A 50,324-nucleotide genomic window follows, 5' to 3' on the forward strand; every position below is an offset into this window, starting at 1 on the left:
CCCCGCCCTTCGGCGCGACGATGAGCGCGACACAGGCCAATCCAGGGTTCGATGCTAACCCTACCCTGGCGATCGGCGACCTGATCCGGCAGACCGGCACGGCGACGAGTCGCTCGATCGCGAGCGGCGGGGAAGGCTGAGGCTCTTGTCCGGGGCCCGTGACGACTTGGCTCCCGAGGTTGCCGATGACCCGGCGGTCCTGGAAACGGGTTCGCGACCGTCTCGGCATCCTTCCACGTTGACCCGACCGGGGATCTACCAGGCGATCGGCTCGCCCTGTCGAAAGAACCCGCCGCTCGGTCCATCGTCCGGGAGGGTCGCGGCCCAGACGATCCCGCGCGCGCCCTCTTCCACCGCCAGGTAGGCATTGGGACCGCCCATATCGGTGCGCACCCAACCGGGACAGACCGAGTTCACCTTGACGGTGGTGCCGTTCAACTCATCGGCGAGGATCCGGGTCAGAGCGTTGAGCGAAACCTTCGACAGTCGATAGCCGGGGCAGCCACCGTTCATTTCGGCAAGCTGGCCCATGCCCGAGGAGACGTTGACCACCCGGCCGCGCCCCGCCATCAGCGGGATCAAGGCCTGGCAGAGCCGCAAAGGTCCCAGGGTATTGGTCTCGAACGACTCCCGAACCCGCGCGAGGTCGGTCCGGAAGACGCTGGCCTCCGGGGTTCCAGGAGCCGGATCGCCGAAAATCCCGGCGTTGTTCACCAGAACATCGAGTCGGCCGATTCCTCGCACCGTTTCGGCTAGGGCGCGGACGGACGCCTCGTCGGTGATGTCCAGGGGATGAAAGCGGATCGACCCTCCTTGAGTCGTCAGCGCTTCCGCGGCGGCGCGGCCATCGGGCTCGCGCCGCGCCGTAAGGAGAACCAGATAGCCCAAGGCCGCGAGCTGACGGCTGGTTTCCAGACCCAGGCCGCGGTTGGCCCCGGTGACAACGGCGACAGGCGGTTCGGACACGGCAATCTCCGGCGTATGGATCGGGCGTAATGGGACACATAGGGCACGCGATCCAGGGACTCAAGCGCTGAGCCCATTTCCCGGGGCTCGCGATCGACCCATGGCTGATAGGCTGAGCGTTGGGTAGTGCCCTAATCTATAGGATGAGAAGAATTATTTATCGTTATTGGCCAAAGACTTACGCAGACCTTCATCCTATAGATTGGGGCACTGCCACAAGTGGATGAGGTTCTGTTATCCGAAAATCCCAGACGTAATCACGTTCTGCTCGCCACAATCCAATTTACCCCATTGATCGTGTGTGTCAATTCATGGAGACGCAATGAAATGGGATATGCTGATCGTTCGTGGCAGGGCAATATGAGGTAATGGTATGGGTCTACCCCCAGTGGCAGGGTAGCTCCGCCGCGTACCGAGGAGCCTCCTTGAGATAGTCGAGGAAGGTGCTCGTGACGACCGACAAGCGCTTGCCGGCGGGATAGACGACGAACCAATGGCGGACGATCGGGAATCCCTCGACGTCCAAGATCGCGAACTGGCCCATGGGTGCGTCGAGCGTCAGGGTGTGGCGCGATAGGACGGACAGGCCCAGCCCACCCACGATGGCCTGCTTGATGGCCTCGTTGCTGCCAAGCTCCATGCGCACGTTCAGCCGTAAGCCGCGATCGGCGAAGATCCGCTCGAGGGCCGCGCGGGTTCCCGAGCCCTGCTCTCGCACCAGAAATGGCTCTTGGGCGACGCGCTCGAGCGTGATCTTCTGCTCGCCGACCAGCGGGTGCCGGGCGGGTGCGAGCACGACCAGTGGGTTTTCGAGAAAGGCCTCCGCCACGATGTCGAGGTCCTCCGGCGGTCGGCCAAGGATATAGAGATCGTCCTCGTTGGCGGCGAGGCGCTCCAGCACATGCTCGCGGTTGGCGACCTTCAGCGACACCTCGATCCCTGGGTACTGCTGCCAGAAAGGCCCGAGCAGGCGTGGCGCGAAGTACTTCGCGGTTGTCACCACGGCAATCTTGAGCCGGCCCTGCTTCAGGCCCTTCAGGTCGGCGAGCGTCATCTCGAAGCGCTCGAAATGGTCCAGCAGCTCGTGGGTGAATCCTTGGAGCGCGCGGCCGGCGTCCGTCAGATACATCTTCTTGCCCACCTGCTCGCACAGCGGCAAGCCAACCGCGTCCGTGAGCTTCTTGATCTGCATCGAGACTGTGGGCTGCGTAAGGTGAAGCTCTTCGGCGGCGCGCGTAAAGCTGCCGAGCCGGGCGATGGCCTCGAACACTTCGAGCTGACGCAGGGTACTGTGGCGCATCGTGGCTTCCAGAATCATGATAGATGATCGTCTATCGTAGCAATCAAAAGAATTGACTGTTATCGATGCTTTCCCTTTGGCACCCTCTCATCACGCGCTGCGGTCGACCTGACGTCTGCGCTTGCGATCCGAATCTTGGGAGGCACCCAGGTCTTGAGCGGGATCACCGAACGACGTTTTCGCCACACTAAGCAAACACGCCATTGGGGACAGTTATGGGTAAGTTCGAAACCAACATCGACGCCAAGCCGCGCTACTCCGCCGGTGTCATCCCTTACAAAAAAATGGGCTACTGGGAGCCCGACTACCGTCCGAAAGACACGGATGTGATCGCGCTGTTCCGCATCACGCCCCAGGAAGGGGTCGACCCAGAAGAGGCCGCCGCAGCGGTTGCCGGCGAATCCTCCACGGCGACCTGGACCGTGGTCTGGACGGACAGACTGACCGCCTGCGAACTGTATCGCGCCAAGGCCTACCGAGTGGATCCGGTGCCGAATACCGGAGCCGGCACAGCCATTGACGCGCAATATTTCGCGTATATCGCCTACGACCTGGACCTGTTCGAGCCCGGCTCCATCGCCAACCTCACCGCCTCCATCATCGGCAACGTCTTCGGCTTCAAGGCGGTGAAGGCGTTGCGCCTGGAGGACATGCGCCTGCCGGTCGCCTACCTCAAGACCTTCCAGGGGCCGGCCACCGGGATCGTGGTGGAGCGCGAGCGCTTGGACAAGTTCGGCCGACCGCTGCTCGGCGCGACCACCAAGCCGAAGCTCGGTCTGTCCGGGCGCAACTATGGGCGCGTCGTCTACGAGGCGCTCAAGGGCGGGCTCGACTTCGTGAAGGACGACGAGAACATCAACTCGCAGCCCTTCATGCACTGGCGCGATCGCTTCCTTTACTGCATGGAGGCGGTGAACCGAGCGTCAGCCGCCACCGGCGAGGTCAAGGGGCACTATCTGAACGTCACCGCCGGCACCATGGACGAGATGATCGAGCGCGCCGACTTCGCCAAGAACCTGGGCTCGGCGATCGTGATGATCGACCTGGTCATCGGCTACACCGCGATCCAGAGCATGGCCAAATGGGCGCGCAATCACGACATGATCCTGCACCTGCACCGCGCGGGGAACTCAACGTACTCACGCCAGAAGAACCACGGGATGAACTTCCGCGTCATCTGCAAATGGATGCGCATGGCCGGTGTCGACCACATCCATGCCGGGACCGTCGTCGGCAAGCTCGAGGGCGATCCGCTGATGATCAAGGGCTTCTATGACACCCTGCGCGAAACCCGCACGGAGATGTCGCTGGAGCACGGCCTGTTCTTCGATCAGGACTGGGCCTCGCTCAACAAGGTCATGCCGGTGGCCTCCGGCGGCATCCATGCCGGTCAGATGCACCAGTTGATTCACTACCTGGGTGAGGACGTGGTGCTTCAGTTCGGCGGCGGCACCATCGGGCACCCAGACGGCATCCAGGCGGGTGCCATCGCCAATCGCGTGGCGCTGGAGACCATGATTCTGGCGCGCAACGAGGGCCGCGATTATCTGAAAGAAGGCCCGGAGATCCTGGAAGCGGCGGCCAAGTGGTGCAGCCCGCTACGGGCCGCGCTGGAGACCTGGAAGGACATCACCTTCAACTACGCGTCGACGGACACTGCGGACTTCGTGCCCACGGCCACCGCCAGCGTCTAAGCAAACCTGCCAGGAGCACTCATCATGATGACCAATCACGGCAACCGCGTCACGCAGGGCCAGTTCTCCTTCCTGCCCGATCTCAGTGACGAGCAGATCACCGCGCAGATCAAGTACGCGCTCAAGAACGGCTGGGCCGTCAATGTGGAGTACACGGACGATCCGCATCCGCGCAACACCTATTGGGAAATGTTCGGCATGCCCATGTTCGATCTCAAAGACCCTGCGGGGATCCTCATGGAGATCAACCACTGTCGCGAGACCTTCCCAAACCACTATGTCCGGGTGACGGCGTTCGACAGCACGCGGGGCTGGGAATCGCCGCGCATGTCCTTCATCGTCAATCGACCGGACAAGGAGCCGGGCTTCCGACTGGTCCGAGAAGAGCGCGGCGGGCGCAGCATGGGCTACACCATCGCCCCCTACGCCGCCGACCGGCCGGAAGGCGAGCGCTACTGACGCCGTCGCATAGCGTCGGCTGGGCGGGGCTCGCGAAGCCCAGCGTTGCGGGGGAGGCTGGGCTTCGTCAGCCCCGCCTAGCCCCTCTGAGCTGTCTGAACATTCAGCGGAGCGATCCATGGGTAAGAGTGACGATGCCGTCGCGGCCATCGTGTCGCGCCACGCTCAAGAGGACGGAGTGGTCGATCTTGAGGCCGAATTCAGGGCGTCGAACATCCAGGAAGTGCTCGACACGCTCGACCGCGAGCTCATCGGCTTGATGCCGATCAAGACGCGCATCCGCGAGATCGCGGCCCTTCTGCTCGTCGAGCGGTTGCGCAAGCAGTTCGCGCTGACCTCCGAGACCCCGACGCTGCACATGTGCTTCACCGGCAACCCGGGCACCGGCAAGACGACGGTCGCGATGCGCATGGGCGAGATTCTCAAGCGTCTGGGCTACGTCCGCGAAGGCCATCTGGTGACCGTCACACGCGATGACCTGGTCGGCCAGTACATCGGCCACACCGCGCCCAAGACCAAGGAGGTGATCAAGAAGGCCATGGGCGGCGTCCTCTTCATTGACGAGGCCTACTACCTCTACAAGCCGGAAAACGAGCGCGACTATGGCGCCGAGTCGATCGAAATCCTGCTGCAGATCATGGAGAACCATCGCGACGATCTGGTCGTGATCCTGGCCGGCTACAAGGACAAGATGGACCAGTTCTTCATGAGCAATCCCGGCATGCGCTCACGCATCGCCCATCATCTCGACTTTCCGGACTACAGCGCGGACGAGTTGATGGCGATCACGAAGCTGATGCTCGCGGATCAAAGCTATCGCCTCAGCCCGGAGGCGGAGCGGGCCTTGGCCGAATACGTTCCGCTGCGGATGGCGCTGCCGCACTTCGCCAACGCACGCTCCATCCGCAATGCGCTGGACCGTGCGCGCTTGCGTCACGCCAACCGCCTCTTCGCGGCACGCAGCCAGGCACTCACCCGGAGCGACCTCATGACGATCGAAGCCGCCGACATCCGCGCCAGTCGCGTGTTTCGCGAAGGCACGCCGGACGGAGTGCCCGCCGCCGTCGGGCTCGTCACTGGGCAGGGGGATTTGAGATGACGGCGATGCCGCGCTTACCCGCTCTGCGGTCCTTCCCCAAAACGGTCGATGCCCAGTGCTACAACCGCGTGCGTTTGGCGCTGCGTCGGTTGGGTTGTCCGCTCCGGGTCTTCCTACCCCAGCTCCGCGGTCTAGAGGCCATTCTCGAAGATCGCCGCTGGCTGTGCGTTGACAGGCGACACGACGATCTTCCCCTCTTGGCGTGGCTCGATTTTGGAGTCGCCGGACGCGACGCTGTCCTGGAGCCGATCGCGTGCCGGATCGAGCTTTACACCTGGCAATCCGGGCTCATCATGGGTCCTGCGCTGGAGGCGCTCGATCAGGCCACGCATGAGGCGCTCACCCATTCGCCTCTTCGGCCGCCGGGCTCACCGCGGATCGTTGATTTGAAGGAGCGGCGAAGGGAATCCGCTGGGAGAGGCACCAGACTTTAGCCTCGCCCAATCCGGCCCGAACGCCTGTTTGGGCGTGCTCTATGACGGGTTTTCGCCTCAGCATGTAAAGCCCAAGGGCATAAGCGCGGGTTTCGATCGGGCCAGCACTCATTCAGGTTTCCTTTCCGGAGGCCGGACGCACGTTAACCAGTCACGGGGTCTCCGCCGGAATCTGGATGACGGCTGTCCTGTGTCCTTTCGACCATCGCCAAGACCGGACGATGAGGGCGGTCACCCCTTCCGGCAACTTACTACTTGGAGGAGCCGCACCAATGAATCTTCCGACACTCGTATCAGGTCGTTGCTGCGGGGGACCGGTCATGGCACTCTCGCTAGGCTTGATCTCCTTCGGCGCCGCTTTCTCCTTCCTGTCTGCCGCCGCATTGGGCATGGCCTTCACAGGCATAGGGCTCGCAACGCTCGCTCTCTGCTGGTGGCTCGGTCAAACCCGCTGTGCCCCCACACGAACGGGTACCCCGAACGGCCCCCAACGGCCCAGATAGGGGTTTGCTCGCGATACGTGTGAATTCTTGGCGTCTGTCCAAGACGTTCCGATTGAATGACATAGGGTCTCTGAACGGTGTACTACGGGTGCACTGCCCAGAAACCGCGTTTGCGCCTTCCAAAGCGAAGACCAAAACAGCAACTATCTATTTTCACTTGGAAAACTTTTTGGACGGACGCTTAGAAACGAGACGGGTGAGGGTGGAGCACAGGCGCTTGCGGTTGTAGAACGGGTCTGATCAGGATACGTGCAAACTTCTGCAAGCTCGGTCAGCGTTCACCTACTCACCAACCTCGCGCAGGAGACTCTGCACGATCTCGTCGGAGGCGTAGAGCCCGGTCTCCCGTAGCTTCTGGATGATTGGTCCTGCGCGATCGATCAGTCCCGCGACCTTCGCTCGACCCACGATCCCCAAGGTTCCGATGATCGCAAGCCCCATGGCCTTCGCGCAGCGTCGGGCCTGCAAGTCGTCGATGACTACCCGGTCTGCGGAATGTGTAACGGCGTGGCTGATGACTTGGGTCTCACCAGCACCGAGGTCCCAGCTGAGGATGTTCGCTGGCGGGATTTCGTCGTCTACGACGATTGCAAACTCGAGTGCCGTCAATGTTTGGACCGACCGCTCACCGTCTGGTTTGGCGCTGACCTCTCGGATCACGGATCGGGGCACGGCGATCTGCCCCGCCAAGGCTCCGAGCAGATGGATTTGATCGACCTTGCCGAGCAAGATCAGCGGCGAAGCGTTGATGACCGAGCGACTAGGCACCATGGATCTCGCCGGCGAGTTCGTCTTCCGTGACTTGGCAGGCCGGGACCTTGCGGCGGCGGAGTTCCTCCAAGAATTCCGCTCGGGTCAGCTCGGCGAGCTCGGCCGCTTTCCCCTGCGAGACGATCCCTTGTGCGTACCACTGAACCGCCGCAGCGATGCGCATCTCTTGCGCAAACTCTCCGGGCGCTAGGCGCAATGCGCCGAAGGCCGACGCATCGAAGTCGAAGGTGATCGTCGTTGTCATGGCTTCGCCCACGGTTGTCACTGGTTCAGGTTGCGGATTCAAGGTCCTGGATTCGAGGCTGGTCCGTGCACGACACGTTGCACAGTGCTGACGCCAATTCCGAGTTCGATGGCGATCTTCTTGATGCCTTTGCCTTGCGAACGTTTTACTCGGATGCGCTCCTCGACGATCTCCGACGTGCGTGGTCGCCCAAGGGTCTTGCCCTGCGCCCGCGCTCGTTCCAGGCCGGCACGAACCCGCTCGCGAATCATGGCCCGCTCGAACTCGGCGAATACCCCGCACATCTGGAACATGGCCTTGCCGGTCGCCGTCGTGGTGTCGATACCCTGTTGGTGCAGGTACAGATCGATGCCCTTGGCCTGAAGATCGGACAGCAGCGCCACGAGTTGCTGCAGCGATCGTCCCAGGCGATCCACTGACCAGGCCATCACCAGATCGATCTCCCTCCGCACGATGGCGTCGTAGAGCCGGTCGTATCCCGGTCGCCGATCCCGTCCCTTCGCACCGCTGATGCCGTGGTCGATGTACTCGGCGGAGACGTGCCAGGCCATGCGCTCGGCGACGGCCCGCAATTCTTGGAGCTGGTTGTCGGGTGTTTGTTCGCCGGTCGAGACCCGCGCGTAGATGGCCACCGGCTTCGTCATGATCCTGAGCTTATACGAAAAACAGTTGGTTTTGGTACCCTCGGCGGCCCTCGCGTAAGCCCCTGAAATGCTGAGGCGCAGATCGGCCGATCTCGCTGGGGTTTTCCGTACCCCAGACCGGAGGGTTCAGCACGCATGGCATCGATCGTGCGCACCGCCTACCCGCGGTTCTCCCAAGAGCTCAGTGACCAGGAGCTCGACGCCCGCTTCGGCCCGACCGTTGAGGAAACCGAGCTGACGCTTTCGCAGAGTCAGGGCGATGAGGCGCGGCTGACGTTTCTCGTCCTGCTCAAGTCCAGACAACAGCTCAGCGACTTCCCGTTGCTGGACGAAGTGCCTGGGCAAATCGTCGCATTACTTGATCACCACGGGGCTTACCCGCGCGCCGTGCACGGCCCTCGACGCGCGGCTCGAGGTTGCGCCGGGGGAGAGCGTCTCACCCATGGCGCGGTTCAAGGAATCGCCCGGGCCGGCGACCTTGCAGCACATCCCCGGACTACCGGCCTCGCGTTTCGCGCTTCCATGGCCGGCAGCGAACGTCGGGGATCACTACTTCCAAGTCCACACCGAGGCCAACTACCGCGACCTGGACGTCGCCGCCGGCGGCCCGGTGGTGCGGGAGATTTCCGGCGTCTTCGACCGCTTCTGGAACGGCCACTGGTCGGTACCCATCGGCGCCCTGGTGGACCGGCCCGCTACCCAAGCGGATCTACAGCAGGCCCGGACGACCCTGCGCGAGCGCATCGCGGCAGACGACTATCCCTATCCGATCGATCAGGACGCCGCCGAGTTCAAGTCGATCCTGCGGATCATCGACGTTCAATGAATCCGCCGCGAGATCCTCTTCGACCATCCGCAACACGGCTTCCAGCAATGCCTCGCGCGGAAAGTCGTTATGGTTGACGAGGGTGGAGCCGAGCGCCGGATGCGAGCGAGCCATCGGCACCGCCAGTGCCCAATGGTCCGCATTGAGGTAGTACACCGTTCCAGCTTATTTTGCGTCTCCGTGCCGACTGCGAGCTACCGTTCCCGGCACTGAGTGTGTCGGCATGCTGCCGGAACGGCAGCAAAATTAGACGGAATGAGGTAGTAGCCCATCAACGCGCTGCCAGGGATGACTTGGTCGAAGAACAGCACTTGACTGTCGTTGCGGGCATCCACCCGGCTCAGTTTCCGGTAGCTGGACTTGAGCACCGAGGAGATACGCTCGGGTTGCGGAAAGGTCACCAGCGAGTAATACGGCAATCCTGGGGGCAGCGGATGTTGTGCCAGCCAGGCCTGGCGGGTTCCCGGACGCAGGCTCTCGACCGCGCCGCCGTCGCCGGGCGGGCAGCGCGCGCCGGGCCAGTGTTGCAGCAAGGCCAGTTGTGACTGCTCGGCGTCATTGGCCAGTGGCGAGCCGCCGACCGCGCCCGCGACGCTGACGATGGCGGCCACCCGCGTGCGGATCTCTGGGTAGGACACCAGCGCCTCCAGGATGTCCGGTGCCCCCTTGGAGTAGCCGATCAGGACCAACCGCGGCGCTTCGCTCCCTAACGCCATCGGCATGAGGGCGTCGCGGATTTGGCGTGCATTGTGGGCGCTGCTCGACAATCCGCCCACCTTCAAGGTGATCTGGTCATAGCCGAAGTGGCGAACGTGCGCGGCGCCGCTGTGCTTGAGGTCGAGCCAGTCGGAGAAGCAGTCCCACCCGATGCCGGGCACCACAGCAGCGACCAGTCGGCGTCTCGATGGCCCCAGCGTCACCGGCGCACCCGTCCCCGCCGGCTCGGTTCCGTCGCGGGTGAGCGCCTCGTCGCAGGGTCGGTCATCCGGCAATGCGGTTCCGTGCTTCGTCAAGACCGCGCAGAAGATTTCCCGAAAACGCCCCCGTTGGTCCTGAATGCCAGCGTGGGAAGCCGGCATCAGGACGAGCGGCGGGAGGGCATGAGCGGTGGTGTCGAACAGCCGCTCAGGAGGATGGCCGACAGCAGCGCAAGCCGTGGGATCAGAACGTCTCTGTGCGCCCAACACAACCATCGCCTCCCGCCGCGAGAGATTCCCGCCGTCCGCTGTCGATGGTGACCGTAAGACATTGGCATTTCCCCCTTGGCGGGACACGACGGCGCTTCCGAAGCGGTCCCCAACCGAACCAGTCTTCGGCAAACGACGGCGCGATCGTCACCGGGAGCCGCACGATGATCCCGAAGCCGAGGGCAACGAGGCACATTAAGCCAAGAGTGTAGAGGCCAGAGATGATCCGCCCCGGTTCGAGACCCAAGGCCCGCGCACTCGTCAAGACCGGCGACGCTCTCGCGACCAACGACTATCTTTGGGGGAAGACCCATCGGGTTGTTGATCGGGCCGCGACAGGGGGATCGTCAACCGACTGAGATCGCCTCGTGCTGGGCTTTCCAGACGATCCCGAGGCGGGTCTCATCTTCTTCCTCTCCGCTTCCGAGGTCATCCCCATGTTGTGCTCACGCCCTCGTACCTTCGCCCTCTCCTGGCTCTGGCTCCCGATTGCGATGGCCCTCGCCCCGCTGCTGGCGGCGCAGGAGCCGGAGTCCGCGCCGCCGCCGGTCGAGGAGCCGGACGACCCCATCCTGACTCAGGCACTCACCCCCTGGCGCGGTGATCTGGACGGGATCCGGAAGCGGGGCCTGCTCCGCGTCGCCATCCCCTATGGCCTCCTCACCTACTTCATGGATGGGCCGGATCAGCGGGGCCTGACCTATGACAGCGTCATGGCCTTCGAGCCCTTCCTCAAGCAGCGGCTCGGCCGGGAGGCGGGCAACCTCACCCTGGTGATCCTGCCCACCAACCGCGCCCGGCTGCTGCCGATGGTGACGGAAGGTCTGGCCGACCTGGCGGCGGGCACCATCACGGTCACGGAGGGGCGCCGCGCCCTGGTGGACTTCAGCGAGCCGATCCATACCAGGATCCGCGAGGTGATCGTCACCGGCCCCGCGGCACCCGAGGTCAGGACGGCGGAGGACCTGCTCGCGTCGGCGGTGTACCTGCGCCGCTCCACCAGCTTCTTCGAGCACCTCACCGCCCTCAACGCCCAGCGGGTCACGGCCGGTAAGGCGCCCTATCCGGTGGTCGAGGTGGATGAGCATCTCACCGACGACGACCTGATCGAGATGGTCGGGACCGGGATCATCCCCGCCACCATCACCGACGAGCCGGCGGCCCAGCTCTTCGCCCAGGTCTTCGACAAGGTGCGCGTGCGCGACGACCTGGTGCTGGCCTCCGACCAGCACATCGCCTGGGCCATGCGCCAGGACAGCCCTCAGCTCAAGGCCGTGGTGAACGCCTACATCGCCGAGGCGCGCAAGGGCACCAAGCTGGGCAATATCCTGCTCACCCGCTATCTCAAGAATACGGAGTGGGCGAAGAACGCCCTCGCCCCCGAGGACCGGGAACGGTTCAATGCGGTGGTGGAACTGCTGAAGACCTATGCCGGCAGGTACGACTTCGACTGGCTCATGATCGCCGCCCAGGGCTATCAGGAGTCCCGTCTCGACCAGCGCAAGCGCAGCCCCGTCGGGGCCGTCGGCGTGATGCAGGTCATGCCCGCGACCGCGCGGGACCCCAAGGTGGGCATCCCGGAGATCCATCGGCAGGAGCCCAACATCCATGCCGGCGTGAAGTATCTGCGCCTGCTGCGCGACCGCTATTTCAACGATCCGGCCTTATCAGCCCTGGATCAGACCCTGTTCAGCTTTGCCGCCTACAACGCCGGCCCCGGCAACATCGCCAAAGCGCGCAAGCGCGCCGCGACGCTCGGGCTCGACCCCAATGTCTGGCTCGATCACGTGGAGATCGCGGCGGCCAAGGTGGTGAGCCGCGAGCCGGTCGTCTACGTGCGCAACATCTACAAGTACTACGTGGCCTACAAGCTGCTGAGCGAAGGCAATGTTGACTGACGATCCCGAGCCGCACCCAACGTGAGGAGATCCAGATGCTCCAGCAGAAAGCGTTCGTGGCCAATGCCCTTGAGGCGACCGTCCGCATCGGCATCCTGTTGCTGCTGGCAGCCTGGTGCTTCAGCATCGTCCAGCCATTCGTCATCCCCCTCGTCTGGGGGATCATCATCGCGGTGGCGCAGTACCCCGGCTATCTCAAACTGCGTGCCTGGCTCGGCGGACGCGGGACAACCGCGGCCACCCTGACGGCGGTGCTCGATCTCCTGGTGCTGCTGGTCCCGGCGGTGATGCTCAGCGGCACCCTGTTGGACGGCGCCCAGGGTCTCGCCAAGGGCTTGCAGGAAGGCACCCTCGCCGTGCCGCCGCCGCCCGAGTCGGTGCAGGGATGGCCTCTGGTCGGTGAGCCGCTCAGTGCCTTCTGGGACCAGGCGTCCCGGAACCTGACCGAGACGGCGGCCAAGCTCGCCCCCCAGCTCAAGGCCGCCGCGGGTTGGCTGCTGTCCACTGCGGTGGGGGCGGGGTTCAGCGTCCTGCAGTTCATCATCGCCATCCTCATCGCGGGCGCGCTGCTGGCCCATGCGGACGCCTCCGCTGAATTCGCCCGGGCCGTCGCGGCGCGCCTGGCGGGCGAGAAAGGCGCGGAGCTCGCCAGACTCTCGGAGACCATCGTGCGCAGCGTCACCAAGGGCATCCTGGGGGTGGCGCTGATCCAGGCCATCCTGGCGGGGATCGGCTTCATGGTCATGGGCATCCCCGCCGCCGGGCTCTGGGCGCTGCTGTGTCTGCTGCTCAGCACGGTGCAGATCGGCATCTTTCCGATCACCCTGCCGATCCTGATCTACGTCTTCGCGACGGCCGACACGGTGCCGGCGGTGCTCTTCCTCGTCTGGAGCCTCATCGTCGGCAGCCTGGACAACGTGCTCAAGCCCCTGGTGCTGGGTCGCGGCGTACAGGTGCCCATGGCGGTGATCTTCGTGGGCGCCATTGGCGGCTTCATCACCTCCGGCATCATCGGACTGTTCGTCGGCGCGGTGGTTCTGGCGCTTGGCTACAAGCTGCTCCTGGCCTGGGTCTATGAGCGGCCCGAGGAATCGGCCGTGTAGGGGTGAACGGCCCCAAGCCTCAACCCAAACCCGAGGCCCCGCCGACCAGGCGCGCGAACGCCTCACGTTTCACTGGCTTCGGCTATAGTGTGTTCGCACGGTCTCCATTCAGCGGGGTTCAGTCAGATGATGTCCTGGTCGCTGCGCTGGTCCAAGCTTCTGTCCTCGCTCGTCTGCGCTGGTTCACTGTCGCTCCCGCTTGGCCCACCCGCGAACGCGGGGGATGTGCTGGACGCGCTCACGTCGCGCGGGGTCTTGAACTGCGGGGTCAGCGAGGGCATCCCCGGCTTTTCCGAGCGCGATGCCGCCGGACGCTGGCAAGGATTCGATGTCGATGTCTGCCGCGCCGTGGCTGCCGCCGCGCTGGGCGACGCCGAAGCGGTTGCGTTCGTGCCCTTGCGCGCCTCGACCCGCTTTCCCGCCCTGCAAGCGCGCAAGATCGATCTGCTGCTGCGCAACACCTCCTGGACCCTGACCCGCGAGGCGATCCTCAAACTCCAGTTTCCGGCGGTGCTCCTTTACGACGGACAGGGCTTCATGGTGCCGGCTGACTCGCCGGTCCGCGCTCCCTCGGAGCTTGCTGGGGCGACGGTCTGCATCGAGAAGGGCACCACGCACGAACGCAACCTGCGCGACTATTTCGGTCTGCGCGACCTTCCGGTGACCCCCTTGGCGATCGATTCCGCTACGGGTGTGGCGGACGCCTTCCGCACCGGGCGCTGTCAGTCCTACAGCGCGGATGTCTCGCAACTGGCCGCCGCGCGCTCGCGTCTCCCCGGTGGTCGTCAGTCCTGGCGAATTTTGGATGAGCGGATTTCCAAGGAGCCGCTGGCGCCCGTGGTTTGGGGTGGCGACCAGGAATGGACGACTCTGGTGCGCTGGGTGATCCATACGCTGATCCTGGCCGAGGAGTGGGGCGCCACCCAGGCCAACCTGGACCAGGTGCTCGCCGAGGGGCGCACCCCCTTGTCGCGGCTCTCGCACGACGAGCGCGCCCTACTCGCACGGACCCTGGGCCTCACCCCAGGCTGGGCCGCGCGCGCCGTCAAGGCCGTCGGCAACTATGGCGAGTTGTTCGAGCGCCACCTGGGGCCGGACAGCCCGCTCGGTCTCGAGCGCGGACTGAACCGGCTTTGGACCCAGGGCGGGCTGCTCTACGCCCCCTCCATCGACTGACGCGCGAGGCACCGAACGATGAGCACGCTACAGATCTGGCTGATCGTGGGGATCTTCGCCGGCGTGATCCTGCTGATCGCGTTCGACATCCTGGACATGATGGTGGCGGCCCTGCTCGGGGTCTGTCTGCTGATCGTGCTGGGTCTGCTCGACCGCCATGACCTGCAGGAGGCGTCCAAGGTCGCGGGTGGGCCGCTCGCGCTCCTGTTCGGGGGCATGGTGGTCGCGCGCGTACTCGCCAAAACGGGTGTTTTCGAGCGGATCGGCGCGCGCTTTCTGTACGCCACCGGCGGCAGCGGCAAACGCTTCCTGCTCCTCCTGGTCGCGCTGGTGGCCCCCGTGTGCGCCCTGTTGCCCAATGCCACCGCCGTGATCCTGCTCGCCCCCATCATCATCGGCGTGGCACGCGCGCTCAAGGTGGACATCGTCGCCCCCATGATCCTGGCCGCGCTGGTCAGCAACTCCGCCGGCATGCTGACCCTGGTCGGCGATCCGGCCACCTTCCTGGTCGGCAGCGCCATCGGTCTCTCCTTCACCCAGTATCTTCAGCAGGTGAGCCTGGGTGGTCTGCTGGCGGTGCTGGTGATCCTGCCGCTCCTGCCACGACTCATGCCGGACATCTGGCGGCTACGCGCGACCCTGCCGCCCAAGGCCTCGGCCCCGCGCATCGAGCGTAAGGGTTTCGTGACCTTCGCCCTCCTAGTGCTGGTCGTCATGGTGGTGCTCTTTTTGATCGGCGAGACACTGCCGAGTCGCATCGTACCGCCGGCGGTCGCCATCATCGGCGCCACCCTGGCCCTGCTGGTCATCTATGGCGCCCATGTCGAGCCGGTGGACGCGGTGCTGCGCGACGTCGATTGGAAGACCCTGGTCTTCCTCGGCGCCATTTTCGTCCTGGTCCAGGCCTTCACCAAGACCGGGCTGCTCCAAGGGCTGTCGCTGCAACTCTACGCCTGGTTCGGCGCCGACCTGACCCTGGTCGCGCTGTTGCTGCTCGCCGGGATCGGAATGCTCTCCAGCCTGCTGGCCAACATCCCGGTGGTCGCCGCCGCGCTGGTCATGACCAAGGGCTATCTGGTGGCCGCCGAGGCGGTGCCCGAGGTCGCGCTCGCCGCCGGCTTCACCGACTGGCCAGCGGCGACCCTGCCGGTTTTCATCGCCATGATGTTCGGCGCCACGCTCGGCGGCAACGCCACCCTGGTCGGCGCCTCGGCCAACATCGTCAGCGTCGGCATCTGCGCCAGTCAGGGCGAGCGGGTGAGCTTCGCGCGCTTTGCGCGTTATGGTGTGCCCATCACGGTGGTGCAGCTCGGTGTCGGGGCGCTCTATGTGGGCGCGATGATGGTTCTTTAAGGGCGGACGCATGAATCTCTTTCAATCCAGTTTCGGCCGCGAGACGCGCCAGCGTTACCGGAATCACTCATCGAGAGGGCCATCGAGCGCGCGGTCGATGGCACGGATTCGCGCGATCTTCAAAGAGCCGCTCTCCCTTGATCTGGCCTGACTCCCAGAGAGCAACAGGGCGCGTGCGCGAGCACCTGCGGGCGCCCCGCGCTGCCGCCGTCGCCGGCATCCTGTTTTCGCTCCTGCTGATGGCCAGCGTCCTGCTGCTCCGCCAAGCGGTCCCGGCCGATCCGCTGGAGGCGGGTGCCTGGCTCGCGACCCGTGCCGACACGGTGGCGCTGGCGCTCAATCTCGTGCCCTTTGCCGGCATCGCCTTTCTCTGGTTCATCGGCGTGTTGCGCGATCGGTTGGGCGAACGGGAAGATCGTTTCTTCGCGACCGTCTTCCTCGGCAGCGGACTCCTGTTCCTCGCCCTGCTCTTCTTCTCGGCCGCCGTCGCTGGTGGACTTATCATCGCGCATACGTCCGAGCCGGATCGACTGGTCGGTTCGACCGCCTTCGCACTCGGGCGCGCCATCACCTACGAGATCATGAACGTCTATGCCGTCAAGATGGCGGGCGTGTTCATGATCGTCACCTCGACCCTGGCCCTGCGCACCCGATTCCTGGCGCGCTGGATCGCCGTCCTGGGATATCCGTTGGCCCTGCTGCTCCTGTTCAGTGGCCGCCACATCGAGGGCATCCTGCTGGTCTTTCCCGTCTGGGTGCTGCTCATCAGTCTCTATATCCTGATCGACAATCGCCGTGGGACTGGCCATGACGACTAACCGCGATCCGGCGCATGCCAATCAAGGGCACGTTTGGGGGACGCTGATCCAGGCCATCCTGGCGTGGATCGGCTTGATGGTCTGGATCAGGCACCCGGCTCGTTCTTCAACGCCTGTTCGGTGATCTCCCTGTAGAGATGGACCGCGCGGGCATAGAGCTTCTCGAACTCGGGCCGCTTGTCGATGTAGGGCTTGATGTGCTCGGCATCCTCGATCACATGCTTGAGGTGGTCGATGTCGGCGTCGTCGAGCGGCTCGCCGCGGTCGACCTTGGCCTTGATGTCGAGCGCGCGCGGGAGCCGGAACTTCTCGAAGCGTTCGAGGATGGTGACGATCACGCCTTCTTCGTGTGAGATCTCGCTCATGGTCTCCTCCGGGGCAGGATGTTGAAGAGAAGTTGACCCCGTCCGCCGTGGCGCTGGCACCCGACGAAAACGCGGTGCCTGGGCAGGTCGGACAGGGTGAGATGGCGGTGCCACATGCCGTACCAGTCGCGGTTTAGACCGGAATGGGTACGGCATGCAGCCCCCAGATCTCCCGCGCGTACTCCGCAATGGCGCGGTCGGAGGAGAACTTGCCGCTCCGGGCGCAGTTGAGGATCGACATCTGCGTCCACGGCTCCTGGTCCGCCCAGGCGGCGCTGACGCGTTCCTGGCAGGCGACATAGGCGGCATAGTCGGCGAGCACCAGGAAGGGATCCGACTGGGCCAGGTTCTAGACCAGGGGGCGGAAGACCTCGGAGTCGCCGCCGGAGAAATGCCCGCTGCCGATCAGCGCCATGACGGCTCCCAGCTCGGCGTTGCCGGTCAGAGAGTCGGCGGGCCGATAGCCCTCGCCCTGGAGACGCGCGACCTCGTCGGCGGTGCGTCCGAACAGGAAGAAATTGTCCGCGCCGACCTCTTCGCGCATCTCGACATTGGCCCCGTCGAGCGTACCGATGGTGATTGACACACGAGGGGCAATTGTCCGCTGAGGACGCGAGTTCAAGGCCGGTTTTCGACAATCGCCCGGTCAGCCGCGGCTAATGCGTCGTCAAGCGAGGCGTATTTCTCCTCCCCTTCCCAGACCATCCCGCCTAGATCGAGTATCCGGATGAGCGAACGGCTGTACTCGTCACGTCCGATTTCGATCCAACCATCGTGCTCATGAATCCAGGCCGCGAGATTCGGATAACGCGTCTCAAACATCTCTGCCATGGTCGGGTTTTCCCCAAATGTCGGACCGTCGATATTCAGTCTGAAATCAAACCGGTGGAGCGACCATCAACCGGAGTATTCTGCGCACGTTGGCTCGTTCCCAAGATCCGAGCGAGTGGATGTTGCCTGGAGCTGATCCTGCGGTTGCCGCCCTCCCGCAACGCGACAGCAGACGGCCAGGGCCGCGCAGCAGGGCCAGCAACAATAGGCGGTCTTCGGGCAGGCGCGCGCCGCGCGTCTTGAAGGCCGCAGACGCAACATCCAATGAGCCAGTAGCCGGTCGCGGTCTGGTCGGGAGACATCATGTCTGGCTTACACATGCGATCCTGGTGGGTGATGGCCTCGTTGCTGCTGCTCGCCGGCTGCGCCACCCGCCCGATCAATCCGCCGATCACCCAGACCGACCCGGGCGCCGGCTACCGTTTCGAGACGCGCCAGGCGCGGGACAGAAACCAGGAGAACCTGGTCATCCTCGCCTTCTCGGGCGGAGGCACGCGCGCCGCCGCCTTCTCGTATGGCGTCCTGGAGTTCCTGCGGCGCACCGAGGTGGTCGGACCGCAGGGCCACAAGGTCCGCCTGCTCGACGCGGTGGATGTCATCACCGGCGTGTCGGGCGGGAGCTTCACGGCGCTTGCCTATGGTCTCTACGGAGACAAGCTGTTCGACGACTACGAACAACGCTTCCTCAAGCGCGATGTGCAGGGCGAGATCATCGCGCGCACCTTCAGTCCCTCTAATTGGGGCAAGCTGGGGGCGACGGGCTGGGGTCGTTCCGAATTGGCGGCCGAACTCTACGACGAAATCCTGTTCAACGGTGCCACATTCGGTGATCTCAACCGGGGCAAGGGTCCGCTGATCCTGGCGTCGGCCACCGACATCTCGACCGGCTCCCGTTTCGTCTTCAACCAGCGCGTCTTCGACGTCGTTTGCTCGGATCTCAATGCGGTCCGGCTCTCCCGCGCCGCAGCCGCCTCGTCGGCGGTACCCGTGGTGCTCTCGCCGGTCACGATCAATAACTATGGCGGTACCTGTCAGTCGATCCCACCCAGTTGGGTGAAGCCATTCCTCGACTCCGACAACCCGCCCCGGCCCGCCGCACGGGCGATTCGCTCGCTCAAGGCGGAACAGACCTTTCGCGATAGCGTCCATCGGCCCTACCTGCATCTCGTCGACGGCGGCATATCGGACAACGTGGGCATGCGCGCGGTGCTCGATTCGCTGGAAATCCTCGAGGCGTTGCACGATGCCGGTCTGCCATCACCGATCGACAGTGCGCGCCGGATCATCGTGATCAGCGTCAATTCACTGTCGTCGCCTCCGACCAACTGGGACGCGTCGGAGGCCCCGCCCGGCACCGTGGACATTCTGCTCAAAGCCGCCGGCACGCCGATCGACGCCTTTTCCTACGAGGCGGTCGAGCTGCTGAGAGACACGGCCGCGCGGTGGCAAACGTTGCGCCGGATCCGCAACTCGGCCGCCTATGCGGCCAACAAGGATCCGGCAGTCGCCGCCGCGTTGCGCGTTCCCGAAGCCGAGATCTACGCCATCGATGTGTCGTTCCCCCTGCTGAAGGACAAGGCGGAGCTGGACTATCTGAATCAGCAGCCGACGTCGTTCGTATTGCCCCCCGAGGCCGTCGATCGCCTGCGCGCGGCAGCGGGAACCATCATCATGGACTCGCCGGAATTCAAGCGATTGCTCAAGGACGTCGGCGCCAGAGTCGTGGCGGCACCACCGGCGACGGGAAGTCCAGCGACGGTGCATTAGAGCGGCAAACGGCCCACGTCGGCGAAGGCAAGGGTGCTCTGCGAGTCAGCGAACAGGGATGGGGCGAGCCCGGCCTCCGCGATCAATTGGCCTGGATCAAGGCCCATCTCCGTCAGCAACGCGGGCATCACGAGGAGAGGCAGAACAAGCCGTCATGTCATAGACCGCCATTTCGTGAAACGCCAGCCATGACGCGACCTGTCGGAACAGATCTGTTTCTCGACACGGCGGGAATAACCTCGACAAGGCCCAGAAAGCGGCGTTGAAAATGCCCGGTAAAGACGGTCGGAAAACTGATTCAACCGAAAACCATGACGACACGGTTTCCGACAGGCACATGGCGGTTCATGACAGCGGTGTTGGGTCTACCTCAACGTGATGGCTCCACGAGTGCTTTTAACGCGCTGGGTTAAAGCCATCGCTTGAGTGGCTGTCATGATTCTAGCGCATGACATGTTACCATTCTTGAGGCCACTATCATTTATTGTATCAATTCGTTAGTAAAAACTATGCACTTTAGTGCAAGACTTTTAGTATACTCTCATTTATGAGGTCTTACAGAAAAGCATCGCACACTGTTCATGACTTGAAAGTCCACCTGATTTGGATTACGAAATACCGATACAAAGTATTGACGAAAGATATTGGTTTGCGTATTCGGGATCTGATTCGTCAAGTCTGCGACCAAAACGATATTCAAATTATCAAAGGCCGAGTCAGTAAAGATCATGTCCACTTATACATATCCTATCCTCCAAAACTGTCGGTAAGCGATATTGTTCGATTGTGTAAGGGTCGATCATCAAGGAAAATACAAGAAGAATTTCCGCAGCTTGGAAAAATCTATTGGGGTAAACATTTCTGGGGGATTGGGTATGCCGCTTTTAGTTCGGGTCATGTGACGGATGAGATGATACAGGAGTATTTGGAAAATCATGGTCAACACCCGAATCACAATGACGACGAGTTCGTGGTGGAATGACTTTCAGTCATCGGCTTTCAGTCGGCTTCGGCCGAAACGCTGACTTTCAGTCGCCATCGACTCACTCTTTAGTGAGTGTCTTTCAGTCGGCTTCAGCCGAAACGCGGCTTTCAGCCGCAATCCATACTATGGACTTCTAGTCCATAGTGATTGATTGCAACAAAGGATGTCGGCTATGGCCGAGATGCATTGGTTTACGACAACGGGCTGAAAGTCCCGCCGGGTGATACCCGCTTTAAGGTGGCGACTGCAAACGCCGTCTTGATTTGTGCTGAAGGCGGAAGTGCTGGCCGGAAGATCGGGGTTACTGATCGCGACATTTGTTTCGGCAACAAGCTTTTTGCGAACGAGGTCTGCGAGGGGATTCATCACCGATACATCTTCTACGTTTATCAAGCGCCAACGTTCTTTAAGGGGTTTGCCGCCAGAATGACCGGAATTATTGGCGGTATTGCGCGCAGTGCATTCCTTTCGCTGCCTATTCCCATTCCACCGCTTGCCGAGCAGAAGCGGATCGTGGCGAAGGTGGATGAGTTGATGGCGTTGTGTGATCGATTGGAGGCGGAGCAGGAGGAACGGGAGACGCGGTACACCGCGCTCGCACGCGCGTCGCTGGCCCGTTTTGCCGACGCGCCCACCCCGGCCAACCTCGATTTCCTCTTCCATTCATCCTTCAGCATTCAACCTTCAGACTTACGAAAGTCCATCCTCACCCTCGCCGTCCAAGGAAAACTCGTCACCCAGAACCCCGGCGACGAACCTGGCGAAACAATTCTCCAACGGATTCACTCAGGCGCCCCGCCCAAGAAGACTGGAAATGGATCGTCCGAGTGCAACGAGCAGGCCAAGCTCCCATTCGATCTCCCAAGTGGATGGTCACTTTCACAACTCGGCTCCATCCTGCTCCCGACACGAGGCATTTCCTACGGCGTCATCAAACTTGGTGCCGAGCCTCAGCAGGATGGAGTGTTCATTCTTCGGTGTAGCAACGTCCGCTTCCGAAGAATCGATTTAAATGGCATTCGGAAGGTGACGGAGCAGCTCTCGTCTGAGTATGGTCGAACCATACTCGAAGGGGGCGAGGTGCTAATCAACGTTCGCGGGACTCTCGGCGGATGCGCCGTGGTCCCCCCGGACTTGAAGGGATACAACATCGCACGCGAGGTCGCCGTGATTCCCGTCCATACGGAGATTGACCCGGCATTCATCCTCACTGTGATTGCGTCTCCATACTTTCAGGGCAGGGTCGAGGAGAACCTCCGTGGCATCGCCTACGAAGGTCTGAATCTTGGATTGTTGCGTGACTTTCTAGTCCCCATTCCACCCTTCGCTGAGCAGAAGCGGATCGTGGCCAAAGTGGATCAACTGATGGCCTTGGTCGACCAATTGGAAGCCCAACTCGCCACCTCCCGCGCCACCGCCGCGAATCTCCTCGAAGCCCTCGTCGCCGAACTCACCACGCAAGCCTGACCGATGCCGATGCGTCCACAACGACCTTTCGATCACGAAGCCACGCTCGATGAGTTCGCTGGCGTCGGCAAGCACTCCCGCTTCGACGCAACCATCGACGATGAGGAGATCACGGACATTCAGGTCATCTGCAAACGCGGCGACGAGGAAATCCCTCTGGCGAAGCCCAGCCGTGCCTTCTATTTTGGTGACCGCAAGCTCTATGAACAGGAAGCCAAGCGGTTCGATCAGCAGGAGAAGGCCCGTATCCTCAACACCGACCAGTTCCCGCGCAATCTGACTCGATTCGAGGAACTGAAGCGTGCTTGCCAACGCGGTTTCGTCATCCCGTTCGTGGGTGCCGGCATGTCCAAGGGCGCGGGATGCCCGGAGTGGAAAGAGTATCTTCTCAATCTCTGTGGAGATACTCGGCTCGATCGTGAGGCGATCCGGATTCGTCTTGAAGAAATGGACGATTACGAGGGAGTGATGAACGACCTTGTCACCGACCTTGGGGGAAACCGCTTCAACCTGGACTTCGAGCGCGACTTTCAGATCCCGGATGAGATCACCGGTGCCGTGACTCTGCTTCCGCGCCTGTTCGACAGTTGCGCCATCACCACCAATTTCGACCGAGTGCTCGAACGGGCCTATGAAAGCGACGGAAAGGCGTTCGTCGAAAAGGTTACAGGCAGGGGGCGTTCCAGCGCGTTCTTCCGAGCCATTCCAGCCGGCGAACGCTACCTGCTGAAGCTTCATGGCAATCTCGACAACGCGACCGAGCGCGTTCTGAACAAGGATGAATACGATGCTGCCTATGGCAACGGCGGGGACATCAACATGACTTTCCCACTGCCCAAGCTTCTGCGTCGGCTCTTCGTCAGCTACAGCTTTCTCTTTCTTGGGTGCAGTCTTTCCGTGGATCGGACCATCCTGACGTTGATGCGCGTCGCGCAACACGAGGGACTAGACAACCTCCCGCACCACTATGCCCTGCTCGCGAGCCCGGATGACATGGACAAGAAGAAGACCATCGATGACCGACTCGCCGAAGCACATGTCTCGCCGATCTGGTACCCCGATGGAGAACACGAGCACGTCGGGCAGATTCTTGCACTCTTGCTTGACTGACAGTCAACGAGAAGAACCCATCGACGCCTTTTCACGATGCCACCGGCGAGTCACTTGGGCTGACTTGATGGCTGGCGTGCCCCGTCCGAAGACGACTTCCTCATGATCGCCCCCCCCGGCAGCGTCTGACGAACAGCCAGTCCGTCAACCTTGACGCTCCGCGACCAAAAAAATCCAGCCGAACCCGAGGTCCGGCTGGAGGTTAGGCGTGAAGGCCACCCCGACAAGCCCTCACACGGAACGCGTTCCGGGCGTATTCCGGTCGCGTCGGACTCAGGCTCCCTCGGATTCACCCCCGTGCGTCGCGCTTGGGATCCGGCCCACCAAGGGTCGCAGATAGCGCCGGGGCAGTTCTTAGGCCATCCTCTCGACCTCGTTGCGCGAGAGGCCTTCCTCGTACACGACGATCACCGACCGCTCCTCGAAGAACTCCCGTGCGTCCGCGTCCAAGCCCGCCGCGAAGGCGGCGATGACGGGATCGACGGACACCAAACCCGCCACTCCATTCGAAGAACGTGTCATCCTTAGAGTTGTTCTAAGTGATATTATCTTAAATATTAGAAGCTTAAAAAATAGATAAAGCGATTCTTATTTGCGCGGAAATGGCGTATTTTTTGGTGGAGCCCTGAAATAAAGCCAGGAGTCTGAACCCTGGATCGTTGTTTGACGTTTTGATCTAAAAGATTTCGCACTTAGTCAACTCTCATTATCTTTCTGATGACCCAGTCGATGATCGTGATGAAGGCGTGAGGTATGGGTGAGCCCGTTGGATGAGCTGGAAACCCTGGAGATCCTGGAACTGAGCGCCGACGAATGGCTGAGCGATCGCCCCCCGGTGCTCCGGGGGGCGGTGCGTCATCCTCGAAGGCGGAACCAGTATTGGCAAGACCACCTACGTGCTCGATCACCTGGCCCCCGCGCGGCCCCTGATCTTGCTGCTGCCCACCGTCAGTCAGGTCGAGCAACTCGCGGCCACCCGGCCCGACCGTGATCTGACACTCGTCCATGGCCAGCGCCCGCTCGCCGACCTCCAACCCCCGATCATCGCCACCTACGACCAACTCGGCGCCATCGTCGCCCGGCTGGCGGGTGGCTGTGACGATTACCTCCTGGTGATGGACGAGGTCCATAAGCTCTATCAGGCCGGTGGCTACCGTCCCAAGGCCCTGCAAGGGATCCTCGATGCCCTCGCCACCCTCGGGCAATCGGGCGGTTTCGGCGGCTTCCTGGGGCTCTCGGCCACCCTGCAACCCGCGTTGCTGGAGATCCCGATCGACCAGTGGATCCGCGTGCGCAAACCCGCGCCCTGGGTACGCCAGGTGGCGATCGTGGAGTACGTGGATCTCCGCGCCTGGACCCAGACCCTGATCCGCCAGAACCTCTTGGATCCCGAGGCGCTCAACGTCATCCGCCTCAATGACAGCCAAGTCCTGCATGAGCTGGAAGCCTTCTTCAGCGCTCACGGGTATCGCTGCCTGGTCGTTCACAGCAAGATCCAGGACGAGGAAGACATCCAGCAGATGTTGGCCACCGAGTTGGTCACGGACTGTCAGCTCCTGCTCACCACCTCACTGCTCGATGAAGGGATCAACCTGCACAATCCCCAACTCGGCTGCGTGCACCTGATCGGGCCGGTCCACAGCGCCGAGCTGTGCCAGTTCCTGGGACGGTTTCGCCAGTGCAATCCCGAGGTCTTTCTCCACCTGGAGCGCCTGCCCGAGGCCGCCGCCCCGTGGGTGATCGCCGACGAACGCGCCCGGATGCAGACCATGCAGACCCTGGTTCATGGCACCTGGCTGGCCGCGATGGCGCTAACGGACACCTCACCCTCCCTGACCGCGCCGATGGTGCTGTCCCGCGTCAAGCGGTTGAATGCCACCTATCGGTGTTTCAGTGGTTTTGATCTCTTGTTGGCGCGCGTCCTCCCGGATGGGACGGTCGAGGTGCTCCCCAATCATCCGGGGTGGCTCGCCTACCTCTATGGACTCGATACCGACAATCACTACGGCTCGCTCGAAACCCTGCGCGCGCGCCTGGTCGCCCAACTGGAGCCCTGCGAGATCCTCCACTATCAGGTCGGCGAACCGCCGCCGGATCCGGCGTTGGGGGCGGCCTTCCAGACGGCAACCGCGCTGGCCGAGCAACAGCGCGAGTCCCTGGTCGAGGCGTTGGAACAGCGCCTGATCCGCCTGGTCGAGACGGGTGAGGCCGCCACCCCCTTCGAGGCGCTGGCCTCTCTCCTCGCGCTGGATGGACGCGCCCGGACCCATGAAGGCTCGCTGATCCAGGTCGCCTGGGAACTGGCCAACGAGGTGGTCATCGACCTGGAGAGCGCGTTCGCCATGCTGCGCGCCAACCATCAACGGCCGGGCTGGCGCTTCGTCAAAGGACTCGATGACGCCCTGGTGCGCGCCCTGCATCAGCGCCTGGCGGCCTGTCGGGCGCAAGACACGCCCGGCTATGACGGTCCCCTGAAGATTCCACGAGCGCTGGGTCGAACGCTGGTGCTGGAGGCGTTGCAGGACGTCTCGCGGCGGGATCCCCTCTACCAGGTGTCGGCCCAGCTCGTCGGCGAGTCCGCGCGCGGGGTCCGGTGTGAGCCGGATGGTCGCTATGACGTCACAGCTCAATTCGTGACCAAGCTGTTTCGCGATTACACCGACAGCGACATCGAGCGGCACCACTACCTGTATCGCGGTCCGGCCTGGGGTGGCTATCGCTATCGCGCCTTGGAGCCCGCCCGAGTGACCCGACGCCCGCCAACGCGGCGGTCGTCCCGATGACCGAAGCGATCCGGTGCGTCAACGATCCGGGGATGGCGATCCGCTGGTGCGTGGCGAAACTGCGGGATTATTAAAGGATGGGCCTATTTTCGACAGTTTCGCCGCCTGTTCGAGACAGTGAAACGCCCTTGGGGCTGATCGAGGCCGTGATGGCCTGACGACTTAAGATCCCCGACCCGCTTGAGGCGGGTCGAGGAAGTTTCTTGAAAAAGATAAAAAAAGATAAAAAAGATAAAAAAAGAAGGGTCTTCAGGCTCTCGATAGCTCTTGAATAAAGTCTTTAAACTTCAAGGCTTTAAACTTTTCATGCGCGTTCGGTGAACGGGGGGCTTCGAACCCAACGATTACAGATCAAATCGAGTTTTGCTACGTGTAAAAATCATTTTAGATCAAATGATTGAAGATACTATCAAGGGTTCGGACTCCTGGCTTTAGTTCCTGTTTCCACCAAAAACATACGCCGCTTCAGCACAAATAAGAATCACTACTATTTTTAACTAGTTGCTTTTAGAAAATATTTCTCGAAGTCACTCGAATGGTTACGTTGGAGCGCTCCGTCATCGAACCGTGATACACATCCGCAGACGCGCCAGTCATGGACTGATGTTTTAATGGGCTAGCTACCACGGGAAATCCCCGAGAGCCCACAAGAACCGCATGAGGAGCCGGAGCCCTCCTCATGCGATCCCGCTGGCGACGCCTCGCGCCTGCTTACGGCCCCCCATCCGATGAATCCGATGGATTCGCCGCCGTCGGGTTCTGGGTCGCCTGGGTCACGGAAGTGGCCACCGCCGCCGAGGCCGTGCGTAAGGCGTCATCGCTGAGATGGGCATAGCGCTGGGTGGTCTGAGCGCTGGCATGCCCCAGTAGATGTTGAACCTGATAGAGGGTCGCCCCCGCATTCACCGCCAGGGACGCAAAACTGTGACGCAGGTCGTGGATCCGCAAGTTCGTGATCCCAGCCGCCGCCAGCAGACGTCGGAAGCCCTTCTGCGGATTGTTGACCGGCCGCCCCGCCACCCGACCGGGAAAGACATAGGGATGGTCCTCGTGCCTCGGCTGGGCCTGCAGCAACGCCAGCGCCGCCGGATTCAGGACCACATAGCGCGAGCGCCCGCTCTTGGTGTCAGGCAGAAACAGCGTCCCCTGGTCCAGGTCGACGTGTTCCCAGCGCGCCTGGAGCGCCTCCTCTTTGCGCATCCCCGTCAACAGCAGGAACTTCAACGCCGCGACGATGACCTGATTGGGCTCCGCGTCCATCGCCTGAAACAGTCGCTGAAGCTCGTCCTGACTCAAATAGCGATGGCGTTGATTGTTCTCCTGGAACTTCTTCACCCCCAGACAAGGATTCTTGGCCAGACGCTCCCACGACACCGCCAGCTTGAACAGCTTCGCCAGCAGCGACAGATGGCGGTTGGCGGTGGCCGCGCAATGGCTGGTTTTGATCTCGCCGTGGTAGCGCTGAAGGTCACGGGTGGTGAGGGTGTCGAGGCGCTGGGCGCCGAAGCGCGGCAGCAGATGGACCCGCAACTTACTCTCATCCGAATCGGCGCTGCGCTTGTGCTGGCGCGCGTAGGGCAGGTACTCCTGCAAGGCAAACTCCGCGAAGGTCGGGATCGCCCGTAAGGCGATCTTCTCGGCCTGCGGGTCGCGTCCCTGATCGAGCTGATAGCGGCGTTCCAGCGCCTGCTGGCGCGCCTCGGTCACCGACAAGGCGCCCTGCTCGCCGAGCTTCACCGCCCGTTTCTGGCCGTTGACGCTATAGCGGAAGTAGAAGAACTTGCGCCCGCTCTTCGACACCAGCAGCTTGAGTCCGGCCACCTCGGTATCGCTGTACTCGCCCTCGGTCGCACGGGCCTCCTTGGGATGGGGTGGGAGTTGATCGATCCGCTTCTGAGTGAATTTGAAACGTGACGGGATGGGGGGCGTGGTCGTCATGGCGAGAGCCTCCGATCGAAAGGGCCATGGAAAAAAAGAAGCCGCCTGAGCGGCGGCTGTTCGAGGTTCAAGAAGAAGGCCAGGGGACGAGCGCGTCATCGGAGTGCGGGTGTTGCCGGGGGCGGTTCCTCGTCTTTCCAGTCCCTGGATCTGGTCAGGCCGACGGGGGCGGCACCGTGGTGATGAACAACCACGGCACCGCCATCACGCGATGACGCCTCCGTGCGCCGGTGACGCGCTTCTGGCGCCCGGTCCATGCCCGGGGCGGTGGTCGTCAGGAAGGGCTAGCGCGGACACTGTCCGCCGCCAGCCGCTTCCGGAAGGCCGGATCGAGCGTGGCCGACTTCGGCACGATCAGGATCAGGTCGGCCTCGTGGTTGGCCGGGACCACCAGGGCATAGAAGGTCGGCTGCTCCTCGACGTACTCGACCACCGCGAAGAGGTCATCGAGCGTCTCGTGCGCGTGCGGCCGCCGTCCCCAGCACGCCTCCCAGCAGGCCGGCAAGACCGCCTCCTCGGGATCCAGCCGCCAGAAGCTCACCGCCAAGCCCTCCGCGAACAGTTCCCCCATCCGCGCCTCCAGCCAGGTGCGGATCGCCGGCTCGCCGACCCGCCCCAGTTCACTCGGTCGATCGATCCGAACCATCGCGGGCCTCCCGGCGTTGCAGATAAGCGAGCGTCAGTGTCCGGGCCAGCGCCTCCGCCTCGTCGCGCGGTAACCCCGCGTCATACTCGACGACCGCCGCCCGCTCCTCGAAGAACTCCCGCGCATCCGGATCCAGCGTGACGACCCAGGCGCCGAGGGCGAGATCGCGCGTGATGGGCATGGCGAACCTCCTCAGTAGTCTTCCGGCATCAGCACCGTGGTGGCCGAACGATCGGCCTCGGTGATGATCCACACCCGCACCGCCTCGCTGAGGCGGTAACTGGAGAACAGCCGCGCGCCGTCGTGCAACGCGTCCTGGTTGGCCTGGACATCGGCGGGATCCAGCTCGCCCCAGTCGCCCTGGACGTGGCGCTGGAGCAGCGACAGGGTGTCGACGTTGTGGGTCGCCAACACCTGCACCGCATGGGGCGTGGCCAACAGGCGCCCGAGTGGAAACAGCGGGGGTTGCGGCGACTCGGGCGCGGTCGACGCGGTGGTAAGGGTCATGATGAGATCTCCGAGGGCGAAGGTGAGCGAGAACAAGGACAACAGGGATCGGGGCGGCACACGGACCGCTCGCGCGCTGGCGAGCGGCGTGACGAGGGGAAACGTTCGCCGATGTCCAGAAGGACACCGCACCATGGGCTGTAAGGTGGACATGGGCACTCCTGAACAGCGGTGACGGTAAGGGCTTCATGACGGGGCGCTGGCCCGCTTGGCGCGTTGGCGCTGGCGCGTCAGCGGTTTCGCCATCGGATCCGGGGCCGCCACCGCCACACAGGCTCCATCCGCCCGGTATTGGCGCTGGGTCGCTTCCCAGTCGCTCCAGCCCTCGGCGAGGACATGCTGATGGGCCGGATCGCCGGGCTTGAGCAGGCCAAGATGACGCAGGATCGCGGCCAGGAAGCCGCCGTTGTTGATCGAACGGTTGCTGTAGGCGGCCCGCAACACCGGCGTCGGGAAGGACTGTCCGCTGTCTCGGTAAGCGGCGAGCCGCTCCTGCAGGCGGGGCAAGGCGACCCACTCGGCGCTGAAGTAACCGCCGCCTTCGTTGGCCGTGACCGCGAGGTAGACCGTGCCGGAGTCGCCGACGCCGATCTGATAGGTCATCTGGCCGATGGCGCGTTCGCTAAGCTTGGGGATGCTGTGCTGGGCGATCGGGGTGATGGGTTCGGGGGCGGGGCTGGTAGCCTTGGTCATCGCACAAACTCCTGATCATGGATCAAAGAAAAACGCCCGCTCCAGTGACTGGGAACGGGCGTTCGAGGGGGCGCCTGGTGGTTGGCGAGACCAGGTCGCGCGATCGATCGTTAGGGCCAGAAAACGACCCACTGGATCATAGACATGATATGGCCGTGACCGGGGGGGACTCTGACGCCCTCGCGGTCCGGGCTACAGCAGCCCGCGTTCGGCGAAGGACACACCCGCGCCATCGCCGACGATGACGTGATCGAGCACCCGCACCTCGATCAACGCCAAGGCGTCCTTGAGGCGCTGGGTGAGGCGCAGATCCGCCTGGCTCGGTTCGGCCACGCCCGAGGGATGGTTGTGGGCGAAGATGACGGCGGCGGCGTTGGTCTCGATCACCCGGCGGATCACCTCGCGCGGATGGACGCTCGCCCCGTCGAGGGTGCCGCGAAACAGCTCCTCGTAGAGGATCACGCGATGGCGGTTGTCGAGGAAGAGGATCGAGAAAACTTCATAGGCGAGGCCCGCGAGGCGCAGTTTGAGATAGTCGCGAGTGGCCTCCGGGCTGGTGAGCGCGTCCTGTTTGACCAGATAGTGGCGTTCCAGACAGTGGATCGCCTGGGCGATCAGGGTCTGGTCCTCCTCCGTCAGGATCCGTGCGCGTTGGGTGTCTGGTGGTAACAGCCGGGTACGCGATGTGCGTTTCATGGAAGGATCTCCTGGACATGAGCCGAGATGACCGTCTGGGTCATTGCCCGGTTCTGAGCGATCAACGAAAAAGGCCCACTCCAGGACGCTGGAGTGGGCCTTTACATGTTTGACAGGGGCTGGATGAGTGAACCCTCAAGTCCGCCTTGATCGGTGGCGATCCGCGCGCGTGATGTCGTTCACCGTCTTGGGAAACAACCCGGTCGGATCATAGATATGATATGGGACTGAGGGTGTAGGGTGTGACGCTGGCGCCTGACAGATCGTTATTCAGACTGTATAAGGAAAATAGCATGAATGATTCCGTGGTCGACTTTTCTTCTTTTTCCTCGGTGTATTGGAGGGGCTCTCGTCAACTCAAGCTTCTTGAGCAGGATCTAGTCGCGTGCTCTCAGAATATGCGTCAGCCGGATTACGAGAAAATCCATAAAAAGGTCAATCTCTCACTCAAAAAACTGCTTGAATCTGATTATGGCCGCGTCTTGCATCACTCAATATCGCTGGACTCGATCTTAGAAGAGCTTGAACAGGGTTTGCGCGATTTGATCGTCTCCATGTCCGAGTCCGAGTCCGAGTCCGAGTCCGAGTCCGAGTCCGAAAAAGCCTTCTTGAATGATTGCCTTGAACCCTATCGCGTCGCTGTGCGTGCTTTTCATTTCTGGGGTCGAGCGGGAGGGGTCTTTGCCCGCCACCGTGAAATTGGGCGGTATGTGTCCAAAGAAGAATTCACCCAAACCGCCGAGGCTATTCACTCAACAACAGGCGCTCTTATCCATGAGATTGAGCAGATGCTTTGGCTCGGCCTTTTCCAGGCAGTGTACGCTGCTGAAATCGTAAAGCGTACTGAGACGTTTCTTGAGCGACTGTACGCTTTTGATGGGGTGTTCAGTAAGGTTGATCTGGCGCCCAGCCCTCAACGTCACAGGGATATTTTCAATAATGATTATCGATCTATTGCTCGCCAATTTACACAATCGATGGGGTTGATGTGCTTTGAGTTATTTGGACATCTGCGTCCCCAGACGCTTCGTCACTTGCTCGATATCAAAGTCACTACAGCTGAGCGACTGGGCTTGCTGCATTGGGAAAAGATGGTCGAATTTGAGCGTGCTGTTGATATGAAAGATTCTTCCCGAATGCTCCGTGAAGAGATCGAAAGCCTCAGTAGACGTGTCGTGAGGCGCGCCAAACGAGCGAATTGGCCGATGCTAACGATCATTGAGCATTTCAACAAGACACGGGCACCCCGTCCGTCCTGATAACCCGTTGCACTGTCCTGAGTCAGGAGTCTCCTCCTCGCTCAGGCGGTGCGGCAGGACTCCAAGCCGTTGCCGCACCCAAGCGACATCACCCCGGTTCGCTTGGGTTCGTCCCCTTCCGAGGCTGGCGGCGGCTCGACACGGCGACGCCTCCCGCGCGCGTTGTGCGGTTCTGGTCTGCCGCGACAGTCGGCACCGGCACCGCGATCTACACGGGCTATTCTCCGCCCTAGGCCCGTCGGTTCCTCTGTTTAGACCTGGATCTGACGCGACGTCCATTCGCGACTCTGGAATCTTAAATCAATCACTTAGCCTTCTAACTGGCTCATTACAGGCCGGTGTTTGATGTCCCGCCGTCCTGTCCTTGCCGGGTCTACGAGTCTCCGGCCCCCTGTTTAGGCCATCTGAGCCTGCGTATGCTGACCGCCGTTGACACTCACACGGCCCTCAGAGGTACGCATGAAATCAACCTTCTCTCCTATTCCGCTGCCGCCGCCCCGTGCTGCGGCTCGGCGGCAAACCGAGCGTCCCATCGCGGGTATCACGGGCTTATTCCTCGCCACGTATCCCTCCGGTCGCCGCACCTACATCTTCCGCTACCGCGACCCGCTCACCGGTCGTAAGCGTAGTCTGACGCTCGGGAGAGCGGACTGATGTCGCGGTGTCGACGCTTATCTTTGACGATGGCCGTGTTCCAGGCCGCGCAGTATCAGGAACTGCTCGCTCAGGGGGTGGATCCGCGCGTGCTGGCCGTGGTGTTGGGCGAGTTTTTCGATCGCTCCCACCTGCTCGCCATCCAACATGCGCAGCGTTCCTGGCGCTCGACGCTCTCGCGCTTCAATCGTCATATCCGTCCGACTCTGGGTGAGCGCGCGCTCGGTTCGATCACGCTGGCGGAGCTGCAACGGTTCATCGATGGACTGGCCGCCGCTGGATATGCCGCCGCGACCATCAACCGGATCATCGCCTTGCTCAAGGTCATCTTCAAGCGAGCCTGTCAACATGGTGTGCTCCAGGTCAATCCCACGTTGGGACTCTCTTTGTTTCAGGAGCGTAACCACCGGGGGCGGATTCTACGCGAGGACGAGTATCCCGCCTTCTTCGACGCGCTCGGTGACGCGCCTCCCCTGGTGCGCGCGCTGGTCTACTTGCTCCTGGTGACGGGAATGCGTCTCTCCGAAGCGCTCAGCGCTCGCTGGGAGGATGTCGATTTTGCCCGGAATCTGCTGCGCTTGCCCGACACCAAAAACGGTCGATCGCGCCTGGTGCCGCTCTCCCCGGCAGCGATTGGCATCCTCGCTCAACTGCGTGAGCACCAGCGCAACGCCTGGCTGTTTCCAGGACGGGGGGACGGTCACATGACGCGCCCCTCACGCGCGTTCCGTCGCGTGCTCGCACAGGCCGGGATCGACGGGCTCTGGATCCATGATCTACGGCGCACCTTCGCGACCCTGGCCGCTCAACAGCGCTCGCTCAGCGACGTCAGTCGCCTGCTCGGTCATTCCAGTGTCCAGGTGACCGAACGCTACATCGTCACCGCCGATGCCCGCCTCGCGGCCACCGCCGCCGTGGTGGGCGATGTCTTCGCGTCATATCTGCCGCCGGGTCCCGGCGAGGAGGGTCGCGATGGCCTAGCGTGAGATGTCGCTGCCCAAGGTCGAGCGGGTTTCTCGGTCGAGATTCCGCCATTTACCAGTTGTTTATTGTGAGGATAGTTTGATGAGTAAAACCATTCGCGCCGTGCTGTTGCCAAACATGAACAGCGTGCTGATCGCGCTGATTGCGCAAGTCGTTGGGTTTGAGAACGGGGTGGGGCTCTTGAACGATCGCGGCAAAATGATCGGCTGGATCGATATTCCAGCCCAAGATCCGGAGCTTCGCCAGAATCAGTTCGAGCGCGTGCTCGGCGAGTTCAATGCCATCCTCAACGATCCGCGTCACGCCCAGCAGCCTGACTATGCGCACCTCAATGAGGAAGGGGCGGCGTAACCGCCGACAGCGTCCACGAGCGAGCCATCCGTCGCCGGTGGTCCCCCTGGGTTCCTTGATCCCGCGAGGGGGGGCGATGGAGCCCGCTGGAAGAGCCGCCGAAGGGCGGCTCTTTTTTTGTCGCCGTCGGTTTCACTTTCGTCATGGGGGTATATAACGTGAACAATGAAACCGCTCCTCGCGCCGGGAGCGTGGGTTTTCAGGGCGTCGATCCGTCGCCGCGACGGGTTTTGGGGGCGTCAGCGGCCCGGCCAGCCGATCCGGCGTTGGACGGTGAGGCGAGTCTCCTGGCGTTTTGCGATGCCTATTTTGCCCCGCTGATGCGGGCGGCGCAGGTCGACTCCGAGGTTCCGCTCGCTCCAGCGGTCGCGCCTCCGCTGGCGCCGCTCCCGGCCAGTGTCCTGGACGGCCTTGCTGGGGTGGGCCTGCGTCCTGTGGGTCAGCCGCCAGCGTTCTCCCTGCCGAGCGGGCCGGCTCGGGGTCTGGGGGCTCGCGTCTGGATCGGTTTCGACGCGGAATGGGAGTTCGCGCGCCAGGGGCGCAATCAGTTGCTCAGCGTCCAGTTCCACCTGATTGGTCCGACGGGTGAAGCGCGGCGCCAGGTCATCCATGTTCGCGGCGGCGCGGCCGTGCGGGAGCGTCCGCGTTTGAGTCAGGCCCTCAACGATCTGCTGGAGGCGGCCTTGGAGGATGGGATTGTCACGGAGTGGCCGGTTGAAGTCGTGCTCTGCGGCTTCTTTACGCGGGCGGATATCACCGTCTTTGCCGACTTCAAACACCTGCGACCGCAGCTCGACGGGGTGGGCGGTTCCCTGGTGACCATCGGGCGCCCGGCACAGGTGGAACTGCCGCTCTCGGGTGCGCGCGAGCAATCCCTGAAGCGGCGCTATCAGGCGGTGGTGGGCGATGTCTATGAGCCGAAGTGGCTGAATGTGCGGCTGGTCGATGCCAGTCGGCTGGCGCCCGCTGGCCAGTCGCTGGCGGGTCTCGGGCAGTGGCTGGGGATCCCGAAGCTGGAGCTGCCGGCGGGCCATACCAAAGAAGCCATGGCCCGTTTCCAGCGTGATGCCTGTCCTCAGTTCGAGGCTTACGGGTTGCGCGACGCGGAGATCGCCGTCCTCTATGGGTTGTGGGTGTGGTGGTTCGCGGCTCGCCATCTCGGGCTGGGTCATCGGCATCTGTCGACGACGATCAGTGGGCTGGCGGTGCGGGTGGCGGAGCGCTGTATCCGTCTGGATGGTGTCGCCCTCGCCGTCGCCTTCAATGACGAGGTTACGTCGTTCACGCGCTGGGATACCCAGCGCGATCGCGTCCGCACCCAGAAGAAACGTCTTCCCAAACGCATTCGCCGCTGGCTGGAGCCGTTTTTGGCGGATGCCTATCTCGGTGGGCGCAACGAGTGCTTCGTCTATGGGCCGACCGAGCGGCGGCGCTATTACGATCCCGACTTGTCGGGGGCTTACTTGTCCGGACTCGCCTATCTGTTCGTGCTGGATTACGACCGGTTTTTCATGAGCACCCGGGTCGATGATTTCATCGGTCACGTTGCCGGTTTCGCCCTGGTCGAGTTCGCGTTTCCCCCGGAGACCCAGCGGCCCTGTCTGCCGGTGGTCGTCGAAGATCGCGGTCTGTTGTTTCCGCTGCAGGGTGAGTGCCTCTGTACGGCCCCCGAGATCGAACTGGCGCGGGCAATGGGGGCGACGCTGACGATCCAATACGGGATCGTCATCCCCTGGATGGCGCGCCAGACGGTCTTCGATCGCAGCGGGCAGGCGCGGCCGTGCGAGGCCGGCGGGATGGGGGTGGCGTGGGGGTTCGATCAGGTGACCCTGCCCTTTCCGCCGCCCGCTCAGGGGGATGAAGGGTATCGCTTGTTCGAGAGCTTCATGCAGGTCATGCGGAGCCTGCGGGGAGTGTATCGGCGCAAGAGCCTGCCGTTTGAATTCATCAAGACGCTCAGTTGTGCCCTCTATGGCAAGACCGGGCAGGGCTACAAGGGGAAGCGGGTGTTCGGACCGCGAGAATTGGCGAGTGTCGTCGTGGGGCCATCGCGGGTGTCGGAAGTGGCCGTGGCGGGCTTGGTGTGTGGGTTCATCCGAGCCGTGCTGGGTGAGATCCTGTGGAAACTGCCGGCCGAGGCGACATTGGTCTCGGTCACCACCGATGGGTTCCTGGTGGATGTGCCCCTGGATCAGCTCGATCTGAGTGGGCCGCTGTGTCGTCGCTTCCAGGCCCTCGTCGAGCGGGTCGCGCCGGGCTCGCCGATGCTGGAGAACAAGCATCAGGTGTGGCAACTCTTCGCCGGCCGGACCCGGCTGCAAGTCACCACCGAGGCGGATGGCGCGTTCCCGATCGTCACGGCCAAGGGCGGGATCAAGCCCGGTCCCGACGTGGCGGATGAGAACGCCTTCATGGTCAATCTCATCCTCAACCGCACGCCGGGGCAAAAGCTCGCTTACGAGTCGTTCATCTCGATGCGTGATCAGCTCGTGCTCAATGGTGACCTCCAACTCGAACGGCGCGAGATGGCCCTGAACGCGGAGTACGACTTCAAGCGTCGCCCCGTGGTGGCGAGTGGCCGGATGGTGGAGGTCGGCGACACCGGGATCGCTCACCTCGCCTTCGACACGGAGCCCTGGGTTAGGGTCGAGGAGGCGGCCCTGACCCGGACGCTGTTCGACCAGTGGCGCAAGACCCATTGCTTGAAGACCGTGGATGATTTGAGCGACTGGGAAGCCTTCCGGGGGTTTCGGGTGGCCAATCGTCAACGACGCTCGGTGCCGGAGCCGGGTGATCGCACGGCGGCGCCCGGCGCTGGCCGGACGGGGCGGTGCCATCTCACCCAGGAGGAGGGCTATGTCGGCGTGGCGAAACGGGTGTTCCTGGCGGCCTATCAGAAGCGTCTGTGGGGGTTGGCGGCGGCGGATCTGAGTCAGCGGCAACTCGCTGACTGGCTGACGGCGCAAGGTTATGCCACCTCCTTGTCGGCGGTGAAGAACGGAACCCGTGTTCAACCCCAGGCGCATGTCGTGCCGGCTACCTCGAAGGTACTGGCCTTCCTCGACGTCCTCAAAGAGCGTTTTCCGGGCCTGGAGTGTGAGCTGTTCCTGATCGTCGAGGCCTGATCAGGGGGGTGACGAGAGGCGTGCGAACCCGCCGTCGTGATGGGTGCCCGTCCAGCAGCGTCACCTCTGGACTACGCCCGACGTGCCGGAAGACGGTAATCAGTCCCGCCTGCTCCAGGTGTCGCAGGGCGTCGTAGCTGGCATCGCGCGAGACCGTAAAGCGCGCGAGGGCGGTGCGCGGCAGGCGGACCACCAGGTGCTGGCGTTGTCCGACACACCAGCACAGGGCCAGGGCGACATGCAGGGTCTTGCCGGGGAGGGCGGCGGCGCGTTCGAGCCAGTCGAGCGGAAGGGGGCTCGGGATCGTTGGCGGTGTGGGTGATGGCTGAGACGCGGTCATCAGTGAAGCTCCTGTCGCGCAAGAGATTAGGGTGGCTGGAAAAACGCCGTGTGGCACGGACGCAACGGTTTGTTCGGGGGATTCCCGTCCCCCGATGCGCCCCCCGTTGCCGGGGATGTGCCCCGGCGGGCCGCCGGGTGTCGAATCGCCTGGTCGCGATGGTCACGCCGGCGGCGTCAGGCGGCGATAGTGATAGCCTCCCCAGGCCAATCCTCGGACGATGACCTGGTGTTTGATGATCTCGCTGTCGGTGTGGTCGCGGAATAGACGGCTCGCGAACGGCGCGGTCATGGCGAAATGGCCGTTGTCCTTGACCCTCAGCCGGCGTCCCGCCTGGCTGTGCGCGCGGATCAGGCGCTTGAAGTCGGGATGGTGGAGCGCGGCTCGGATCAGGGCCTTGAACACCAGGGTCATCGAGGCCTCGTGGGTCAGGCGGAGTGCGGGCTCGGCCGGGTTCAGGTGCTCGACCAGAATCTGGTGCCGCGCCTGCACCACCCAGTTGTCCAGCCCGTGGTGGAAGCGCCAGACGGCGGCCACCTGATCCTGGCGCCCGATGGCGAAGGCGTCCTCGACCTCGGTGACCACCTCGCGGCTCAGTCGAGCAAGGAGTCGGAGCCGACTCGCCTGCTGCGTATTGACGAAGGCCAGCTTCTGACCCCTGGCCCCCTGGGCGGCGCTTCGCGAGGGGATACACCGGTCTGGACGATGCCCTCCAGGGTCTGTTCGCTGTCATCGAGCAAGGCGCGCCGGGTGTTCGCCTGTAGGGCCTGCGCCGCCGCCAGATCGGCTTTGAGCGTGGCCACCGGGGAGTCGCTCCCGTCGACCGCGCGGCGCTGGACCGTGCACCCCGGGAACTGGGCCTCCAGCGCCGCCATGAGCGTCGGGCGGGCCTCATATTGATGGGTCGCCTCCAGGCGAAACAGACTCGCCGCCAGACCCGGCGCGTTGCCCTTCACCGTCCACTCCATCGCCTCTTCGACGAGTAGCAGAGGTTCGAAGTGAAGCAAGCCGTGCAGGAATCGATTCCATTTTTGCACCAGGCGCTGGGCCTGAGTGAGCGTGGACCCTGGGGGGAGTAGGTCTGCCACCAGCGCCGCGATCTCCGCCATCTGGTCGAGCCGTTTGTTTCCTTCCGCCGTCAGATCCAAGGACGACGTTTCGTCGCGTGCGAGGAAGGACACATGGAGATAAACGACCGGGTTGGCCGCCTGGAAGCGGTCCAGACATTGGCGGACCTCGGCCAGGTGCGTCGTGGCCCCGATGACGTGGATCGACCCGAGCGCCGTGTTCATCAGGTTGATGCCCTCGTCGATCAGCGAGGTGGTCAGCAGTAAGTTATAGGACGGATCGAGCACCTGGCTCGCCAGCCTCTCCTGCACCGCCGCACTGTCCTGGATCCGGCTGTGGACGGTCAGCACCCGATAGCCGAGTCCGGTGAAGTAGTGGGCCAGTTCCTCCAGGCGCTCGACCTCGTCGAGGCGGATGACGTGGAGCTGGTCAGGTTTCAGGAACGTCTCCCGCTCCTCGGTCAGCCAGCGCCGCCACTGATTCGGGTCGGCATACTCGACCAGACGCAGGCTGTGGGTGGGCGCCCCGGCGCGCCGCACGGTCCACCAGGTGTCCGGCTCGAAATACAGCAGATCGGGGTTAAGGGTGGCCGACACGCCGATCAACTGGCGGAACTGACCGGGTTCGCCGATCGTCTCGATCAGCGCGTAGAGGTGAAACAGGGCCGACGCCCGATAGCTTCCGGCCTGATAGAGCTGATGGAGCTCGTCGATGGCCAGCACGTACTTCGCGCAGGCCGCGCCGAGTTGCTCCACGATCCAGGGGGCCTGATCGTAGGTGGCGATGATCACCGGCCCCAGGGTCTCGGGATGGCGCTGGCCATCGACGTAGTCGGCCCGCTCACCATAGGTCGCGGCGAGTTGCTGGAGCTGATTGACGGTGGGCACCAGCCACACCAGTGGGGTCTGGGTCGCGACGGTGTTCAGGAGATAATAGGTCTTGCCGACCCCGGTATTGGCCTCGATGATGATCCGCTTGCCCTGGAGCGGTGGAGCGGCGTCGCTCAGGGTCTGGTCGGGGTTGAGGGTAATCGGATAGGCGTTAACTGAGGACATGAGGCGGGTCTCCGCAGGCGGTTACAAAGGGATGTCGTCGGGGGGCGTTGGTGGCGCCCCGACTCATCGGATTGTTTAACCGGCGGGCCAAGTAGAGGCGCGAAGCCTCAGGGGGGCGGGTGATGGGTCAGGTCGGGATGGCGGCGGAAACACGCCGCATTCGCCTCAGCGACGGCTGCCGACCATACAACGGACATCGCGGGTGCAGCATCCAGCGTGCTTGCGTAGATTATTCTGGCTGGTTAGTGGGAAGTATCCGGAAACGAATAACATGCTCCCGACGGGTGTTATCTGGTTAGCACCCGTGGACGATTCTGGCTGTCGCCTCTCGGTGCGCTATGTTGCGCTATCGCTCGGAGTTATCCGGAAACTAGAGAATCACTAATTCGGCGTCATGAGTAGTATGGGTAAGTCATGAAGCGATTGATCGACCTCTCCAATGAAGAAGCGCGCTCCCATTTTCTGAAGGGCAGCAGCTACTTCAATGGGGACATGCCGAAGTATATAAGCTTTGAGCCGCTTTTGACTGATGTCGCGAATATCATGAACGGCGGCAACTACGCCCAGTTCAAAGCAAGCAATCCCGCCGACATTCCGAACGTCAACTACAACTTTATTGCTAATAAGGATGGGAAGTTCGCTTGGCGGCCCTACGAACTAATTCATCCGGCGATATACGTTTCTTTGGTCGGCGTGATTTGTGAAGCGGAAAATTGGGCGATCATTAAGTCGCGCATCTCCGAGTTCGAAGGTGGCGTGATTGACTGCTGCAGTGCTCCAGTCATGTCGGTTGACCATCAGACAGACGTTGCAACTCAGATTAAGAGCTGGTGGCAAGCGGTGGAGCAACGATCTCTGACCTACTCCCTCGAATTCAATCACCTGCTTCATACCGATGTAACTGACTGCTACGGTTCGCTGTATACGCATAGTATTGCTTGGGCCATTCATGGACTGGAAGAAGCCAAGCAGAACAAGGGCAAGAATTCCCTACTCGGGAACAAGATCGATTTCCACATCCAAGCAAGTCGGTATGGCCAGACCAATGGAATCGCGCAGGGTTCGGTGCTCATGGACTTTGTGTCCGAAATCGTACTTGGATATGTGGACCAACTAATCAATGCAGAGTTGGGCTCCTGCACTGATATCCGAATACTTCGATATAGAGATGATTATCGCATCTTCGCAAACAGCGACGAACGGGCAGAAGCGGTTCTAAAACTTGTAAGTGACAAGCTGCGTACTGTTGGCATGAAGCTCGGAGTGTCAAAGACCTTTTCTAGCAGAAATGTTGTCGAAGGCTCCATAAAGCCAGACAAACTTGCCGGGATTGAGCTGCAAGACCTCGGAAAGGCAAACGCCAAGACGATCCAAAAGCAACTGATGAGGCTTCATGCTTTCGGTCAACGCTATCCGAATAGCGGAGCATTGCGTCGGTTACTGAGTGAATTTCACACCAACGTCTCTGATCAAAAGGAGACCCCAGATGATCTCGAAGTCCAAGTGGCTATTGCAACTGACATTGCATATGTCTCGCCGGCCACCTTCCCGGCGGTCGCCGGTATTTTGAGCCACCTAATTGCGCTTGCGCCAGCCGAGGAGAAAGCACGCCTTTGGACTAGAGTGCGGGACAAGATGAAACGGGTTCCATATAACGGCTACCTCGAAATCTGGCTGCAGCGAGTAACCCAACCAAAAGCCGTAGGCGTTGAGTTCGAGAGCGACGAACCAATCTGTCAAATTGTCAACGGCGGGTCACCGCAGTTATGGGAATGTGGGTGGATTTCCAATTCTGCATTAAAGAATGCCATAAACGTCGCGAAGATTGTCGTGGCGGATGTGGCTGAAGCAGCAGAGGTTATTGAGCCAGAGGAAGTGGAGCTGTTCAAACAAAATGCGTGGGCCTACTAGGAAATGCATGCTGCACTGCCTGCCGATGAAGCGGAGCGTCAGCGAGATTCTGCGTGGCCTCTTCTCTGGGTTCTGCCGAGATCAGAGTCTCAAGCGAATCTGACGGCTTTCCGCGTGAATCAGACCGGGAGCGGTCGCTTCGGAGCGGCAGCTTACATAAACTGGCCCAAGGCACAGCTCAGTTGGTTGTCGTTTGGAATCCTGCTCGCCTAAGAGTTTGCGCTCATCAGCATACTTGCAGGCGAGGGTAGTCTTGGGCCATCCGCTGCCAGAACCCTCCGCTCCAATCGAACGCGACGGTGACAACCCAAGACTCGGGCACAGCGTTGATGACCGCTGCAACGGTCTTCCGCCCACATCCCCTCTTCGTTGATGTGAGTGCATAGAATTGTACGAGCTTCGTATCCGCGTCGATCAGTAACTCGACGGCGACGACACCTTCGGCTCCAACCTTCACGACTGGGTTATTCTTGCCGTCTGTTGACAAAGTGCTCGACGCGGAGAGCCGCTGCGGAAAGAGCTTGATATAGCGCAGATCGGGAATCGCGCTGAGCCCGACGGCCAACCTCTCGTAGATCGGCTCGATGGACCGAAGTGTCCTTGCTTTGCGGATCCTGTCACCGTCGATGAAGGATGGTGCTCGGGGCATGGGTCCGGTTGCTCGCCGCTTAGACTGGCCGTGTAGCATACCGCCGCAGATGCCCAGCCGGGACAGCTTCTTGGCCGGAGCGTCCCATGTGCCGTCACAGGGCGCGGCTGAGGCGACAGCATCGACTGAGCGGCCATTGGCTCCGCGACGGTCATTGACCGCAATGGAGCTTCGAGCCGACGCTCGTTTTCCCAAGATCATGCTGATCCGGTTGGCGATGGGCATGAGCCTGAGTCAGGGCGCGAAAATCAGCATCAAGTAAGCCAGGAACAAGGTCAGATGGACGACACCTTGCAGCAAATTGGTGCGCGCGGCACTGAAGGTGACCATGGACACCAGCAGGGTCACCGCGAGCATCAGAATATCCGCGCCCTGGAGCCCGAGCTCGACGATCTTTCCGGTCGCCAGACTGATCGCCAGCACGGCCGGCACCGTGAGTCCGATCGTCGCCATCACCGAACCGAGGAAGATGTTGACCGCGCGCTGGAGTCGGTTCGCCAGGGCGGCCTGAACCGCTCCGACCGCCTCGGGGGTGAGAACCAGGGCGGCGACGATGAACCCGCCGAGTGCCGCCGGTAGGCTGAGCACCTCGATCCCGTAATCGATCGGCACGGCGAGCTTCTTCGCCAGCAGCACCACGGGGACCAGGTAGGCGAGCAGCAGCAGGGCATGGAAAGGCACCGAGCGGGGCTTGAGTGCGCCGTGGTCCGAGTGATCCGCCTCGCCCGCCTCCGCTTCGACATGGTCGTCGGTGAAATAGCCCCGGTGGCGCAGGGTCTGAATCGCGAGAAAGGTGCCGTAGAGCGCGATGCAGATGACGATAAGGAAGGCGGACTGGAAGCCGGTCAGACTCGGGGTCGATGTCGACACCGTCATGTCCGGCAGCAGCAGCGTCAGCAAGGCCAGAGGGATGATGACGGACAAATAGGCATTAGCGCCCTGCAGGTTGTAGTGCTGCTCATGATGGCGCAGCGCACCGAGCAACAGGGTCAGCCCGACCATGCCATTGAGGACGATCATCACTACGGCGAACATGGTGTCGCGTGCCAGGGTCGGATTGCTGCTGCCGCTCAGCATGAGGGCGGCGATCATCAGCACTTCGATTGAGATCACCGACAGGGTCAGGATCAAGGTGCCGTAGGGCTCTCCGAGCTTGATCGCCAGGCCGTCCGCGTGATGCACGACTTTGAGCGCGGCCCAGAGGATGACGGCGAACAGCCAGCCGAACATCAGGGCGAGCCAGAGGGGGTTACTCAGATCGGAGAGCCAGTCCTTCCCGAAAACCAGGAAGGCCAGCGTGGTTGCGATGACGACGGCGAGCGGGGCCTCCGCTCGCAGCGTTTTGGTGATGTCGTTGGTCATGGTGCTCCTGACGCTATCTATGGATCCGGATCACCTTGGTTTCGGGCGGAATCCCGATCGGCACTGGAGATCCGGGCCATGGTGTATTCGACGCCTCCGAAAGGCGCTCGGAGGTGCCATCAAAGATTCGGACATTCTCGAAGAGGACGCTGGTCGGCGGTGGATCCTGCGCCTCGGCAACTTGACCAATGCCACTGATGGAGAGGATCACGGCACTCAGGAGCGCCTTGATAGAGCATTGCATCGTGCTCTTTACCTCTCTGATGTGGGCTAAGTTTTGGATGCTCGCCAGCGTGCTGACTGGTGCGACGAGCACGGGAAGTCCAGCAAACCAATGTAGCGCGTCAACGCGGCGAGATCCGGAAACAGCGACATCCGGGGGCAGTATACGTAGCTCGTGAACAGGACGAGCGTCGGCTGTCCGCGTGATAGCGGAAGCCGACCGATGAAGCTCCAGTGTCTGGTATGGGTTGTAACTTGGCATTCGCTCCAGAAGCTCGACTTTCCGCTCCCCGCGTCAAGCCGCCATCGTGTAGACCGCCTCCGGTCGTGCTCCGGTCACTTGTGGAATACTTTCACAATCTATCAGGTGTAATTTAACCAGCACTTTCAGGCTTAGATTCCTTTGCCATGTATCTCCTAGACTGGTTACGCGTCTGCCTCATCGGCTTGGTCGGTCTCGCCGCTTTTCCAACGGCCGCTGAAGAGCGCATCACAGCTGCGGTGCTGAAGGATTTCCCCCCGCTCTATCAGACCAGTGCCGAGGGTCACCCCACCGGCTTCGCGATTGACATCCTCACCGCTGTCGCCCGTGCCGCCGCACTCGAAGTGAGCTACCTGCCGGTCGACAGCTGGAGCGAGGCCCTGGAGGCGGTGCGCACGGGCCGGGCGGACCTGATACCCGCCGTCGGGATCACGGCGGCCACCAAGCAGGATTTCCTCTTCTCCGGGGTGGTCGAGTCGGTTCCCGTGACCTGGTTCGTCCGCGCCGACAGTGCCTTTCAGACGCAGGAGGAGCTGACCGACCGCCTGGTTGCGGTGATCGACGGCGGCGTCGCGGACATCACCCTGCGCGAGCGATCCGGTATTCGCCTGGAGCGCTTCCCCACGCTTGAGCAGGGGCTATTCGCTCTGCTGTCCGGTCGCGTCGAGGGCTTTGTGCTGCCCCAACCCGTGATGTTCAAAGAGCTGCGAGCCATGGGCATCGAGGACCGGGTCCGCGTCGTCGGCAAGCCGCTGCTGGAAATGCAGCGCGCCTTCCTATTCCCCCAACGAAACACCGCACTGCTGGAGCGGTTGGAGCCATTCATCACGGCCCATGTCCGCAGCCCGCAGTACCGTGCGGAGTTCATGAAGTGGTACGGCGCGCCACCGGCATTTTGGACCGTCGCGCGCCTGGCTTGGAGCACCGTGGCGCTGCTGGTGATCGCCCTCGTGAGCTTCCTGGTCTACCGCAATGTCTTGGTGCATCGCCACAATCGGACGTTGGGGCAACAACGACGTTTGCTCCAGTCCGTGATTGAGCACGCGCCGATCCGCGTGTTTTGGAAGGACCGCGCCTTGCGCTACCTCGGCGGCAACAGCGCGTTCGCCCGTGACGCCGGGTTGAGGCGACCCGAAGATCTACGCGGCAAGACCGACTTCGAGATGGGCTGGAAGGGCCAAGCCGAGCTGTATCGCGCCGACGACCGCGCCGTCATGGAAAGTGGCACGGCCCGACTGAATTACGAGGAGCCACAGACCACGCCTGACGGGCGCATGATCTGGCTATCCACGTCCAAGGTGCCGCTGGTCGACGCACACGGGCAAATCATTGGCGTGCTGGGCATCTACGACGACATCACCGAGAAGAAGCGCATCGAGGCCGAGCTCGATGGCTACCGCCGAGAGCTCGAATCCCTGGTCGCCGTGCGCACCACCGCCTTGCAGCAGAGCAACACACAGCTCGCGCATACCCAGTTCGCGATGGACCGAGCGGGCATTGGCATCGTCTGGAACGAGACGGTGACCGGGAGATTCACGTATGTCAACGACGAGTACTGCCGTCAGCTCGGGTATTCGCGCGAGGAGCTTCTTGAGCTGACGGTCAGCGATGTCAACCCTGAGTTTCCGCCCGAGGCGCTGCGGCCACTGGTGGCCGAGATGCGCTCAGGGAGTGGCGTCATGCAGATCGAGACCGTGAATCGGCGCAAGGACCTGTCGACCTACCCGATCGCTCTCACCGTGTACCTACACCAGGCCGCCGACGAGGCATGGTTCATTGCCTTCATCCACGACATCACCGCACGTAAGGCGGCCGAGGCCGAACTGATCGAGGCTCGGGACGCCGCTGAGGCCGCCAATCATGCCAAGAGCGCGTTTCTGGCCAACATGAGCCACGAGATTCGCACACCGATGAACGCCATTCTTGGAATGAGCCACCTGCTGCGACGTGAGGGTGTGACGGCGCACCAGCGCGACCAGCTCGATAAGATCGAGGTGGCCGGACACCATCTGCTGGACCTCATCAACGCCATCCTCGACCTCTCCAAGATCGAGTCCGGCAAGCTGACGCTTGAGGAATCCGAGATCAGCGTGCCCGCGATCCTGCGCAATCTCGTCTCGATGCTGTCGGATCGGGTGACGGCGAAGGGCCTCTTGCTACGCGTCAAGCTCCCGTCCTTGCCGCCTAATCTCCTTGGCGATTCCGCACGCATCCAACAGGCGCTCCTGAACTACGCCACCAATGCCATCAAGTTCACGGAGAACGGCTCCATTAACCTACGGGCACACCTCGAAGCGGATTTCGGCGACCGTGTCATGCTGCGTTTCGAGGTCGAGGACACCGGGATCGGCATCGCCGCTGAACAACTGCCCCGGTTGTTCACCGCCTTTGAGCAAGCTGATCACTCAATCACTCGCCGCTACGGGGGCACTGGGCTTGGACTAGCGCTGACCCAGCGCCTGGCGCGGTTGATGGGCGGCGACGTGGGAGTCGAGAGCCGCCCCGGCGTCGGCAGCACCTTCTGGCTCACGGTCTGTTTGCGCCGGGGTGAGCCTGCACCGACGGCCAAAGCGACGGCTTTCAGTTGGGTCTTCCAAGCCGATCGGATACCAGACTGTGCCGGTCGTCGACTCCTGCTCGTCGATGACGAGCCGATCAATCGTGAGGTCACCCTGGGACTCATCGCCGATCTGGGACTGGTGGTCGACACGGCCGAAAACGGCGCCGAGGCCCTCGAACGCGCGCGGCAGAACCACTATGACATCGTCTTGATGGACATGCAGATGCCTGTCATGGATGGACTGGAGGCCACGCGGCAGATCCGCCGGCTACCAGAATCCGGCGAGGTCCCCATCGTCGCCATGACGGCGAATGCCTTTACGGAGGACCGGGCGCGATGCTTGGAGGCGGGCATGAATGACTTTCTCGCCAAGCCGGTCGAGCCAGAGCGACTCTTGGCCGTCCTCCAGCAGTGGCTCTCTCAGCCACACCAGCCTCGGTGATGTGATCGTCTGCCTTTCCAGTCGCTGGGACGGCGGCCATTCGAGGGCCGAGCGGCACAAGGATCCGTGCCCTCTGTACGCGGTTATGTGAAGGTTCACATAACCGCGTCAAGCCGCCATCGGGTAGACCGCCTCCGGTCGCGCTCCGGTCACTTGGAGGCTCATCTGGTCCAGTTCTGGTCCACATAGCGATCTTTTCAACCGCGTCACCGACGACTGATCGACTGGTTTTTCAGAGGCTTAGAGCGATCGCTCAGGTCGGTTTCGTTGGACTCATAATCCCTTGGTCGTAGGTTCGAATCCTACACGGCCTACCACTAAGGCATTGAAAACCCTTGCGTTCATGGCGGACGCAGGGGTTTTTTATGTCGGTCTGGCGGTGGCTCTGGTCCATTTCTGGTCCGTCTTCGTTCCCTGCCGGAGTGGCCGTTGGCTCGGGTGCTCGACATGGCCGTCTGGAAACGTCGTTCGCGTCAGGGGCCTGGTGTGGGTGTCTCCGGTCGTTGCGGTATGATGCCAAAGGTCGTCAGACATCCAACCTGCAAGCGAACGGTCCATGGCCCTGAAGAAATCCGAACTCTATTCCTCCCTCTGGTCCAGTTGCGACGAGCTGCGCGGTGGTATGGATGCCAGCCAGTACAAGGATTACGTCCTGGTGCTGCTGTTCATCAAGTACGTCAGTGACAAGTACGCCGGCCAGCCCTACGCCCCCATCATCATCCCTGCGGGCGCGAGCTTTCAGGACATGGTCGCCCTCAAGGGTAAGTCCGATCTGGGCGACCAGATCAACAAGAAGATCGTCGCCCCGCTGGCCAACGCCAACCGGCTCTCCGACCTGCCGGATTTCAACGACGCCACCAAGCTCGGCAGTGGCAAGGAGATGGTGGAGCGGCTCACCAATCTGATCGCCATCTTCGAGAACAAGGCGCTCGACTTCTCGAAGAACCGCGCCGACGGTGACGACATCCTCGGCGACGCCTACGAATACCTGATGCGCCACTTCGCCACCGAGAGCGGCAAGAGCAAGGGGCAGTTCTACACCCCCGCCGAGGTCAGCCGCATCCTGGCGAAGATCGTCGGTATCCACGACGCCAAGACCAGCGCCACCACGACCGTCTACGATCCCACCTGTGGCTCCGGCTCGCTGCTGCTAAAGGTCGGCGACGAGGCCAGCACCGCCGTCACCCTCTACGGGCAGGAAAAGGACGCCGCCACCAGCGGCCTCGCCCGCATGAACATGATCCTGCACAACAACCCCACGGCGTTGATCGTGCAGGGCAACACGCTGACCGATCCCAAACTCAGCGAGGGCGGCCAGCTCAAGACCTTCGACTACGTGGTCGCCAATCCGCCCTTCTCCGACAAACGCTGGAGCACCGGGCTCGATCCGCTCCACGATCCCCACGAACGCTTCAAGCCCTTCGGCACCCCGCCCGCCAAACAGGGCGACTATGCCTACCTGCTACACATCGTGCGCTCGCTCAAGAGCACCGGCACGGGCGCCTGCATCCTGCCGCATGGCGTCCTCTTTCGCGGCAACGCCGAGGCGGACATCCGTCGCAATCTGATCCGCAAGGGCTACATCAAGGGCATCATCGGTCTGCCCGCCAACCTCTTCTTCGGCACCGGCATTCCCGCCTGCATCCTCGTCATCGACAAGCGCGAGGCCCACGGACGCAAAGGCATCTTCATGATCGACGCCAGCGGCGGCTTCATGAAAGACGGCCCCAAGAACCGGCTGCGCGACCGGGACATCCACCAGATCGTCGATGTCTTCAACGCGCAGCGCGAGGTGCCGAAGTACGCGCGTTTGGTCCCCTTCACCGAGATCGAGCACAACGACTTCAACCTCAATCTGCCGCGCTACATCGACAGCCAGACGCCCGAAGACGTGCAGGACATCGCCGCGCACCTGCAAGGCGGCATCCCCGCCGCCGATGTCGACGCGCTCCAATCCTACTGGGCCGTCTGCCCTCGGCTTCGGCACGCCCTATTCAAGGGGAATCGCCCCGGCTATCTCGATCTCGCCGTGGCGAAGTCGGCCATCAAGCCAGCCATCTACGAGCATCCCGAGTTCGCCGCCTTCATCGCCGGCATGAACGCCCATTTCGACCAGTGGCGTCGGACCAGCGTCATGGACCTCAAGGCATTGTCGGTCGGCTGTCACCCCAAGGAAGTCATCACCGCGTTGGCCGAAGGACTGCTCGCCCACTACGCCGACCAGCCGCTCATCGACCGCTACGGCGTCTATCAACACCTGATGGACGAGCCCCTGCAAGACGACCTCTATCTCATCGCCGTCGATGGCTGGAAGGCCGAGACCAGCCGCCTCATCGAGACCGACAAGAAAGGCAAGTCGCGCGACAAGGGCTGGACCTGCGACCTGATCCCCAAGGCCCTGATCGTCGCCCGCTTCTACGCCAAGGAACAGGACGCCATTGACCAGCTCATCGCCACGTTGGAGGCCCTCAGCGCCCAACTCACCGAGCTGGAGGAGGAACACGGCGGCGAGGAGGGCGCCTTCGCCGAGCTTGAGAAGGTGAACAAAGCCAACGTCGCCGCCCGTCTCAAGGAGATCAAGGGCGACCGGGAGGCCAGGGACGAAGCCGCCGCGCTGAACGACTGGCTCAAACTCAACACCCAAGAGGCCGAGATCAAGAAGCGCCTGAAGGACGCGGAGGCGGCGCTGGATGCCAGGGTCTACGTCCACTATCCAAAGCTCACCGAGGCCGAGATCAAGACCCTGGTGGTGGAGGACAAATGGCTCGCCGCGCTGTCCGTCGCCATTCACGGCGAGATGGATCGGATCAGTCAGCAGTTGACGGGGCGGGTGAAGGAACTGGCCGAGCGTTACGAGATCCCGATGCCTCGGATGACTGAGCAGGTGGCCGAACTGGAGGCCAAGGTCAACCGCCACCTGGAGCGGATGGGGTTTGCATGGATGTGAAGCCTGGCTACAAGCTGACCGAGGTGGGGGTGATTCCGGAGGATTGGGATGTCGCTCGCCTCGGAGGCATTAGTCGGATTATTCGAGGCGCGAGTCCTAGACCCAAGGGGGACAAGCGATTCTACGGAGGATCTATTCCCCGGCTAATGGTCGAGGATGTGACGCGAGATGGTAAAACCGTCTTTCCGCAGGTTGATTCGCTCACTCTTGAGGGAGCCAAGAGAAGCCGACCGTGCAAAAAGGGCACGTTGACGCTGGTTTGTTCCGGCACAGTTGGGATTCCGTCATTCCTAGGAGTTGATGCTTGTATTCACGACGGCTTTCTTGCGGTGGTAGACATCAGGTCCAATGTTAGCAGTGACTACTTGTATTACCAGTTTGACAGGCTTCGATTGACGTTTGAGAGTTCTGCAACGCACGGCGGTGTATTTACCAACCTCACTACCGCTGGTGTTCGCGAATTCGTTGTCTCCGTTCCCTCGACCGATACAGAACAACGCGCCATCGCCGAGGCGTTGAGCGATGCGGATGCTCTCATCGAATCCCTGGAGCAGATCGTTGCCAAGAAGCGCCAGCTCAAACAAGGCGCCATGCAGGAATTGCTCACCGGCAAGAAGCGTCTGCCGGGGTTCAGCGGAGAGTGGGAGGTGAAGCGGTTGGGGGACTTGGGTGTTTTTACGAAAGGCAGAGGCGTCACCAGGGACGAATCGGGCCTTGTTCATAAGCCCGCCCAAGTCCGCGTTCAGAACTTGGTGATGGATGTGCGGGGATTTGGCAGAACCCTCGAAATTTCCTACCCTTGGAAGTGCAAACTCACCGAGGGTTCGGAAAGATGTTCGAAGATCCTGCCGAGATTGACTTTAGACCAAG

At 62.4% G+C, this 50,324-nt stretch carries 44 protein-coding genes and 1 pseudogene; 23 read left to right on the forward strand and 22 right to left on the reverse strand.

Annotated elements, in window-relative coordinates; genetic code table 11:
* Window positions 1-255: 255 nt before the first annotated feature.
* Both CKO27_RS16205 and CKO27_RS16210 read right to left on the reverse strand, forming a co-directional pair.
* Entirely contained in the window at window positions 256-966 is a 711-nt protein-coding gene (locus CKO27_RS16205; protein WP_200375954.1) for an SDR family NAD(P)-dependent oxidoreductase, read from the reverse strand.
* 379 nt (window positions 967-1,345) lie between these two features.
* Window positions 1,346-2,284: a LysR family transcriptional regulator gene (locus CKO27_RS16210; RefSeq protein ID WP_276570172.1), complete on the reverse strand. Its 939-nt coding sequence runs from the start codon at window positions 2,282-2,284 to the stop codon at window positions 1,346-1,348.
* 197 nt (window positions 2,285-2,481) lie between these two features.
* Between CKO27_RS16210 and CKO27_RS16215 the strand changes: the two genes are divergently transcribed.
* The 3 genes from CKO27_RS16215 to cbbX all read left to right on the forward strand — a co-directional run bounded on the left by CKO27_RS16215 (window position 2,482) and on the right by cbbX (window position 5,518).
* Window positions 2,482-3,960, forward strand: coding sequence for a ribulose-bisphosphate carboxylase large subunit (locus CKO27_RS16215; RefSeq protein WP_200375955.1), 1,479 nt, complete (start codon window positions 2,482-2,484; stop codon window positions 3,958-3,960).
* 24 nt (window positions 3,961-3,984) lie between these two features.
* A complete protein-coding gene (locus CKO27_RS16220; protein ID WP_200375956.1) occupies window positions 3,985-4,419 on the forward strand; it encodes a ribulose bisphosphate carboxylase small subunit in 435 nt (144 codons plus the stop codon).
* Window positions 4,420-4,537: 118 nt separating this feature from the next.
* Window positions 4,538-5,518: a CbbX protein gene (gene cbbX / locus CKO27_RS16225; protein ID WP_200375957.1), complete on the forward strand. Its 981-nt coding sequence runs from the start codon at window positions 4,538-4,540 to the stop codon at window positions 5,516-5,518.
* Between the two features lie 131 nt (window positions 5,519-5,649).
* Here cbbX and CKO27_RS16230 read toward each other — a convergent pair whose 3' ends face one another.
* The 4 genes from CKO27_RS16230 to CKO27_RS16245 form a co-directional block, all read right to left on the reverse strand.
* Window positions 5,650-5,850, reverse strand: a complete 201-nt coding sequence (locus CKO27_RS16230; RefSeq protein WP_200375958.1) for a hypothetical protein — start codon at window positions 5,848-5,850, stop codon at window positions 5,650-5,652.
* Between the two features lie 887 nt (window positions 5,851-6,737).
* Complete coding sequence (locus tag CKO27_RS16235) at window positions 6,738-7,226, reverse strand: PIN domain-containing protein (RefSeq protein WP_200375959.1); 489 nt, start codon at window positions 7,224-7,226, stop codon at window positions 6,738-6,740.
* Window positions 7,216-7,470, reverse strand: coding sequence for a UPF0175 family protein (locus tag CKO27_RS16240; RefSeq protein ID WP_200375960.1), 255 nt, complete (start codon window positions 7,468-7,470; stop codon window positions 7,216-7,218). The genes CKO27_RS16235 and CKO27_RS16240 overlap by 11 nt, the downstream gene beginning before the upstream one ends.
* A 38-nt stretch (window positions 7,471-7,508) precedes the next feature.
* Entirely contained in the window at window positions 7,509-8,114 is a 606-nt protein-coding gene (locus tag CKO27_RS16245; RefSeq protein WP_200375961.1) for a recombinase family protein, read from the reverse strand.
* Window positions 8,115-8,556: 442 nt separating this feature from the next.
* Between CKO27_RS16245 and CKO27_RS16250 the strand changes: the two genes are divergently transcribed.
* A complete protein-coding gene (locus CKO27_RS16250) occupies window positions 8,557-8,940 on the forward strand; it encodes a phospholipase D-like domain-containing protein (protein ID WP_200375962.1) in 384 nt (127 codons plus the stop codon).
* Window positions 8,941-9,134: 194 nt separating this feature from the next.
* Here CKO27_RS16250 and CKO27_RS16255 read toward each other — a convergent pair whose 3' ends face one another.
* Entirely contained in the window at window positions 9,135-9,953 is an 819-nt protein-coding gene (locus CKO27_RS16255) for a hypothetical protein (RefSeq protein WP_200375963.1), read from the reverse strand.
* 542 nt (window positions 9,954-10,495) lie between these two features.
* Between CKO27_RS16255 and CKO27_RS16260 the strand changes: the two genes are divergently transcribed.
* The 5 genes from CKO27_RS16260 to CKO27_RS16280 all read left to right on the forward strand — a co-directional run bounded on the left by CKO27_RS16260 (window position 10,496) and on the right by CKO27_RS16280 (window position 16,475).
* Window positions 10,496-12,025, forward strand: a complete 1,530-nt coding sequence (locus tag CKO27_RS16260) for a transglycosylase SLT domain-containing protein (protein ID WP_200375964.1) — start codon at window positions 10,496-10,498, stop codon at window positions 12,023-12,025.
* A 35-nt stretch (window positions 12,026-12,060) separates the two neighbouring features.
* Complete coding sequence (locus tag CKO27_RS16265; protein WP_200375965.1) at window positions 12,061-13,128, forward strand: AI-2E family transporter; 1,068 nt, start codon at window positions 12,061-12,063, stop codon at window positions 13,126-13,128.
* 126 nt (window positions 13,129-13,254) lie between these two features.
* Window positions 13,255-14,304: an amino acid ABC transporter substrate-binding protein gene (locus CKO27_RS16270; protein ID WP_200375966.1), complete on the forward strand. Its 1,050-nt coding sequence runs from the start codon at window positions 13,255-13,257 to the stop codon at window positions 14,302-14,304.
* 18 nt (window positions 14,305-14,322) lie between these two features.
* Complete coding sequence (locus tag CKO27_RS16275) at window positions 14,323-15,657, forward strand: ArsB/NhaD family transporter (protein ID WP_200375967.1); 1,335 nt, start codon at window positions 14,323-14,325, stop codon at window positions 15,655-15,657.
* A 173-nt stretch (window positions 15,658-15,830) separates the two neighbouring features.
* Window positions 15,831-16,475 carry a hypothetical protein gene (locus CKO27_RS16280; RefSeq protein WP_200375968.1) on the forward strand — a complete coding sequence of 215 codons (645 nt, stop codon included), beginning with the start codon at window positions 15,831-15,833 and terminating at the stop codon, window positions 16,473-16,475.
* An 86-nt stretch (window positions 16,476-16,561) separates the two neighbouring features.
* On the opposite strand, the gene CKO27_RS16285 is transcribed toward CKO27_RS16280, so the two are convergent.
* The 3 genes and pseudogenes from CKO27_RS16285 to CKO27_RS16295 all read right to left on the reverse strand — a co-directional run bounded on the left by CKO27_RS16285 (window position 16,562) and on the right by CKO27_RS16295 (window position 17,671).
* Window positions 16,562-16,840 carry a hypothetical protein gene (locus tag CKO27_RS16285; protein ID WP_200375969.1) on the reverse strand — a complete coding sequence of 93 codons (279 nt, stop codon included), beginning with the start codon at window positions 16,838-16,840 and terminating at the stop codon, window positions 16,562-16,564.
* A gap of 133 nt (window positions 16,841-16,973) precedes the next feature.
* A pseudogene (locus CKO27_RS16290) lies at window positions 16,974-17,426 on the reverse strand (glycogen/starch/alpha-glucan phosphorylase).
* A gap of 32 nt (window positions 17,427-17,458) precedes the next feature.
* Window positions 17,459-17,671, reverse strand: a complete 213-nt coding sequence (locus CKO27_RS16295; protein ID WP_200375970.1) for a hypothetical protein — start codon at window positions 17,669-17,671, stop codon at window positions 17,459-17,461.
* 303 nt (window positions 17,672-17,974) lie between these two features.
* Between CKO27_RS16295 and CKO27_RS16300 the strand changes: the two genes are divergently transcribed.
* The 4 genes from CKO27_RS16300 to CKO27_RS16315 all read left to right on the forward strand — a co-directional run bounded on the left by CKO27_RS16300 (window position 17,975) and on the right by CKO27_RS16315 (window position 23,000).
* Window positions 17,975-19,438: a patatin-like phospholipase family protein gene (locus tag CKO27_RS16300; RefSeq protein WP_200375971.1), complete on the forward strand. Its 1,464-nt coding sequence runs from the start codon at window positions 17,975-17,977 to the stop codon at window positions 19,436-19,438.
* A gap of 547 nt (window positions 19,439-19,985) precedes the next feature.
* Window positions 19,986-20,420, forward strand: coding sequence for an IS200/IS605 family transposase (tnpA, locus tag CKO27_RS16305; RefSeq protein ID WP_200375972.1), 435 nt, complete (start codon window positions 19,986-19,988; stop codon window positions 20,418-20,420).
* A 150-nt stretch (window positions 20,421-20,570) separates the two neighbouring features.
* A complete protein-coding gene (locus CKO27_RS16310) occupies window positions 20,571-21,890 on the forward strand; it encodes a restriction endonuclease subunit S (RefSeq protein WP_207280875.1) in 1,320 nt (439 codons plus the stop codon).
* Between the two features lie 3 nt (window positions 21,891-21,893).
* Complete coding sequence (locus CKO27_RS16315; protein ID WP_200375974.1) at window positions 21,894-23,000, forward strand: SIR2 family protein; 1,107 nt, start codon at window positions 21,894-21,896, stop codon at window positions 22,998-23,000.
* A gap of 354 nt (window positions 23,001-23,354) precedes the next feature.
* Here the strand turns inward: CKO27_RS16315 and CKO27_RS25015 are convergent, their stop codons facing one another.
* Window positions 23,355-23,489 carry a hypothetical protein gene (locus CKO27_RS25015; protein WP_276570173.1) on the reverse strand — a complete coding sequence of 45 codons (135 nt, stop codon included), beginning with the start codon at window positions 23,487-23,489 and terminating at the stop codon, window positions 23,355-23,357.
* 407 nt (window positions 23,490-23,896) lie between these two features.
* Here CKO27_RS25015 and CKO27_RS16320 point away from each other — a divergent pair, with 407 nt between their 5' ends.
* The gene (locus tag CKO27_RS16320; RefSeq protein WP_200375975.1) at window positions 23,897-25,783 is read left to right on the forward strand and encodes a DEAD/DEAH box helicase; all 1,887 of its coding nucleotides are present in this window, start codon (window positions 23,897-23,899) and stop codon (window positions 25,781-25,783) included.
* 711 nt (window positions 25,784-26,494) lie between these two features.
* Here the strand turns inward: CKO27_RS16320 and CKO27_RS16325 are convergent.
* Window positions 26,495-27,721, reverse strand: coding sequence for a site-specific integrase (locus CKO27_RS16325; protein WP_200375976.1), 1,227 nt, complete (start codon window positions 27,719-27,721; stop codon window positions 26,495-26,497).
* Window positions 27,722-27,747: 26 nt separating this feature from the next.
* On the opposite strand from CKO27_RS16325, the gene CKO27_RS16330 reads away from it, so the two are divergent.
* The gene (locus CKO27_RS16330) at window positions 27,748-27,936 is read left to right on the forward strand and encodes a hypothetical protein (RefSeq protein ID WP_200375977.1); all 189 of its coding nucleotides are present in this window, start codon (window positions 27,748-27,750) and stop codon (window positions 27,934-27,936) included.
* Between the two features lie 59 nt (window positions 27,937-27,995).
* Here the strand turns inward: CKO27_RS16330 and CKO27_RS16335 are convergent, their stop codons facing one another.
* From CKO27_RS16335 to radC, 5 genes are all read right to left on the reverse strand, one after another.
* Window positions 27,996-28,367: a hypothetical protein gene (locus CKO27_RS16335; RefSeq protein WP_200375978.1), complete on the reverse strand. Its 372-nt coding sequence runs from the start codon at window positions 28,365-28,367 to the stop codon at window positions 27,996-27,998.
* Window positions 28,342-28,548: a hypothetical protein gene (locus CKO27_RS16340; RefSeq protein ID WP_200375979.1), complete on the reverse strand. Its 207-nt coding sequence runs from the start codon at window positions 28,546-28,548 to the stop codon at window positions 28,342-28,344. Before CKO27_RS16340 ends, CKO27_RS16335 begins: the two co-directional genes overlap by 26 nt.
* Before the next feature lie 11 nt (window positions 28,549-28,559).
* Entirely contained in the window at window positions 28,560-28,874 is a 315-nt protein-coding gene (locus CKO27_RS16345) for a hypothetical protein (RefSeq protein ID WP_200375980.1), read from the reverse strand.
* Window positions 28,875-29,060: 186 nt separating this feature from the next.
* Complete coding sequence (locus tag CKO27_RS16350; RefSeq protein WP_200375981.1) at window positions 29,061-29,567, reverse strand: hypothetical protein; 507 nt, start codon at window positions 29,565-29,567, stop codon at window positions 29,061-29,063.
* Between the two features lie 192 nt (window positions 29,568-29,759).
* Window positions 29,760-30,263 carry a RadC family protein gene (gene radC, locus CKO27_RS16355; protein ID WP_200375982.1) on the reverse strand — a complete coding sequence of 168 codons (504 nt, stop codon included), beginning with the start codon at window positions 30,261-30,263 and terminating at the stop codon, window positions 29,760-29,762.
* A 293-nt stretch (window positions 30,264-30,556) separates the two neighbouring features.
* Here radC and CKO27_RS16360 point away from each other — a divergent pair, with 293 nt between their 5' ends.
* The 4 genes from CKO27_RS16360 (at window position 30,557) to CKO27_RS16375 (ending at window position 36,636) form a co-directional block, all read left to right on the forward strand.
* A complete protein-coding gene (locus tag CKO27_RS16360) occupies window positions 30,557-31,522 on the forward strand; it encodes a hypothetical protein (protein ID WP_200375983.1) in 966 nt (321 codons plus the stop codon).
* Between the two features lie 683 nt (window positions 31,523-32,205).
* Window positions 32,206-33,162, forward strand: a complete 957-nt coding sequence (locus CKO27_RS16365) for a tyrosine-type recombinase/integrase (protein WP_200375984.1) — start codon at window positions 32,206-32,208, stop codon at window positions 33,160-33,162.
* Window positions 33,163-33,241: 79 nt separating this feature from the next.
* Window positions 33,242-33,511: a hypothetical protein gene (locus CKO27_RS16370; RefSeq protein WP_200375985.1), complete on the forward strand. Its 270-nt coding sequence runs from the start codon at window positions 33,242-33,244 to the stop codon at window positions 33,509-33,511.
* A 158-nt stretch (window positions 33,512-33,669) separates the two neighbouring features.
* Complete coding sequence (locus CKO27_RS16375) at window positions 33,670-36,636, forward strand: hypothetical protein (protein WP_200375986.1); 2,967 nt, start codon at window positions 33,670-33,672, stop codon at window positions 36,634-36,636.
* Here CKO27_RS16375 and CKO27_RS16380 read toward each other — a convergent pair.
* From CKO27_RS16380 to CKO27_RS16390, 3 genes are all read right to left on the reverse strand, one after another.
* The gene (locus tag CKO27_RS16380) at window positions 36,581-36,976 is read right to left on the reverse strand and encodes a hypothetical protein (protein WP_200375987.1); all 396 of its coding nucleotides are present in this window, start codon (window positions 36,974-36,976) and stop codon (window positions 36,581-36,583) included. The two genes, CKO27_RS16375 and CKO27_RS16380, sit on opposite strands and share 56 nt — an antisense overlap.
* Before the next feature lie 162 nt (window positions 36,977-37,138).
* Window positions 37,139-37,561: a hypothetical protein gene (locus CKO27_RS16385; RefSeq protein WP_200375988.1), complete on the reverse strand. Its 423-nt coding sequence runs from the start codon at window positions 37,559-37,561 to the stop codon at window positions 37,139-37,141.
* Window positions 37,562-37,569: 8 nt separating this feature from the next.
* On the reverse strand, window positions 37,570-39,099 hold the full coding sequence (locus CKO27_RS16390; RefSeq protein ID WP_200375989.1) for a DEAD/DEAH box helicase family protein: 1,530 nt from the start codon (window positions 39,097-39,099) through the stop codon (window positions 37,570-37,572).
* Between the two features lie 414 nt (window positions 39,100-39,513).
* Between CKO27_RS16390 and CKO27_RS16395 the strand changes: the two genes are divergently transcribed.
* Window positions 39,514-41,010 (forward strand): RNA-directed DNA polymerase, encoded by a 1,497-nt coding sequence (locus tag CKO27_RS16395; RefSeq protein ID WP_200375990.1) that lies wholly within the window; start codon window positions 39,514-39,516, stop codon window positions 41,008-41,010.
* A gap of 226 nt (window positions 41,011-41,236) precedes the next feature.
* Here CKO27_RS16395 and CKO27_RS16400 read toward each other — a convergent pair whose 3' ends face one another.
* Window positions 41,237-41,884, reverse strand: coding sequence for a hypothetical protein (locus CKO27_RS16400; RefSeq protein ID WP_200375991.1), 648 nt, complete (start codon window positions 41,882-41,884; stop codon window positions 41,237-41,239).
* Between the two features lie 9 nt (window positions 41,885-41,893).
* On the reverse strand, window positions 41,894-43,021 hold the full coding sequence (locus CKO27_RS16405; RefSeq protein ID WP_200375992.1) for a calcium:cation antiporter: 1,128 nt from the start codon (window positions 43,019-43,021) through the stop codon (window positions 41,894-41,896).
* 723 nt (window positions 43,022-43,744) lie between these two features.
* On the opposite strand from CKO27_RS16405, the gene CKO27_RS16415 reads away from it, so the two are divergent.
* From CKO27_RS16415 to CKO27_RS16425, 3 genes are all read left to right on the forward strand, one after another.
* The gene (locus tag CKO27_RS16415) at window positions 43,745-46,507 is read left to right on the forward strand and encodes a response regulator (protein WP_200375994.1); all 2,763 of its coding nucleotides are present in this window, start codon (window positions 43,745-43,747) and stop codon (window positions 46,505-46,507) included.
* Between the two features lie 556 nt (window positions 46,508-47,063).
* On the forward strand, window positions 47,064-49,454 hold the full coding sequence (locus tag CKO27_RS16420; RefSeq protein WP_200375995.1) for a type I restriction-modification system subunit M: 2,391 nt from the start codon (window positions 47,064-47,066) through the stop codon (window positions 49,452-49,454).
* On the forward strand, window positions 49,445-50,324 hold an 880-nt coding region (locus CKO27_RS16425; RefSeq protein WP_200375996.1), incomplete at its 3' end, for a restriction endonuclease subunit S. The genes CKO27_RS16420 and CKO27_RS16425, both read left to right, overlap by 10 nt.

The organism is Thiocystis violacea (assembly GCF_016583575.1).
GTDB lineage: Bacteria > Pseudomonadota > Gammaproteobacteria > Chromatiales > Chromatiaceae > Thiocystis > Thiocystis violacea.

Coding starts and splice junctions, on each gene's coding strand:
- CKO27_RS16210 (WP_276570172.1), bottom strand. CDS start 2,284: ATGATTCTGGAAGCCACGATGCGCCACAGTACCCTGCGTCAGCTCGAA.
- CKO27_RS16215 (WP_200375955.1), top strand. CDS start 2,482: ATGGGTAAGTTCGAAACCAACATCGACGCCAAGCCGCGCTACTCCGCC.
- CKO27_RS16220 (WP_200375956.1), top strand. CDS start 3,985: ATGATGACCAATCACGGCAACCGCGTCACGCAGGGCCAGTTCTCCTTC.
- cbbX (WP_200375957.1), top strand. CDS start 4,538: ATGGGTAAGAGTGACGATGCCGTCGCGGCCATCGTGTCGCGCCACGCT.
- CKO27_RS16230 (WP_200375958.1), bottom strand. CDS start 5,850: ATGCGTGGCCTGATCGAGCGCCTCCAGCGCAGGACCCATGATGAGCCC.
- CKO27_RS16235 (WP_200375959.1), bottom strand. CDS start 7,226: ATGGTGCCTAGTCGCTCGGTCATCAACGCTTCGCCGCTGATCTTGCTC.
- CKO27_RS16240 (WP_200375960.1), bottom strand. CDS start 7,470: ATGACAACGACGATCACCTTCGACTTCGATGCGTCGGCCTTCGGCGCA.
- CKO27_RS16245 (WP_200375961.1), bottom strand. CDS start 8,114: ATGACGAAGCCGGTGGCCATCTACGCGCGGGTCTCGACCGGCGAACAA.
- CKO27_RS16250 (WP_200375962.1), top strand. CDS start 8,557: ATGGCGCGGTTCAAGGAATCGCCCGGGCCGGCGACCTTGCAGCACATC.
- CKO27_RS16265 (WP_200375965.1), top strand. CDS start 12,061: ATGCTCCAGCAGAAAGCGTTCGTGGCCAATGCCCTTGAGGCGACCGTC.
- CKO27_RS16270 (WP_200375966.1), top strand. CDS start 13,255: ATGATGTCCTGGTCGCTGCGCTGGTCCAAGCTTCTGTCCTCGCTCGTC.
- CKO27_RS16275 (WP_200375967.1), top strand. CDS start 14,323: ATGAGCACGCTACAGATCTGGCTGATCGTGGGGATCTTCGCCGGCGTG.
- CKO27_RS16285 (WP_200375969.1), bottom strand. CDS start 16,840: ATGAGCGAGATCTCACACGAAGAAGGCGTGATCGTCACCATCCTCGAA.
- CKO27_RS16295 (WP_200375970.1), bottom strand. CDS start 17,671: ATGGCAGAGATGTTTGAGACGCGTTATCCGAATCTCGCGGCCTGGATT.
- CKO27_RS16300 (WP_200375971.1), top strand. CDS start 17,975: ATGTCTGGCTTACACATGCGATCCTGGTGGGTGATGGCCTCGTTGCTG.
- tnpA (WP_200375972.1), top strand. CDS start 19,986: ATGAGGTCTTACAGAAAAGCATCGCACACTGTTCATGACTTGAAAGTC.
- CKO27_RS16315 (WP_200375974.1), top strand. CDS start 21,894: ATGCCGATGCGTCCACAACGACCTTTCGATCACGAAGCCACGCTCGAT.
- CKO27_RS16325 (WP_200375976.1), bottom strand. CDS start 27,721: ATGACGACCACGCCCCCCATCCCGTCACGTTTCAAATTCACTCAGAAG.
- CKO27_RS16330 (WP_200375977.1), top strand. CDS start 27,748: ATGGAAAAAAAGAAGCCGCCTGAGCGGCGGCTGTTCGAGGTTCAAGAA.
- CKO27_RS16335 (WP_200375978.1), bottom strand. CDS start 28,367: ATGGTTCGGATCGATCGACCGAGTGAACTGGGGCGGGTCGGCGAGCCG.
- CKO27_RS16340 (WP_200375979.1), bottom strand. CDS start 28,548: ATGCCCATCACGCGCGATCTCGCCCTCGGCGCCTGGGTCGTCACGCTG.
- CKO27_RS16345 (WP_200375980.1), bottom strand. CDS start 28,874: ATGACCCTTACCACCGCGTCGACCGCGCCCGAGTCGCCGCAACCCCCG.
- CKO27_RS16350 (WP_200375981.1), bottom strand. CDS start 29,567: ATGACCAAGGCTACCAGCCCCGCCCCCGAACCCATCACCCCGATCGCC.
- radC (WP_200375982.1), bottom strand. CDS start 30,263: ATGAAACGCACATCGCGTACCCGGCTGTTACCACCAGACACCCAACGC.
- CKO27_RS16360 (WP_200375983.1), top strand. CDS start 30,557: ATGAATGATTCCGTGGTCGACTTTTCTTCTTTTTCCTCGGTGTATTGG.
- CKO27_RS16365 (WP_200375984.1), top strand. CDS start 32,206: ATGGCCGTGTTCCAGGCCGCGCAGTATCAGGAACTGCTCGCTCAGGGG.
- CKO27_RS16370 (WP_200375985.1), top strand. CDS start 33,242: ATGAGTAAAACCATTCGCGCCGTGCTGTTGCCAAACATGAACAGCGTG.
- CKO27_RS16380 (WP_200375987.1), bottom strand. CDS start 36,976: ATGACCGCGTCTCAGCCATCACCCACACCGCCAACGATCCCGAGCCCC.
- CKO27_RS16390 (WP_200375989.1), bottom strand. CDS start 39,099: ATGTCCTCAGTTAACGCCTATCCGATTACCCTCAACCCCGACCAGACC.
- CKO27_RS16395 (WP_200375990.1), top strand. CDS start 39,514: ATGAAGCGATTGATCGACCTCTCCAATGAAGAAGCGCGCTCCCATTTT.
- CKO27_RS16400 (WP_200375991.1), bottom strand. CDS start 41,884: ATGCCCATCGCCAACCGGATCAGCATGATCTTGGGAAAACGAGCGTCG.
- CKO27_RS16405 (WP_200375992.1), bottom strand. CDS start 43,021: ATGACCAACGACATCACCAAAACGCTGCGAGCGGAGGCCCCGCTCGCC.
- CKO27_RS16420 (WP_200375995.1), top strand. CDS start 47,064: ATGGCCCTGAAGAAATCCGAACTCTATTCCTCCCTCTGGTCCAGTTGC.